The 56,985-nt window shown below is 59.8% G+C and carries 56 protein-coding genes and 2 pseudogenes (2 of these 58 running past the window's edge); 37 read left to right on the forward strand and 21 right to left on the reverse strand.

Annotated features, from left to right (window positions below; translation table 11 throughout):
- Positions 1-97: the start of a hypothetical protein gene (locus NVV94_RS24280; RefSeq protein WP_258444833.1), read on the reverse strand. Its footprint begins 104 nt before the window's first position; 97 of the gene's 201 nt are visible here — the first part of the coding sequence; it begins with the start codon at positions 95-97; its stop codon lies off the left edge, out of view.
- Positions 98-380: 283 nt separating this feature from the next.
- Between NVV94_RS24280 and NVV94_RS24285 the strand changes: the two genes are divergently transcribed.
- The 7 genes from NVV94_RS24285 to NVV94_RS24315 all read left to right on the forward strand — a co-directional run bounded on the left by NVV94_RS24285 (position 381) and on the right by NVV94_RS24315 (position 6,771).
- The gene (locus NVV94_RS24285; protein WP_258444834.1) at positions 381-566 is read left to right on the forward strand and encodes a hypothetical protein; all 186 of its coding nucleotides are present in this window, start codon (positions 381-383) and stop codon (positions 564-566) included.
- Between the two features lie 13 nt (positions 567-579).
- Positions 580-1,251 (forward strand): DUF3313 domain-containing protein, encoded by a 672-nt coding sequence (locus tag NVV94_RS24290; RefSeq protein WP_258447806.1) that lies wholly within the window; start codon positions 580-582, stop codon positions 1,249-1,251.
- Between the two features lie 200 nt (positions 1,252-1,451).
- Entirely contained in the window at positions 1,452-2,870 is a 1,419-nt protein-coding gene (locus NVV94_RS24295) for an efflux transporter outer membrane subunit (RefSeq protein WP_258444835.1), read from the forward strand.
- Positions 2,871-3,362, forward strand: a complete 492-nt coding sequence (locus NVV94_RS24300; RefSeq protein ID WP_258444836.1) for a hypothetical protein — start codon at positions 2,871-2,873, stop codon at positions 3,360-3,362. It abuts the gene before it with no gap.
- A complete protein-coding gene (locus tag NVV94_RS24305) occupies positions 3,359-4,363 on the forward strand; it encodes an efflux RND transporter periplasmic adaptor subunit (protein WP_258444837.1) in 1,005 nt (334 codons plus the stop codon). The genes NVV94_RS24300 and NVV94_RS24305 overlap by 4 nt, the downstream gene beginning before the upstream one ends.
- A 447-nt stretch (positions 4,364-4,810) precedes the next feature.
- Complete coding sequence (gene ampC / locus NVV94_RS24310) at positions 4,811-5,986, forward strand: class C beta-lactamase (RefSeq protein WP_408733525.1); 1,176 nt, start codon at positions 4,811-4,813, stop codon at positions 5,984-5,986.
- A gap of 164 nt (positions 5,987-6,150) precedes the next feature.
- Positions 6,151-6,771, forward strand: a complete 621-nt coding sequence (locus tag NVV94_RS24315; protein WP_258444839.1) for a tyrosine-type recombinase/integrase — start codon at positions 6,151-6,153, stop codon at positions 6,769-6,771.
- Between the two features lie 96 nt (positions 6,772-6,867).
- Here the strand turns inward: NVV94_RS24315 and NVV94_RS24320 are convergent, their stop codons facing one another.
- Positions 6,868-7,275 carry a helix-turn-helix domain-containing protein gene (locus tag NVV94_RS24320; protein ID WP_258444840.1) on the reverse strand — a complete coding sequence of 136 codons (408 nt, stop codon included), beginning with the start codon at positions 7,273-7,275 and terminating at the stop codon, positions 6,868-6,870.
- Positions 7,276-7,325: 50 nt separating this feature from the next.
- Here NVV94_RS24320 and NVV94_RS24325 point away from each other — a divergent pair, with 50 nt between their 5' ends.
- From NVV94_RS24325 to NVV94_RS24345, 5 genes are read left to right on the forward strand one after another with little or no spacing between them, the layout of a single operon-like run.
- Positions 7,326-8,147 carry a cation diffusion facilitator family transporter gene (locus NVV94_RS24325; protein ID WP_408733434.1) on the forward strand — a complete coding sequence of 274 codons (822 nt, stop codon included), beginning with the start codon at positions 7,326-7,328 and terminating at the stop codon, positions 8,145-8,147.
- Positions 8,148-8,175: 28 nt separating this feature from the next.
- Complete coding sequence (locus NVV94_RS24330) at positions 8,176-8,604, forward strand: copper chaperone PCu(A)C (protein ID WP_258444841.1); 429 nt, start codon at positions 8,176-8,178, stop codon at positions 8,602-8,604.
- Between the two features lie 10 nt (positions 8,605-8,614).
- Positions 8,615-9,049: a disulfide bond formation protein B gene (locus tag NVV94_RS24335; RefSeq protein WP_258444842.1), complete on the forward strand. Its 435-nt coding sequence runs from the start codon at positions 8,615-8,617 to the stop codon at positions 9,047-9,049.
- Positions 9,046-9,699 (forward strand): thioredoxin domain-containing protein, encoded by a 654-nt coding sequence (locus tag NVV94_RS24340; RefSeq protein ID WP_258444843.1) that lies wholly within the window; start codon positions 9,046-9,048, stop codon positions 9,697-9,699. Before NVV94_RS24335 ends, NVV94_RS24340 begins: the two co-directional genes overlap by 4 nt.
- 4 nt (positions 9,700-9,703) lie before the next feature.
- A complete protein-coding gene (locus NVV94_RS24345; RefSeq protein ID WP_258444844.1) occupies positions 9,704-10,168 on the forward strand; it encodes an isoprenylcysteine carboxylmethyltransferase family protein in 465 nt (154 codons plus the stop codon).
- Between the two features lie 226 nt (positions 10,169-10,394).
- Here NVV94_RS24345 and NVV94_RS24350 read toward each other — a convergent pair whose 3' ends face one another.
- The 11 genes from NVV94_RS24350 to NVV94_RS24400 all read right to left on the reverse strand — a co-directional run bounded on the left by NVV94_RS24350 (position 10,395) and on the right by NVV94_RS24400 (position 17,820).
- The gene (locus NVV94_RS24350; RefSeq protein ID WP_258444845.1) at positions 10,395-10,847 is read right to left on the reverse strand and encodes a chromate resistance protein ChrB domain-containing protein; all 453 of its coding nucleotides are present in this window, start codon (positions 10,845-10,847) and stop codon (positions 10,395-10,397) included.
- Positions 10,848-10,861: 14 nt separating this feature from the next.
- Positions 10,862-11,188, reverse strand: a complete 327-nt coding sequence (locus tag NVV94_RS24355) for a rhodanese-like domain-containing protein (RefSeq protein ID WP_258444846.1) — start codon at positions 11,186-11,188, stop codon at positions 10,862-10,864.
- Positions 11,189-11,198: 10 nt separating this feature from the next.
- On the reverse strand, positions 11,199-12,491 hold the full coding sequence (chrA, locus tag NVV94_RS24360; protein ID WP_258447808.1) for a chromate efflux transporter: 1,293 nt from the start codon (positions 12,489-12,491) through the stop codon (positions 11,199-11,201).
- Positions 12,492-12,559: 68 nt separating this feature from the next.
- Positions 12,560-13,501: a chromate resistance protein ChrB domain-containing protein gene (locus NVV94_RS24365; RefSeq protein WP_258447809.1), complete on the reverse strand. Its 942-nt coding sequence runs from the start codon at positions 13,499-13,501 to the stop codon at positions 12,560-12,562.
- Positions 13,502-14,447: 946 nt separating this feature from the next.
- The gene (locus NVV94_RS24370; RefSeq protein WP_258444847.1) at positions 14,448-14,657 is read right to left on the reverse strand and encodes a hypothetical protein; all 210 of its coding nucleotides are present in this window, start codon (positions 14,655-14,657) and stop codon (positions 14,448-14,450) included.
- Positions 14,658-14,899: 242 nt separating this feature from the next.
- Positions 14,900-15,721, reverse strand: coding sequence for a hypothetical protein (locus tag NVV94_RS24375; protein ID WP_258444848.1), 822 nt, complete (start codon positions 15,719-15,721; stop codon positions 14,900-14,902).
- Positions 15,718-15,888, reverse strand: a complete 171-nt coding sequence (locus NVV94_RS24380; RefSeq protein WP_258444849.1) for a hypothetical protein — start codon at positions 15,886-15,888, stop codon at positions 15,718-15,720. Before NVV94_RS24380 ends, NVV94_RS24375 begins: the two co-directional genes overlap by 4 nt.
- 3 nt (positions 15,889-15,891) lie before the next feature.
- Positions 15,892-16,224, reverse strand: coding sequence for a hypothetical protein (locus NVV94_RS24385; protein WP_258444850.1), 333 nt, complete (start codon positions 16,222-16,224; stop codon positions 15,892-15,894).
- 1 nt (position 16,225) lies between these two features.
- The gene (locus NVV94_RS24390) at positions 16,226-16,522 is read right to left on the reverse strand and encodes a helix-turn-helix domain-containing protein (protein ID WP_258444851.1); all 297 of its coding nucleotides are present in this window, start codon (positions 16,520-16,522) and stop codon (positions 16,226-16,228) included.
- A 189-nt stretch (positions 16,523-16,711) separates the two neighbouring features.
- Positions 16,712-17,452, reverse strand: a complete 741-nt coding sequence (locus tag NVV94_RS24395; protein WP_258444852.1) for a hypothetical protein — start codon at positions 17,450-17,452, stop codon at positions 16,712-16,714.
- Between the two features lie 98 nt (positions 17,453-17,550).
- The gene (locus NVV94_RS24400) at positions 17,551-17,820 is read right to left on the reverse strand and encodes a tyrosine-type recombinase/integrase (RefSeq protein WP_258444853.1); all 270 of its coding nucleotides are present in this window, start codon (positions 17,818-17,820) and stop codon (positions 17,551-17,553) included.
- Between NVV94_RS24400 and NVV94_RS24405 the strand changes: the two are divergent.
- Positions 17,737-18,767, forward strand: a pseudogene (locus tag NVV94_RS24405) (IS3 family transposase); the annotation flags it as partial. The gene NVV94_RS24400 and the pseudogene NVV94_RS24405 sit on opposite strands and share 84 nt — an antisense overlap.
- Before the next feature lie 149 nt (positions 18,768-18,916).
- Positions 18,917-19,183 carry a hypothetical protein gene (locus NVV94_RS24410; protein ID WP_258444854.1) on the forward strand — a complete coding sequence of 89 codons (267 nt, stop codon included), beginning with the start codon at positions 18,917-18,919 and terminating at the stop codon, positions 19,181-19,183.
- A gap of 58 nt (positions 19,184-19,241) precedes the next feature.
- On the opposite strand, the gene istB is transcribed toward NVV94_RS24410, so the two are convergent.
- Positions 19,242-20,030 (reverse strand): IS21-like element helper ATPase IstB, encoded by a 789-nt coding sequence (gene istB, locus NVV94_RS24415; RefSeq protein ID WP_258444855.1) that lies wholly within the window; start codon positions 20,028-20,030, stop codon positions 19,242-19,244.
- Positions 20,027-21,049: an IS21 family transposase gene (istA, locus tag NVV94_RS24420; RefSeq protein WP_258444856.1), complete on the reverse strand. Its 1,023-nt coding sequence runs from the start codon at positions 21,047-21,049 to the stop codon at positions 20,027-20,029. The genes istB and istA overlap by 4 nt, the downstream gene beginning before the upstream one ends.
- A gap of 86 nt (positions 21,050-21,135) precedes the next feature.
- On the opposite strand from istA, the gene NVV94_RS24425 reads away from it, so the two are divergent.
- The 12 genes from NVV94_RS24425 (at position 21,136) to NVV94_RS24480 (ending at position 35,898) form a co-directional block, all read left to right on the forward strand.
- Entirely contained in the window at positions 21,136-22,167 is a 1,032-nt protein-coding gene (locus tag NVV94_RS24425; RefSeq protein ID WP_258447810.1) for an IS110 family transposase, read from the forward strand.
- A 670-nt stretch (positions 22,168-22,837) separates the two neighbouring features.
- The gene (locus tag NVV94_RS24430; RefSeq protein ID WP_258444857.1) at positions 22,838-24,565 is read left to right on the forward strand and encodes a PAS domain-containing sensor histidine kinase; all 1,728 of its coding nucleotides are present in this window, start codon (positions 22,838-22,840) and stop codon (positions 24,563-24,565) included.
- 7 nt (positions 24,566-24,572) lie between these two features.
- Complete coding sequence (locus NVV94_RS24435; RefSeq protein WP_258444858.1) at positions 24,573-26,090, forward strand: sigma-54 dependent transcriptional regulator; 1,518 nt, start codon at positions 24,573-24,575, stop codon at positions 26,088-26,090.
- A gap of 39 nt (positions 26,091-26,129) precedes the next feature.
- Positions 26,130-27,452, forward strand: a complete 1,323-nt coding sequence (locus tag NVV94_RS24440) for an ABC transporter substrate-binding protein (RefSeq protein ID WP_258444859.1) — start codon at positions 26,130-26,132, stop codon at positions 27,450-27,452.
- A 31-nt stretch (positions 27,453-27,483) separates the two neighbouring features.
- Positions 27,484-28,818: an ABC transporter substrate-binding protein gene (locus tag NVV94_RS24445; protein ID WP_258444860.1), complete on the forward strand. Its 1,335-nt coding sequence runs from the start codon at positions 27,484-27,486 to the stop codon at positions 28,816-28,818.
- A gap of 74 nt (positions 28,819-28,892) precedes the next feature.
- On the forward strand, positions 28,893-29,792 hold the full coding sequence (locus NVV94_RS24450) for a branched-chain amino acid ABC transporter permease (protein WP_258444861.1): 900 nt from the start codon (positions 28,893-28,895) through the stop codon (positions 29,790-29,792).
- A gap of 1 nt (position 29,793) precedes the next feature.
- Positions 29,794-30,738, forward strand: a complete 945-nt coding sequence (locus tag NVV94_RS24455) for a branched-chain amino acid ABC transporter permease (protein ID WP_258444862.1) — start codon at positions 29,794-29,796, stop codon at positions 30,736-30,738.
- Positions 30,735-31,505: an ABC transporter ATP-binding protein gene (locus tag NVV94_RS24460; protein WP_258444863.1), complete on the forward strand. Its 771-nt coding sequence runs from the start codon at positions 30,735-30,737 to the stop codon at positions 31,503-31,505. The genes NVV94_RS24455 and NVV94_RS24460 overlap by 4 nt, the downstream gene beginning before the upstream one ends.
- A complete protein-coding gene (locus NVV94_RS24465) occupies positions 31,502-32,149 on the forward strand; it encodes an ABC transporter ATP-binding protein (RefSeq protein WP_258444864.1) in 648 nt (215 codons plus the stop codon). The genes NVV94_RS24460 and NVV94_RS24465 overlap by 4 nt, the downstream gene beginning before the upstream one ends.
- Before the next feature lie 8 nt (positions 32,150-32,157).
- Entirely contained in the window at positions 32,158-33,342 is a 1,185-nt protein-coding gene (locus NVV94_RS24470; RefSeq protein ID WP_258444865.1) for an iron-containing alcohol dehydrogenase, read from the forward strand.
- Complete coding sequence (locus NVV94_RS24475) at positions 33,336-34,493, forward strand: iron-containing alcohol dehydrogenase (RefSeq protein WP_408733526.1); 1,158 nt, start codon at positions 33,336-33,338, stop codon at positions 34,491-34,493. Before NVV94_RS24470 ends, NVV94_RS24475 begins: the two co-directional genes overlap by 7 nt.
- A gap of 130 nt (positions 34,494-34,623) precedes the next feature.
- Complete coding sequence (locus NVV94_RS24480; protein WP_408733435.1) at positions 34,624-35,898, forward strand: OprD family porin; 1,275 nt, start codon at positions 34,624-34,626, stop codon at positions 35,896-35,898.
- Positions 35,899-35,982: 84 nt separating this feature from the next.
- Here NVV94_RS24480 and NVV94_RS24485 read toward each other — a convergent pair whose 3' ends face one another.
- Complete coding sequence (locus NVV94_RS24485) at positions 35,983-36,867, reverse strand: transposase (RefSeq protein ID WP_258444867.1); 885 nt, start codon at positions 36,865-36,867, stop codon at positions 35,983-35,985.
- Positions 36,868-36,877: 10 nt separating this feature from the next.
- Positions 36,878-38,095 (reverse strand): annotated as a pseudogene (locus tag NVV94_RS24490) (IS3 family transposase).
- A gap of 549 nt (positions 38,096-38,644) precedes the next feature.
- Here NVV94_RS24490 and NVV94_RS24495 point away from each other — a divergent pair.
- Both NVV94_RS24495 and NVV94_RS24500 read left to right on the forward strand, forming a co-directional pair.
- Entirely contained in the window at positions 38,645-39,802 is a 1,158-nt protein-coding gene (locus tag NVV94_RS24495) for a Fic family protein (RefSeq protein WP_258444868.1), read from the forward strand.
- Positions 39,803-39,808: 6 nt separating this feature from the next.
- Entirely contained in the window at positions 39,809-40,270 is a 462-nt protein-coding gene (locus tag NVV94_RS24500; protein ID WP_258444869.1) for an Lrp/AsnC family transcriptional regulator, read from the forward strand.
- A gap of 396 nt (positions 40,271-40,666) precedes the next feature.
- On the opposite strand, the gene NVV94_RS24505 is transcribed toward NVV94_RS24500, so the two are convergent.
- Positions 40,667-40,960 carry a DUF3077 domain-containing protein gene (locus NVV94_RS24505; protein ID WP_258444870.1) on the reverse strand — a complete coding sequence of 98 codons (294 nt, stop codon included), beginning with the start codon at positions 40,958-40,960 and terminating at the stop codon, positions 40,667-40,669.
- A 494-nt stretch (positions 40,961-41,454) separates the two neighbouring features.
- Here NVV94_RS24505 and NVV94_RS24510 point away from each other — a divergent pair, with 494 nt between their 5' ends.
- The 9 genes from NVV94_RS24510 (at position 41,455) to NVV94_RS24550 (ending at position 51,662) form a co-directional block, all read left to right on the forward strand.
- Entirely contained in the window at positions 41,455-43,137 is a 1,683-nt protein-coding gene (locus tag NVV94_RS24510) for an NAD(P)/FAD-dependent oxidoreductase (protein ID WP_258444871.1), read from the forward strand.
- A gap of 13 nt (positions 43,138-43,150) precedes the next feature.
- A complete protein-coding gene (locus tag NVV94_RS24515; protein WP_258444872.1) occupies positions 43,151-43,951 on the forward strand; it encodes a carbon-nitrogen hydrolase family protein in 801 nt (266 codons plus the stop codon).
- Between the two features lie 67 nt (positions 43,952-44,018).
- A complete protein-coding gene (gene pqqF / locus NVV94_RS24520; protein ID WP_258447812.1) occupies positions 44,019-46,478 on the forward strand; it encodes a pyrroloquinoline quinone biosynthesis protein PqqF in 2,460 nt (819 codons plus the stop codon).
- Between the two features lie 136 nt (positions 46,479-46,614).
- Entirely contained in the window at positions 46,615-46,686 is a 72-nt protein-coding gene (gene pqqA, locus NVV94_RS24525; RefSeq protein WP_008365141.1) for a pyrroloquinoline quinone precursor peptide PqqA, read from the forward strand.
- Positions 46,687-46,760: 74 nt separating this feature from the next.
- Positions 46,761-47,672, forward strand: a complete 912-nt coding sequence (pqqB, locus tag NVV94_RS24530) for a pyrroloquinoline quinone biosynthesis protein PqqB (protein WP_258444873.1) — start codon at positions 46,761-46,763, stop codon at positions 47,670-47,672.
- A gap of 8 nt (positions 47,673-47,680) precedes the next feature.
- Positions 47,681-48,436 carry a pyrroloquinoline-quinone synthase PqqC gene (gene pqqC, locus NVV94_RS24535; protein ID WP_258444874.1) on the forward strand — a complete coding sequence of 252 codons (756 nt, stop codon included), beginning with the start codon at positions 47,681-47,683 and terminating at the stop codon, positions 48,434-48,436.
- A complete protein-coding gene (pqqD, locus tag NVV94_RS24540) occupies positions 48,433-48,708 on the forward strand; it encodes a pyrroloquinoline quinone biosynthesis peptide chaperone PqqD (protein WP_258444875.1) in 276 nt (91 codons plus the stop codon). Before pqqC ends, pqqD begins: the two co-directional genes overlap by 4 nt.
- 16 nt (positions 48,709-48,724) lie before the next feature.
- A complete protein-coding gene (gene pqqE / locus NVV94_RS24545; RefSeq protein WP_258447813.1) occupies positions 48,725-49,855 on the forward strand; it encodes a pyrroloquinoline quinone biosynthesis protein PqqE in 1,131 nt (376 codons plus the stop codon).
- Positions 49,821-51,662, forward strand: a complete 1,842-nt coding sequence (locus tag NVV94_RS24550) for a S9 family peptidase (RefSeq protein WP_258447814.1) — start codon at positions 49,821-49,823, stop codon at positions 51,660-51,662. Before pqqE ends, NVV94_RS24550 begins: the two co-directional genes overlap by 35 nt.
- A gap of 379 nt (positions 51,663-52,041) precedes the next feature.
- On the opposite strand, the gene NVV94_RS24555 is transcribed toward NVV94_RS24550, so the two are convergent.
- From NVV94_RS24555 to NVV94_RS24565, 3 genes are all read right to left on the reverse strand, one after another.
- Positions 52,042-53,820 (reverse strand): acyl-CoA dehydrogenase C-terminal domain-containing protein, encoded by a 1,779-nt coding sequence (locus tag NVV94_RS24555; RefSeq protein WP_258444876.1) that lies wholly within the window; start codon positions 53,818-53,820, stop codon positions 52,042-52,044.
- Positions 53,821-53,949: 129 nt separating this feature from the next.
- Positions 53,950-55,239 carry a diguanylate cyclase gene (locus NVV94_RS24560; protein WP_258444877.1) on the reverse strand — a complete coding sequence of 430 codons (1,290 nt, stop codon included), beginning with the start codon at positions 55,237-55,239 and terminating at the stop codon, positions 53,950-53,952.
- A 293-nt stretch (positions 55,240-55,532) separates the two neighbouring features.
- Positions 55,533-56,985 carry the 3' portion of a phenylacyl-CoA dehydrogenase gene (locus NVV94_RS24565; protein ID WP_258444878.1) on the reverse strand. 353 nt of this gene lie beyond the right edge of the window, so only the last 1,453 of its 1,806 coding nucleotides appear in the window; its start codon lies beyond the right edge, outside the window — the gene reads right to left on this strand; it ends in the stop codon at positions 55,533-55,535.

The raw sequence follows: 56,985 nt of genomic DNA on the forward strand, positions 1-56,985 counted from the left end.
TGGCCAGCACCTTCGTGACCCCGACCGACAGAAAGCGGCCCAAACTGACGATGGCGACGGGCAGAAATCGGCCGATTCCGTTGAAAAAGTCGGTCATGGTTTCCTCGGCAGAAAAGTACGCGCCTGAGATTGAAATCTTTACTTTTGGCAGAGGCTTCCGAGCTCAGATTTCACGTGGCAGCGTGTAAAAAAGGCATTTTCACCGATCAATATTTGGGTCGTTTTGGCGAACCGACTTTTTCAACAAAATCGGCCAGAAGCGGTCCCCCAATTGACTGAACAGTCCACCACCAATACAGGATGCTTACCTCTATCGGACCTGCTTGCTAATGTGATGGGCTGTGATAGCTTTCGAGCACAATTGGAATGCGGTGGAATCGATGAAGCTCAACCTGGAAGAAGTGTTCGTTACTGAGGGCGTCCCGACCTTCACCTTTGTGAAACCACCGAACTTTAATCGGATTTTGCTCGATGTCCGCAGCCCAGGTAAACCTGTTGTCCTAGAGGGGCAGTCGGGCACTGGGAAGACGACTTGCATCAAGCAAATCCCGTTGCTGCTCATTTGACAGGAGTTACATGATGAAGCTTGCGTTAATGATGAGCATGCTGTGCATCGCCTCCATCGGAGTTGTGGGCTGTTCCAGCAAATTAACCCAGCCAGAAGAGTATTCGGGCTTTCTCAAGGACTACAGTCAGCTCAAAGAAGCGAAGTCTCCCTCGGGTGTTGAGGTGATGCGTTGGGTCGACCCAAAACTCAACATCAACCAGTACACCAGCGTTTACATTGAGCCGACCCAGCTCTACCCCAAGCCACAACCGACCGTGAAAATCCCACAAAGCACCTTGTCAGGCATCACCAGTTATTACGATCAGGCGCTTAATCGTGAGCTCAGTAAATCGTTACCGCTCGCCACCGGTCCAGGCCCGGGTGTAATCGTGGTGCGCGCGGCGATCACCGCCGTCAGCACAAAGACTGAAGGCCTCAAACCTTATGAGGTGATCCCGATTGCCTTGGTGGCCGCAGCCGTCAGTACCGCCAGCGGTATTCGTGATCAGGAAACGGGTCTGGCTACAGAAGCGGTGTTCCTTGATGGCGGAACCAACAAGATCATGGCGCAAGTGGTGCGCAAAGGCACTGGAAAGCCACTGGAAAACGACTCCCAGGTCATGAAATCCACCGACGTAAAAAACGTGATTGATGGCTGGGCTTCGGACATGCATCAGTCGTATTTGAAGCTGAAGGCGAAGTAAGTCTGGTCGATTGTCTGCGTTTCAAAACCTTCGTGGGCAAGCCTAGCTCGTATATATGCCATGTACCAGTGAGGCTTGTCCGCAATGACGGTTTATAGATCAATACAGAACTTGATTTATATCCCCTCCTCCCTAGGGGCAAGTCCAAGCGGGAGTTGTTAATTTTGGCTGTCGGAAAGCACTCAAGGTAGGGGTAAAACATGAACGCAGTTATTGCGAACAGAGAATTGCGGACGACGCTTGCGTTGGTCGGCATGCTGGCCTTAATGACCTGCATATCCGGCTGCGCAACGCCTTGGCAAAAAAAATGGCCAACGCACGAAACACAGGTCGTAGATTTGCCGGCGCCGTCGCCAACGCTGGCACCGCTGAGCATTGATCGTGAGTGGTGGACAGTTTTCGGCGATCCAACTCTCAACGGTCTGGTTGCCGATGCGCTCGTTAATAATCTTGATCTCGCCAAGGCGGCCGCGAATGTCGCCGAGGCGCGCGCCAATGCCGGCGCCGCAAAAGCAATGTTATCGCCGCGCGCCGATGCCGTGGGCAAAGCGTCTGCCACCAGGCGCCAACTGTCGGTCGTAGGCGAGGATCTCAACCACACCACCACATTCGCTACCGGTGGCGTCGGCGTTAGTTGGGAAATAGATCTGTGGGGGCGAATCCGACAACTGAACGAGGCCTCTCTCGCTCGCCTCGCGGCTTCGGAACACACGCGCAACGCCACGGTGTTGTCGATTTCATCGGCCGTGGTTGAAACCTATTTCCAGTTACTCGCGCTCGATGCCAATCTGCGCATTACCCAAGACGCGGAGCGCAATCTGTCCGAAGTTGCGGATTTAGAGAGGCGTCGCTGGGAGGCTGACGTCGGTACTGAGCTGGCCTATAGCCAAAGCCTTGCGGAATTCGCCTCCGTCAAAACCCGCATTCCCAGCATTGAAGCCGCGATTGTACGCACACAACTGGCCCTAGCCATTCTGGTCGGTCGCACTCCCCGGCAGATGACCGCGCCACTGGCGCGCAGTGGCGCGTTGCCATCACTTCCCGATATTCCCAGCGAATTTGATTCTACACTGCTGCTGCGCCGACCCGATGTTGCCTCAGCGGAACAGATGTTGGCCGCCGCCAATGCCGACGTTAACGCCGCCCGCGCCGAGCGCCTGCCGCGCCTGAATCTTGCGCTGCTAGCCGGTTTGATCGCGTCATCGTCGTCAGCCATTTCCGGGTTTCCGCTGTACGCCGATCTCAGCTCGGGTGTGAGCGCACCTATTTACGATGCCGGGCTCCTACAATCCAAAGTCGAGGCTGCCGTAGCACGAAAAGACAAAGCCATAGCCCATTACCGCTACACGGTCGCCCTCGCCTTTCGCGATGTTTACGCGGCCATGATTGATCGCGATGCCGGCGACCGCCAAGTCGGGGCGGCAGTTAAAGTGGTGAAGATTCGCAAACAGGCGCTGAAACTCACGGAAAAAAGTTACGAAGCCGGGCGCTCTAGCAAATTCGAAGTACTATCGGAAACTATCGACATTCTCAATGCGCAGACGGCCCTGACCGACGCCCGGCTAAACCAGTTTATCGCCAGCAGCGAGTTTTTTAAGGCAATCGGAGGAGGTTTCTAAATGCTATTCCATGTCTATGACGACCCCAAGCCAGAAGGCTATTTCATCAACGAGCCAGAGGGGTTCTATCGCACCATGCTGGACGCAGACTGGGTGATGTACATTCTGCTGCCCGGGCTTCTTATCGCCATCGTAGTCGCATTGATGTATGCATGGCGTCTGCACGAAATTCCCAAGCACAAGGCCCAGCACAAAAAGATGCGGCAGGCCGAACTGGTCAGCGCACTGACGATACTAGGACTGTTCGAACACTGGGTATGGGCGGTGGCACTATTTATCGCGTACATGGATTGGGAGGCGGTCGAGGACTGGGTGCTGAATATCGTGCGGCGTTCGCGCGACGTCTCGATTATGAGTCCGACTGGCATCGTCGAAGCGGCGGCACCTACCGTTGAGCTGGAGCCACCGTTTGATGTGGGGCTGGTATCCGATGCTGCAGTTATAGAAACAACATCGGTGTCTACGCTTCGCAGCGAGGAAGCGCGCTCATGAAACTGATTATGGTTCCCTACTTTCTTATTTGCTGGTTGCTGCTGAAGTTTGGCATCGTTAAACGCACTCTCGGCAATTATGTCGCGATGGGCTGCGGCGCCGTTTTCCTGCTGTTAATGGTGCTGACTTTCACCCGCTATCTGGCTTTTATCGATCTGACTGCAACCACCACCGTTAAAGCGCCACACATCGTTTTGAACTCGCCTGCGGGCGGCGAAATCGATCGGATCTATGTCACCCACAATCAGCGCGTGAAAGCTGGTGATCCGATTTACAGCTTTAAGACTGATCGTTATGAAATTCAGATGGCCGCCAAGCGCGCTGAAAAATCGCGGCTGGGAACTCAACTCAATAAGCTCGAGATTGATCTCAAGCGGCTGGGCAAATTGCGCGGCGAGATCGTGCCGCAATCGGAATTTGACGCGAAGCGCGCCGAGCTAGATACCCAGCGTGATTTGGTGATTAAAGCCGAACAGGACATGGCCGATCTGCAATGGAAAATAGATAAAGCTATTGTGCTAGCGCCAGTCGACGGCCAAGTCAACGTGCAATATTTGTCTGAAGGACAGTATTTCGGCGAGACCCGCCCCGCGGCCATCACCATGTTCACCAATAAAAAGTTTATCGAGCTACGCATTCCCGATCAGATTTACGAATACATAAAACCCAAAACGTTTGCCGAATTCTATGTCGACGCTTACCCCGGCAAGATTTTTCGCGCCCGCGTGCACAGCATCACCGAGTCCACCGGCGAAGCCCAAGGTTCGCTGCTGCCGACACCCCAGAGCGTGACCCAGCACGTGATGAAAAACATGAACGAAGCGGGCCGAACGGCGATTCTTGAATTCGATGATCCAGAAGGTGTGCACATACCGATCGGTGCCACTGGCAAGGCCTGGATTGCGGCCGAGAAACCGGCCGAAGTGCTCGGCTTTCTCGATGTGGTAGCCGGTATGTTGCTGCGCTTCAGTGCCGCTGAATCGTATTTCAAAGCGTTCTGATAAAGGCTTGCTGATCGAGGGTGGCCCCCCTGCCTTCCAAATCGATGATGATAGGGGTCAGATTCTTTTTTCGGTTCCATCGGAACCATTCGATTAGTGGAAACGCCCCTGACCTCATAAGCGCTCCTGAATGGCCGCACCCGGCCGATTCTGTTGAAAAACTCGGTTTTGGTTTCCGCGGCAGAAAAGCACGTGTCTGAGATTGAAATCTGGAGCTTACGCAGCAGGCTCAGGGCTCAGATTTGGCGTACCAACGCGCGAAAAGCGCATTTTTACCTCTCAATGCATCGGTAGCCTGGCCGGGTCGACTTTTTCAACACAATCGGCCCAAAGCAGCCGGAAAAGATTCATTCGTTCAACTGCTGTTTATCGCCCAAAGCAGTCAATCACTAGTGGTCAAGCACATCAAAATTCATGGAGAATCTTTCAATCATGTACGAAAAAACCATGACCAGACTGGGGGGCTTTGCCGTTTCCGCGCTTTTCCTCGGTGCAGGCAGCTGCGTCGCCGGGGATGATGTAGAAAACGGGGTCAGGGCTGTCGTGGACGCAGCTATCCGGCCGGTTATGCAGGAGCATGCCATCCCTGGCATGGCGGTGGCGGTAACACTCAATGGGGAGCAGTATTACTTTAACTACGGCGTCGCCTCCAAAGAGAGTGGGCAGATGGTCACCGATGACACGATTTTCGAGATCGGCTCGGTCAGTAAAACCTTCACGGCGACCCTCGCATCCTACGCACAGGAAAGCGGAGCGCTCTCCTTGTCTGACCACGCAAGCCAATACCTGCCTTCGCTGCGTGGCAGCAGTTTCGACAGCATCAGCCTGCTCGATCTTGGAACCTACACGCCCGGCGGTCTGCCGCTGCAGTTTCCGGACGATGTGGACAGTCACGAAAAGATGATCGGTTATTACTACAAATGGAAACCAACCTATGCCGCCGGAACACACAGGCTCTACTCGAACCCGAGCATCGGCCTGTTCGGCTTTCTAACCGCTGAAAGCATGGGTGAGCCTTTCGAAGATCTACTGGAAAAGAAGCTGTTCCCGAAGCTCGGCCTGAGGCAGAGCTACATCAAGGTTCCACAAGAGCAGATGAGCCATTACGCCTACGGCTATAGCAGAGAGGACAAACCGATCAGGGTGGGCCCGGGCGTTCTGGATGCCGAGGCTTATGGCGTGAAATCCAGCTCGGCCGACATGATTCATTTCGTCGAGGCAAACATGCAGGCGGCGGATCTGGATGAGCCGCTTCAACGTGCGATCGCCGCAACGCATAGGGGCTACTACAAGGTCGGCGACATGACGCAGGGGCTGGGATGGGAGTTTTACCCCTACCCGATAGAACTCGACCGCTTGCTTGCGGGCAACTCGCACAAAATGATCCTCGAAGCGAATGAAATTACTCGACTCAACCCTCCACTGCCACCGCAGGACAACGTGCTCATTAACAAGACAGGCTCGACGAGCGGTTTTGGTGCTTACGTGGCCTTTGTTCCAACCAAGGGTATCGGCATCGTGATGCTGGCGAACAAGAACTACCCCATCCCTGCGAGGGTGAAAGCCGCCCACGAAGTATTGATGGCCCTGGATGCTCAGATTGGATCGAGTGCACGTCATTGAGCGCTTGAAACTCTACGCACGTTAACGAGGTAACCTGGATGAACATTGGTGGACAATGCTTTTTTATTCACCCACTTCAGCGACTGACCGCAATGGGTCGGTTAGCGACCACCACGCACTGTGACTGATCCACCCTTGTCCTCCCTCAACGTGGAGGACAAGCCATGAATACTATTGCTACATACAGCCACCAGCCTTGGAACAAGGGAAAGCTTGTCGGGCAGAAAGCCCCTCTCCGAGTCAGAGATATCTGGGCCATCCGGGTCAGGCTCCAGCTCGCGGAGAAGTCACGGGATCTGGCTCTCTTCAACTTGGCTATCGACAGCAAGCTGCGTGCCTGTGACTTAACCAAGTTGCGAGTACGAGACATAGCCCATGGGGAACATGTGTCGTCACGGGCCATCGTGATGCAGCAGAAAACTCAGCACCCAGTGCAATTTGAAATCACTGAGCAAACCCGATCGGATCTGGAGGCTTGGATGCATCAGGCCCACCTCCGCAGTGAGGACTTCCTGTTTCCGACCCGGTTGCACGGCTCAGATCATCTCTCCACCAGGCAATACGCTCGAATAGTCAAAGCGTGGGTGACAGCCATTGGCCTTGACCCAACCATGTACGGTACTCACACGCTACGGAGAACCAAGGCATCGCTGATCTATCGCAGGACGAAGAACCTGAGAGCTGTCCAACTCCTGCTTGGTCATACGAAGCTTGAAAGCACCGTCAGATACCTGGGAATCGAGGTCGATGACGCCCTGGAAATGGCGGAACAGACGGAAGTCTGACCACCCACTGCGACGGTCGATGCTAGACCGTCGCTGTCCGACCCACACCTGACGTTGGCGACAGGCAAAAATCGGCCAAAAGCAGGCACCCACCGCTTAGCGCCGTTGACTCAGAGATTCGATGATCCGGCATTCCTCGATCACCCCCCCATGACAGCAGGACAGCAGACGTTGAAGCTCTTGCTCAAGACCTTGCAGATCGCGGATACGCAATCTGACTTGATCCAGCTGCTCCGCGACCTTGGCATCGACCGCAGCGCAGGACGCCTGGCGGTGGTCAGCAAACCCCAGTAGCTGGCGAATGTCGTCGAGGCTGAAGCCCAAAGCACGGCTGCGACGAATGAACAGCAGACGATCACGCTCTTCTTCCGTGTACTGGCGGTATCCGGAGGCATTGCGTGAGGCCGAAGGCAACAGGCCTAGCTGTTCGTAATAGCGGATTGTCACCGCCTTGGTGTCGGTGGCGCGTGCCAGTTGACCCACGGTGAAAGTTGTCGCGTTCATGGGGCTTGACCTTATAGTCGCTATAACCCTTATTCTAACCGCAAGATCGAATGAGCGAGGAACTGATCATGGACAGCTGCTGCGAGAACAAGGCCGAAGAACTGGCCCAACTGCGAGCCAAACAGAGCCGAGTGCTCTATATAGTCCTGGCCATCAATGCGGCCATGTTCCTAGTGGAGTTCGTCGCCGGCTGGATCGCTAACTCCACAGCTCTGCTCGGCGACTCGCTGGACATGTTCGGCGATGCCTCCGTCTACGCCCTTACGCTGTTCGTCCTGCACCGTAGCGCCCGAGCTCGGGCTGGCGCCGCGCTGTTCAAGGGTGGGTTCATGCTGCTGTTCGGTATGCTGGTAGTGGCCGATGCCCTGCGCAAGCTGATGCTGCAGGAAGTGCCCGCCGCCGATTGGATGGGTACCGTCGGTGCTCTCGCTCTGCTCGCCAATGGCTACTGCTTCGCGCTGCTCTATCGCCATCGCACCGACGATCTGAACATGCGTTCGACCTGGCTCTGTTCGCGCAACGATCTGCTGGCCAACAGCAGCGTGATCGCCGCCGCCAGTCTGGTTGCGCTGACCGGCAGCCTGTGGCCGGACATTCTGGTCGGCCTGGCCATTGCCGCCCTGTTCCTGCACTCCGCCAGGCAAGTCATCCGCGAAGCCTGGCGGGAATGGCGGGCTAGCGCACCCCAGCCGCAGCCCCAACCAAGCTCCAGCTGCTGTGCCAGCGAGCCACAAGCCAAATCGGACTCCTGCTGCGCCGCGACACCCGCTGCCAGCACGGCACAGCCGTTGCTGGGCATCGTCGAGCCGAGCCAATCGCAGAATCAGACTACTTCAGCAAAGGGCTGCTGCGGCCCGAAACAAGATCACTAGGATCTAGATAACAACAAGGAGAATACCGATGCGGCGACTCGTCCGACTGGGCACAGCCTTGCTGCTGGCCGTCTCGACCACAGCCATGGCCGATCTGGAAGTGAGTGCGGCGAAACTGCGTCTGCTGCCAGGAGACCTGCCGGCCGCCGGCTATTTCACCCTAACCAACAACGGCAGCACGCCGGTGGTGTTGAGTGGGGCGCAGAGCCCGGCCTTCGGTCAGGTGATGATGCACCGCAGCTCGCTGGAGAATGGCATGGCCAGCATGCAGCATCTCGAGCAGCTTGAGGTACCTGCCGGAGCCACTCTGACCTTTGCCTCCGGCGGCTATCACCTAATGCTGATGCACCGCCAACGGGAGCTAGCCCTGGGTGATCAGATCGAAGTGAACCTGCAGTTCGCCGATGGCCAGAACCTGCCGGTAACTTTTACCGCCGTACCGCCAACCGCACAGTGAGGAGAGTCTTATGACCACCAAGGCTCCTTCCGGCCCCTGGAGACTACTGCTCCTGGCCTGGCTGCTCGCACTGTTCTCTACTCTGGCCGCGCTGTTCATTGGCGAGGTTATGGGGCAGGCGCCTTGCGTGCTGTGCTGGTTCCAGCGCGCCTTTATGTTCCCCCTGGCAGTGATCCTGGCCGTGGCCTGCTATCGCTCAGACTTCGATGTCTGGCGCTATGCGCTACCCCTTGCCGGTATCGGTGCATTGCTCGCCCTCAGTCACAGCTTGCTGTATGCCGGCCTGATTCCGCAGCGCATCCAGCCTTGCAGTGCCACCGGCCCATCCTGCTCGGACGCCAACATGACCATCCTCGGAGGCATCCCGCTACCGCTAGTAGCGCTGGGTGCATTCGTCCTAATCGCCATCCTGCTTCTCATCATCCGTCGGAGAACCGCCCAATGAACCGCCGTACTCTGGTACTGGTTATCAGCGCCTTGCTTTTGGCCGCCTTCGCCGCTGCTGCATTCTTCTACCAGGGCGCCACCCCGCCACTCCAGAAGCAGGCGGCGCCCACCCCGCAAGGCAGCAGCGCCCTAGTGCGCTTCCACTCGCCAGTATTCGGCCCGGCCAAGGCGCCAGTGACCATAGTCGAGTTCTTCGACCCGTCCTGCGAAGCCTGCCGCGCCTTCTACCCGATCGTGAAAAAGATCCTCGCCGAGAATCCAAGTGATGTGCGCTTGGTGATGCGCTATGTGCTGTTCCACCAGGGTTCCGAGGAGGTTGCCCGAATGCTGGAGGCGTCCCGCAAGCAGGAACTCTTCCCGCAAGTGCTGGAAGCGGTGCTCGCCGCTCAGCCAGGCTGGCACGATGACCCCGAAGTTGCCAAAGCCTGGGAAGCAGCCGCCTCGGTTGGCCTGGACGTCGATAAGGCACGTGCCGACATGAACTCGCCGGAAGTCGACGCCGTACTCAAGACCGATATGCAGGACGTTCAGACCGTGGGTGTTCGTGGTACCCCTACCTTCTTCGTCAACGGCCGACCGCTGGACGAATTCGGCCCCGAGCCGCTGCGCGAGCTGGTAAGCAACGAAATCGCCAAAGCCGGGAACTGACACTATGCGCTGGTTAGAGAACCGCATTCCGCCGCCTCTGGTAGCCACCCTTTTCGGTCTGCTGATCTGGCTTGCTGCCCGCCAGTTGCCAGGCGGCCTGGAGCTGGCCATCGAGTGGCGCCTTGGCGCTGCCTTGGCCGTGCTGCTGGCGGGCGCGGGTGTCTGTCTGGCCGGCGTACTGTCTTTCCGGCGCGCCCGCACCACGGTCAACCCATTGAAGCCGGAGACGGCCTCGGCGTTGGTCAGTTCGGGCATATACCGCTACACGCGAAACCCGATGTATCTAGGCTTTGCCATCGCTCTGCTGGCCTGGTCGATATTCCTCGCCTGGCCGCTGGCATTGCTGGGTGTGCTTGGCTTCGCCCTGTACATGAACCGCTTCCAGATCGGCCCGGAAGAGCGGGCACTCAGTGCTCTCTTCGGCGCAGACTTCCATCAATACTGTGGTCGAGTACGACGTTGGCTCTAACGTCAGCCCCTTCCAACCAACAGCTCACCGTTCCCAGTGCCCGACGTCCGTATATGGAACGAAATTGCCCGCCTCAAATGGCAGCTGTTGCAGGAAAAGCATTACGTATCTCCTCTGAGTAAAGTGCCATCAGGGATGCACGGCTCACCCTACAGCCTGCAACATCACCGTGGAGCTTAGCGGCGGTTGGCAGTTAAACATTCGCCAGTAGCGGCTGGCAGTCGCCTCACATCTGTGGCGGCCAGTTATGTAACTCGCCCTGGCAGTCCTTGCACCAGGCATACAGGCCGTCGTACATGACCAGGCCATGGCGCAGCATTTCATGGTCATCGGTGAAGGTCTTCGACAATCCCAGCGAGATGGCATACAGCCCTGCCGACTGAGGAGTGAAATCGAGTCTTGAGGTATCGGCACCGCGCACTATCTGCGCCAGTTGCTGCAAGGCCGGCTCATCCAGTTGGTACTTCTTCAAGAACGCATCGAAGCTGCACAACTCGCCTTCATGAGTGAGCTCGACACCAGGGATGTCGTAAGGTGTAGCGCCTTCCTCTCGCGCCAGGCGCAGCACATCGCCACTCGGCACATAGAGAAACTCTGGAGTTGTATCGATAAAACGGGCGATCAGCCAAGGGCAAGCGATCCGGTCGATCTTCGGGCGTTCGCGGGTGATCCACTTCATGCAGCACCTCCAGCCTAACGGGATAGGCTCCGGGTTGGCTGGCCAGCGCCGTGCCAGCCAGCAAAACCATCGATCAAGTAGCGCGCATCCAGGCCCATAGCCTCCAGTGTGGCGGCGATGCCCTGGCTGATTTCATGCCCCTTGGCGCAATAGAGAATCACTGGCCTGTCCCGTGGAACCTGATCCCTCCAGGTGAATACTTCCTCGGGATCGCACCAGTGTGCACCGGGTATTTCTGTGGCATCGGCAAGTCGCACGCTCGTACGGCGCACATCCAGCAGAGTGAACGTCCGATCTGCTGTCTGCCATTCCGCCAGTTCGCATATCGAGATTCTGCTCATCCTCCACCTCTCAGTTTTGCAGCAGGTGTACCGCCAGTCCGGCCAACGCACAGGCCGCCAGCACCTGGATGACGCCGCGCTTAAAGCGAAACAAAGCAACGGCCGCTGCCAGTGCAATCAGCGCCGACGGCCAGTCGAAAGTCCCCTCGAAGCCTTGCGGCCAGAGCACGTGATAGCCGAAGAACAACGCCAGATTGAGGATCACCCCGACCACGGCGGCAGTGATAGCCGTCAGCGGCGCAGTGAACTTCAGTTCGTTGTGGGTCGACTCCACCAATGGGCCGCCCGCGAGAATGAACAGGAAGGACGGCAGGAAGGTAAACCAAGTGACCAGGCTGGCGGCCACGGCCCCTGCCAGGAAGGCCTGATCGGCACCGAACACCTGCTGCACATAGCCACCGACGAAACCGACAAAAGCCACCACCATGATCAGCGGCCCTGGCGTGGTTTCACCCAGGGCCAGGCCGTCGATCATCTGTGTCGGGGTCAGCCAGCCGTAGTGGCCGACTGCGCCCTGATAGACATAGGGCAGTACCGCATAGGCACCGCCGAAGGTCAGCAGTGCGGCCTTGGTAAAGAACCAACCCATTTGTGTCAGGGTGCCTTCCCAACCGAACAGGGCGGTCAACAAGCCCATGGGCAATGCCCACAGCGCCGCTCCTATAACTGCCAGCAAGAGCAGGCGCGGCCAGCGAAAGCGCGCATGTTTAGGTGACGGGGTGTCGTCATCGATCAGCGCGGGGCCGAAGGACTCCTTGGTCGCGCCGTGGCCGCCACCAATGCTAAATTTCTGGGGAGCGAATCGCCCACCGAAATAACCGATCACCGCGGCCCCCAGCACGATCAGCGGGAACGGCAGGTTGAGGGCGAAGATAGCCACAAACGAGGCGGCAGCTATCGTCCACAGCCAGTTGTTCTTCAGCGCACGGGAGCCGATGCGGTGGGCGGCCTGCACCACGATGGCGGTCACTGCGGGTTTGATCCCATAGAACAGCCCGGCCACCACTGGAACTTCGCCGAAGGCGATATAGACCCACGACAGCGCGATCAGGATAAACAGCGAGGGTAGGACGAACAGTACCCCGGCAATCACCCCGCCCCAGGTACGGTGCATCAGCCAGCCGATATAGGTGGCCAGTTGCTGGGCTTCCGGCCCCGGCAGCAGCATGCAGTAGTTCAGGGCATGCAGAAAACGGCGTTCAGAAATCCAGCGCCGACGCTCCACCAGCTCCTGGTGCATGATCGAGATCTGCCCAGCCGGACCGCCGAAACTGATGAAGCCCAACTTGAGCCAGAAAGCCAAGGCTTGCCAGAAGCTGACGGGCTGTGCCGGTAGTGCCGGTTTTTCAGCGGTGTGCGCGGCAGTTTGCGTCACGTCGAGGGTACTCCTTTGTCGAAGCTGGCCAGCAAACCGTCAAAAATGGCGGAAGCAGCAGTCAGCAATTGATCGTCTTGGGTAAGGGTTTCGCGCAGCCCGGCTAGCACGCTCTCGATGCCTGCGGCCTCTGGCGGTTGTACGCCGCCCACATCGAGGTAATGCACAAGTAAGCCCAGCCGTGCGATAGCGGGTTGCTCCAGCCCGAAGCTTGCCGCCAGCACCTCGAAGGTGACGCGACTTCCGACATGACTGAATGTCGCGCCGTCGAAGTCGAAGCCCAGCGCATCGGCCGGGCAATCCTCGGGACTGACCAGCCACAAAATCCTGGCCTGCGGATCGATAAAGCGGCGGATCAGCCAGGCACTGGCTAAGCGATCTACCCACGGCCGCTGTCGTGTCGCCCAAGTGCGCCCCTGGTGGTCGGATGAGCGCAACTGTGCGATTACACCGGCCATGGCATGAGGCTCATCCGGGGACAGGGCGCGGGCGTAGGCTAGCTCCAACTCTTGCAAGGCTTTATCCGTTTGCTGTTGTGCCTCGCCAGGGAAAAAGTCGATTTCGACCAGGCTGGCGAAAGCTTTGCGGAGTTTGCGTACCTGCTTGAGCGTGTCCTGCACGGTATCGGCGGTCAGGGTGTTCCGCGACTGCATGACCTCGGCCAGTACGGGCGCGTAGTCCTCGCTGCGATCAAACAGGTTGGTAAAGTTCGCACCTTCAGGCTCTTCGAAACGCAGCACATGGGCTGCCCCACCAGCTTCACGCACATCTGAGGCCAAACCATCTAGAGTGGCGCGGCAGTCCTCGCGCTCAGGCATCAGATAGACACCATCACGCAGCACAGCTGCACCGGAGGCTTTCAGCGAGCGCCAAGCCCGTTGCCGAGCAGTGGCATTCTCGGTGGGCAAGGAAAGGATGAGTGCTAGCAGCTTCATTATGTAGAGATATATTCAATTGTGAATCGGTCTCTACATATTGACCTCCGATAAAGGAGATCGCAAGCGCTTACGTTGTACCTGCCTGCTTTCGGGGTTGGTCAGAGTCATCAGCGAGTGGGTCACAACCACTGGAATGGGGGGGCAGAACCTCCAGCACGGGCGGGTCACAATCGCTGGAACTGGGTGTCAGTATCACGGGAATACACACAGAGTGTCCGCCACAGTCATGCTGATGTCTCCTGTCCTTTGGGACGTTCCTTTAGGGGCTGAGGCAGAGTGTGTTCAACCAGCAAAACCCCTGGTTAATTAGCCATCCTACCTTTGCCATAACGGCGGTGATGACCGCTTTTGGCCGATTGTTGCCTGTCGCGAATTGCGGCAACTCGTCGCTCTGCCTCCCCCTAGTTTGGAGGTCCATTGGTCATTCTGGGTGCAAACGATGGCCAGCACCAAACCAGTTTTTTGGTAATGGACCGGCCGTTCCATTGGCTATGCCGTAGACAGGCCGTTCGTGATGGCTTACGCGCGCGCGTACTGCTCCGAAAACTATCAAATCCCCTCGCCCGTTAGGGCTTTCCTAAATCATCAATTTCTTTTTGGCGACTGCTGAAAACACCTCAGTGGTTCTGGAATCAAACCACTTCAAGCTCCAGTTTCTCCGCGGTTGGAGCAAGGAGTCATACGGGATGCTCCATGGGAGTGTGGTTGTACGTTTTGCACAAACTCGCAGCCACTGCGCAGTAGCGCCCCGTCGGTGCATGGCACGCGCGACAGCGCCGTAATATGGTTGATGTATTGGGCAAGGTCCTGGCGCCACTTGGGCGATTATTGGCGGGCGTTGGTGTAGAGGCTTGTCCCGGAGCTGGGCGGTACGCTCGACCAGCTTCATGTACTGATGATCCGTGGTGCGATTCGCCATGCTCAGTCTGCCAGTGGCCGATTACCGTCATTCCGGCGCCATCATCACCGCGAGCGTCATCTTGATGAATTCCTCATTCTTGTCGAGGGCTTCAAGGGCTCCGCGCACGTTGTCGGCGACCTCAGCCGAGCCGCGCTGTTCGACCCAGTTCGAAGGCTCCATGATGGCAGCATCGAGGGCAAGTTGATTTTCGTTGAGTTTAAACAGCAGCGAGGGGAGTAGATCTGAGTTTGGCATGGTGTTTCCTCCATGAAGAGGAAAGGTAGCAGGATGTTTGGTTGAGAGCGGCCTGCTGAGCAAAGTTGTATTGGCAGACGACCTTTTCTCAAGGCACCTGAAGTGATCGATTGATCGGATTTCCCTTGTGAATGCCGAATGAGCCTCACGGCAGTGAGGCTTTTTTCAGGAATCAGACATGCTCGGTACGTCGTTTACTCAAGTGTTTAGCGATGCGTGAATGTCCTCATGTATGGGGACATTCAGTTGTGGTCGCTATCGGGTGGAAAGCACTCAGCCAGCCACTCCTCCTCTGTTTGTTCTTCTGGTCGCTTGTGCGATTGGGTAGGTACGCTGACTGCCGTGTACCCGTCTGTACTGATTACCGTTTTACCGTGGTTTTCAGTCCCCGTGGTTTGATTCCCCTGGAAGCCTTGATTTTGCTGGGCTGGAGCCGAATCCTTGTCCGGCACTTTTGTCCGGCAGTTGTCCGTCGCTTGTCCGGCAATTGTCCGGCAGTTGTCCGGCTGAAAGGCGTTACGCACCTCAGCAGAAGTGATGGAAAGGGGGCGGAGCGATGCGGTGTCCAGCCGGTTTTTTAGCCCGGCTACCATATCTGCAGCGAACAGGATGTCCCGCAGGTTACCCAGATAGTCATGGAGCGACGAAAGGCGCTTTGGCGTGGGAAGGCCGGTTGATTGCCAGAAACGGTAGAGATGGCTGCGTTTGCCAATGCGAAAGTGCCCTTTCGGCAGATCAGAGCCTTTTGCCCCTGCCTTGGTGGTACGGTCACGATTCAGCTTCGCGTTGAAGATGGCGTGGGAATCCAGACCATCTACAAACGACGGAAGCTGGATCGCCACACCAGCCGCCTGCTGATGACCAAACTTGCCCGTCGAATAACCGCCATACTCATATGCATCGATCCCGAGCGTGACCAGGATTTCGCGCAGAAGAGCTGGTTTATGTTTCTGCAACCACTCTTCAGGAACGTCCTTGTCACTGGACGGGCGGATGACGAGCTGACCAAGCTCGATACTGATTTCATCTCCTCGGCGGAGCAATTTCCCGACGGTAACGGTCATTCGAGCACCAAGGCTTTGGTCAGTTTGTCCTCCAGTGCAAGCAGGCCAGCTACAACGGCCAGCGTCACCAGCTCGACAGCCAGCGGTTGAAGGTGCATCGAAACAGTTACTTTCAACAGACAAGCCGGGGCCGTCACCGCCTCTTGGCAGCGTTGAAAATCCTCCATGGTTTAAACCCCTAACTGAATGGCATTGCGCTCGTTGCAAGCGGCGATATTGGAGTTGGCCTGTGCGCCGAAGTAATAAACCAGGCCATGATGAGGGCGCCCGTGATCCTCGGTCAGAGTGATACGTTGGGTCTTGAGGGGAGGCTCTTGCACACGCAACGCCTTAACACGGGCCGCAGGCATCAGGATGTTCTGCTCAATCTGGGCGGTAATCGTGCCCGCCGGGCCGGCTTGCTGGCTAGCCAGAAGATGGGCGCGCTGTGCATCGGTATTGGTATCACTCCAGGTCAATTTCTGGGGGGCGACCTGTTGGACGGCCTTATTGCTCTCCGTCATGTTAGGCGACCTCGTCGGTATGGCCTGCGGTGCGATCGGCCAGAAACTGCGCCAAATCATTCACGCGATAGCGCACCAGACGGCCAACCTTGATGAAGGGCAGGTTATAGCGGCCAGTGGAGCGCCAGACGCTCAAGGTGCTGGCTTTGATACAAAGCGCCTGGGCCGCTTGCTTATCGTTGACCTGCACGGGTGGCTTGTCTGCGGGGTAGCCAAGCGCGACGGAAATCTGAGCCACAATTTCATTGATATGTTGGGACTTGATATCGGCAATAGTACGCGCGTGGGAAATGGTCATCGTAAATCCTCGTAATCGTCAGGGTGCGAGGAGAACGATGGGGCAACCTACTGGACCAGGCGCAAGTGGTCCAGGTAGACCGGGTCTACTTTTTTTTGCGAAATAGCATCGCAGCTGAGCGTCTATTTTTCATCGCTACCAGCTCATCGTTTGCGCCGATTCGTCCAAAGTGTGGCCATATTCCTGCAATTACTTTGCAACCTCTACAAGCAAACGCCCCCAAGCCTCTACAAATGGTTTTGTTTTGGTGCTTTTTCCCTGATTGGCTCCATCGAATAAGCCGCCAGGGCTGGTCAATCCTTGTTGAACGACCCATTCCCAGCACGCGTGACGCGCCCCCACGGTTCCACTCTGCGCGGAACGGAGATTCGTCGCCGTAAACTCACCTTGACCCTTGAACCAGCGGCGAAGATGTTCGATGCGTTGATCAAGCACAGGTAGATTTTGGTCCACTCCCTCTTGAGAGTTGCGCTCCCGCTGCTCCGAGTCAATTTTTTGAAGCTCTTGCTGCTCATGCATTTTTTCAGCAATGACTTCCGCTAAGCCATCTTGATCAATAGGAATCTCGACCCCCTGACCTATAGACCAGCGAATTACTTTCTTGAACTCAGCCATTGTGAAAGGGAACGGTAAAACAGGTTTGCTCAAATTATTGGACGGATGCTTCCCCAGGAAATTTCTTTCTGCACGGGTGAGACTGGATCGAATGTCATCAGACAGCTCCTGCCGCTTGAGCCCCTCCTTGGGGTCTATTTCAAAAAAGCCAAGAAAATCATCTTCGCTTTCGTCTTCTCCTACACAAATCTTGATGAAGTCGGCATATCCAAATTCAATATCGCCATCAATGGCGTCCAAAGTTTTCATGAGGGCTGCCAAGCCTTTTGCGCTTTCTTCTTGGGCCAACAGCTCCTCGGGACCGATCTCCTCCAATGCAACATCTCCTCTTTAAACGACCTACTGAAAGGTGACCAGCCCGGTGGGTAGGTGACCCGCTTTTCGTTCCGTTGGGCTAGGCTGACCACAACTGATCATGCGTTGGCCGTGCGCCCCATCGCTGCTGTGATCTTCTCCAATGCCTCGCGCACCGGATCAGTGGCTAAGTGGGCATAGCGGGCGGTGGTCACCGTCGTCGTGTGCCCTAGCAGTTTGCCAACCATTGGAAGGCTCACGCCTTGGCCGACCAGCCAGCTTGCTGTTGTGTGGCGAAGATCATGAATGTGTCGGCGGTCAGTGCCGGCGAGGCGGTGGTGCCTGCGTCCGAGTTGAGCGATGCACTCAAGCAGATCCGTGAACTGCAACGGATGCTGGTCAAGAAAACGATGGAAGCGGAAATCCTCAAAGAGGCCGTGGAGATCGCCCGCTCGCGAAAATGGATTGCGCACTCACCCTTGTTGCCGGGGGACGACCAGTGAAACTGGTCAGTAAATGTCTCGGTGTAGCGCGCTCTCAATTAACGGTTCGAATCAAGCAATCAGCATCGCCCAGCGTGCGGCGAAGTAGACCGCTGGACGATGCTGATCTGGTCGCCGAAATCCAGCAGCAGGTCAGCGAGCTGCCTAGCTATGGCTATCGACGGGTATGGGGTTTACTGCGCCGCGAACGCGAAGCCAAGTTGCAGCCCGTGGTCAATGTGAAGCGGGTTTATCGGGTCATGCGTGACCACAATCTGCTGCTGGCGCGCCGCCTCAAGCAGCCTGGCGTGCCGCGTCGGCACGAAGGCCGTATTGCCGTGAAAACCAGCGATACCCGTTGGTGCTCGGACGGGTTTGAGTTCCGCTGCGAGGATGGTGCAAAACTGAGCGTGACCTTTGCCCTGGATTGTTGTGATCGTGAGGCCATCGGCTGGGTCGCCAGCCCGACCGGCTATAGCGGGGACGATATCCGCGACTTGATGCTGGAGAGCGTTGAAAAGCGCTTTGGCGATCAACTGCCGACAACGCCGGTGCAGTGGCTGAGCGATAACGGCTCGGCTTACACCGCCGAGCAGACGCGTTTATTTGCCCGCCAGATTGGTCTGCAACCGGTAACCACACCGGTACGCAGCCCACAAAGCAACGGCATGGCGGAGAGCTTCGTGAAGACGATCAAGCGCGACTACGTGGCCCATATGCCCAAGCCGGATCGGGAAACGGCGCTGCGCAACCTGGCGATTGCCTTCGAGCATTACAACGAGCAGCATCCGCACAGCGCATTGAAATACCGCTCGCCGAGGGAGTTCAGGCGCTTGGCAGAGGCATCAATTTAACAGGGACTTGGTGTCCGGTTTTATAGGGGCAAGTCCATTGAGAATATATCTACCCCCTTCACTAAGGCGTGTTTATCCTGATTGGGTGGCTTTTTGAGGAGCATTCCGACACGATAGTCGCAACTGTCAGCAAACGGAGTATTTTGCGAGTGTCCCGTCGCCCCGCCTTTAAAACCATCCACTACGTCCGTGCCACCTACAACAAAGGGGCTCAGCCGACGAAAAATTTTGAGCAACTGGTTCGCCAGGCAATGAATAAGCTTGGTCGTATGGATGAAACAGATATCACCATGTCCACGCTTGGCGTGGTAAGTGTTCGCCATCGCGAAACCAAAACGGGAGAGTCGCTGAGGCTGGCCATCGGGGCGGGCGTCCCCGGAGAGCAGATGACCACCATTGGTGCCAATACCGGTTGAAAACTGACCCACCCTACCGAAGTAAAACTGACCCACCCCGGCGGTTGATATCGTCGATCTACGAGCGAGGGGCGCCGGTTTCCCGAGGCACCACCTGACCCGACTTCAGCTTGTCTTTCAGCCGGTAGCTCTGCCCGCTGACCTGCACGATGTGCGCATGGTGCAGCAGCCGATCCAGCAGTGCGGCGGTCAGGGTCGAGTCCTCAGCAAAGGTCGTGGCCCATTGGCTGAACGGCAGGTTGCTGGTCAGTACCACGCTGCCCTGTTCATAGCGTTTGGCGATGACATTGAAAAACAGATTGGCTTCGTCGCGGCCAAACGGCAGGTAACCGATCTCGTCGATCACCAGCAATTTCGAGCGCTGGACGACCCGGCTGAAGTACTGAGGCAGACGCCCTTGCTGGTGCGCGGCAACCAGTTGCAGGGTCAGGTCGGCCGCTGAGATGAACCGGGTGGAGATGCCGGCCATGATTGCCCGGTGGGCCAGCGCGCTGGCCAGGTGCGTCTTGCCTACGCCCGAAGGCCCCAGCAGCACGACGTTCTCGCGACGTTCGATGAAGGCCAGTCCGGCCAGTTCCAGGAGCTGGCTTTGCGGTGCGCCGCTGGCAAACTTGAAATCATATTGTTCAAGGGTTTTGACCGCAGGGAGTCCAGACAGATGCAGCAGGGTTTGCCGCCGTCGCTCCTGCCGGGCCCGATCTTCGGTGAGCAACAGCTGCTCCAGGAAGTCGGCATAACTGGTCTCTTGCTCCGCCGCCTGTTGCGCCAACGCCGGCCATTCGGCGGCGAAGGTGTCCAGCTTGAACTGTTGGCACAGCGCCTCGATACGCAGGTGTTGCAGGCTCATGGGCGCATCTCCAGCAACGATTGATACACCGACAAGGGGTGTTGCAGGCTTTCCACCGGGATCGGCTGAGTCTGCGTGGTTATCGTCGCCATAAGCTGATGGCGCTCGGGTAACGGCAGCAGATGGTGCACCTCGCTATCGAGTCGATGCTGCGGTACCTCACCCGTCGTCGCATGCACCCGGGCGTTGGCAATCTCCATCAGCCACGGCCCGATTTTGCTGTTGGCGACCTCGACGTTGAGCAGTAAGTCGACCTGCTTGAGCGTGGCTGCCAAGGGCACGACAAAGCTGTTTTTCAGGTAATGGTTGAAGCGCTCGACCTTGCCCTTGGTCTGCGCCCGATAGGGTCGACAGACCTTCGGCGTGAAGCCATAACGCTCGGCCAGCGCCAGCAGGGCCGGGTTCCAGCGATGCTCGCCGGGGCCATAGACGTCGCGGTCTAGAATGACCGTCTTGGCGTTATCGAACAGCAGTTTTCGCGGCGTCCCACCGAAGTAGCGCAAGGCTTTTTCGATCCCGGCGCACCAGGCCGCCGAGTCCTCACGGCGCGAGAAAACCACATAGGTAGCCCGGCTCCAGCCCAGCGTGGCGACGAAGGCCAGCAGCGGGTCTTTGCCACGCCGAATGACCGTGAAGTCCACCTGCATCTGCTCACCAGGTTCGGTTTCGAAACGGACGACAGGCTCAACCGGCTTGGACTTCAGGGCGAGCAGGAAGCTGGTGAGAATGGAATAGCCGCCCAAATAACCTTGTTCGCGAATCTCGCGCAATAACACGGTGGCGGGAATCCAGTGCGGTCGAGCCGCCTCGACTCGCTGGCGAAGATACTCCTCGAACGGTGCCAGTTTGCTTGCCCGTTCGACGCGCGGGCCATAAACGAGCGGTTGGCGAACGGCTTGCAGCTTGAGATGGCGTCGAACCGTGTTGCGCGAGCAGTGCATCTGCCGGGCAATGGCCCGGATCGATAGACCCTGGCGGATAAGAACACTGATTTCCACGTGTTGCTCCTTGGACAGCATGGGCAGCTCGCAAAAGCCGCAGTGTGCCCAAGTGGGTCAGTTTTGAACCGGTAGGGTGGGTCAGTTTTGCATCGGTACTGACACACATGAAGCTTATGCGCATTGGGGTCGACTTGGCCAAGAACGTGTTTCAGATCCACGGTGTGGATTGTCATGAGCAGCCAGTCTGGCGGCAGCGTTTACCTCGCGATCGCTGGCTTCAAACGGTGCTGGAGAAGATCGAGCCCGGTTGTGAGATCGGCATGGAAAGTTGTGGCGGTGCGCACCATTGGGCACGGCAGCTACAGGCACGCGGATTTCGGGTGAGGCTGATCGCGCCTCAGTTCGTCAAACCGTACGTCAAGAGCAACAAGAACGACGCCAACGATGCCGAGGCAATCTGTGAGGCGATGAGTCGCCCCAGCATGCGCTTCGTCGCCGTCAAGACCATCGAACAACAGGATATCCAGGCGACGCATCGCATCCGGGCCGGCTTAATCGAACAGCGGACGGCCAAAGCTAATCAGATTCGTGGGCTGATCGCCGAGTACGGCCTCGTTGCACCGAAGGAATTACTCATGCTGCGTCGCGCAATACCGTGCTGGTTGGAAGAGGCAGATAACGGTTTGACGGCACGTTTTCGTCGTCTGCTGAATGGCTTGTGGGACGACCTCCGCGCACTGGATGAGCGCGTGAGCGAACTCGATGGCGAGATATCTGCAATCGCGGCAAGCGAGCCGACTGCCGTCCGTTTGCAGCAACTGCGCGGCGTCGGCCCGATGATCGCCACCGCACTCATTGCTGCCATCGGTGATGCCCGACAGTTTGCCAATGGCCGACAGTTGGCCGCCTCGCTAGGGCTGACGCCCAAGCAACACAGCTCCGGAGGTAAAGATCGGCTACTTGGCATCAGCAAACGTGGCGATGCTTATCTGCGAACACTGATGATCCACGGTGCGCGCTCGGCCCTGCGTACGGCCGCTTCCAAAGACGATCGGCTCAGCCAGTGGGCTGTTCGCTTGGCCGAGCGATCACATCCCAATGTGGCCGCTATCGCCCTGGCCAACAAAACCGCACGCATGGCTTGGGCGATGCTGCGCAACGGGACTGATTACCAACCGAATCGGGCTGCGGCCTGATCTACCAAACCGTCACGTCCAACGAGTAAACAAACCGTCTACCCAGATTGCTGAGCAACCCGAACGATGGCAAACCGGTCGAACCGGCGTCGGCAAAACCCTCAAATGTCCAGGTGCGTAAAGCACGTAGAAGCGATTGGGAGCCGACGCGCGAATAGCCCATCATGGCCCTGCATCGAATCGATGCCGAAGTCAGAGGCCGAATATACGTGCGCAGTCGGCACGGGCGCCAAAGCGAAGGAAGCTTGCAACGAGGAGGAGTCCATATACGGACAGTTGAGATCCTCAGGCGGATCCCCGTATCTGCGCGTTGTGCCTGCGCGTTAATAGGTGCGCCCCCCCCCCCAAAGTTAACGCCCACCACGGCTTCCCCTGTGAAACGCTCCTACATTAGGCCGCGCGACTATTCGCCGTCCCAATAGTCCACACAGTCGACATTCCGGGCAACGGCGACAAACCCTGAGGCTTGCCTTCGGAGCCGACTTTGAAGTCGACAAGCGTCAACTGGCCGACCGGGGAATCCATTATCTTGTAGGTGCAGGTCATGTGTGCGGGCTCCGGCGTTCATGGCAGGGGTACCTTGAAGGCCAATGCGACTTCTTGGCAATGGACAAGTCTGAGCCCAGATCCTTATTCTGCCAAGAACATACAAAAAATAACTATAAATCCCATGAATGTCGATTCTCCTGTCAATACGCTCTGGAGATGGCTCGCCCGACCTCAGCGCAGTCTGGTGGCGCGCTATACCCTGTTGTCAATCGTCGTCATGAGCGTGGCGCTGATTGCTTTGGCGGTGCTCTACGAGCAACTGGCCAAGGATCTGCTCAACCGGCTGACTGGAGAGCGCCTCGATGCCCAGGCGTTGTCGACGGCCAACCGCGTTTCATCATTTCTGGATGATCGCTTCTACCAGCTTTCGGCGTTGTCGAACCACCCCGATATGCCGGATTTCATCGCCGACCAGGCGCACCCGGCCGGCGCTGTCGACGCGCTGCTCAAGCTTGAAGGCGAATTGCCCTTTTTATACGGCGTGCTGTTTTTCGACGAGAACGAGCGCCTGCTCAAGGTCTTGCCCGGGCAAGCGGCCTCGGGCGACCCTTACTGGCGCAACAAGGATTGGACCGTCAAAGGCTTGCCGAGCCAGAAGGTTGGCGACGTTGAGGTAATCGGGCCGGTACTGCCACAGGCGGGCCGCTCCGGTTGGTTGCTGATCCGCAAGACCATACGCAATGGCAGGACCGATCACCGGGTGCGGATCGGGCTGCACTTGCGCCTGGCCTCGTTGACCGAGCTGCTGGTCAGCTCCGGCATGAGTGGCGTCGTCTCCCCCTTGTTGCGCGTACCGGGCGGGGCCTTTGTCGATGCCACCGGTCGCCAGGTCGAGACACCGGCTGAGTGGCGCGAAGGACCGGTGATCCTGCCCGGTTGGCAAATCGTTTTCAGCGTACAGCCAGGGGCCATCCTCAAGCCCCTGGACGATGCCCGCTGGTGGTTGTACCTGGCGGCGGCAGGCTTCGTCGTTTTTATCCTGATCGTGTTTTTTACCCTCTCAAGACAGCTGCGGGCGAGGGTCGGCACGCTTGTGCAAGGCGCGCATCAGCTGTCGATGGGAGACCTGAGCTACCGACTTCCAGAACAACCGAACAACGATGAAATCGGCCATGTTGCACGGGCCTTCAACGTCATGGCCGAGCGCCTGGCCGGTGTCCTGGAAAAAACCGTGCGCACGGAAAACCTGGCCGTGCTCGGCACCTTTGCCACAGGCGTCGCCCATGAAGTGCGCAACCCGTTGACAACGATGAAAACCACGGTACAGGCCTTGCTTCGTCGCGAACAAGAGGCGGAGCGACGCATGCTTCTGAGCGATCTGGGCCAGGAAATCGACCGCCTGTCCCATGTCACCAGTGACCTGCTCGAATACGGCCGGCCACACCCGGCCAACCCGCAAGTCGTCGATGTTGCCGAGCTGTTCGAGCGAACCGCTAGGCTGATCGAGCCCGAGGCGCAGGCGAAAAACATTGAGTTTTCATTCACCAGCACACCGGGTTTACAGGCGTATGTCGACCCGGATCAGACCCAACAGGTCCTGCTCAACCTGTGCCTCAATGCCCTGGAAGCCTGCGCGCGCGACAAGCGGGTGTGCCTTGATGGCCAGGCGCGAGGTGACAGGGTGCGCGTGACGGTGATCGATCAGGGTTGTGGTATTCCTGAAGCCGCCTTGCAGCAGGTCCGCCAGCCATTTTTCACCTTGAAAGCCCGCGGTACCGGGCTGGGCTTGAGTATTTGCCAGCAGTTGCTGGAGGCCAACGCTTCCACGATGGAGATTTCCAGTACCCCCGGCGAGGGAACCCGGGTGGTGCTCGATTTCCCCGCACCCTCAGTGATTCATTTGAAGTGAGCGACAGATGTCCGAAATTCACGTATTGATCATCGATGACGAAGAGGCGTTGGTACGCTCGCTGAGCTACGCCTTGCATGCAGAGGGGATGCGCATCAGCGCGGTCTACAGTGGCGAGGCCGCGCTGGAGCGGGTGGCGGGCAAAAGCACCGATATCGATATCGTCCTGCTGGACCTGGGCCTGCCCGGAATGGACGGCATTGCCACCCTGGAGGGGTTGCGCAAGTGCCAGCCACAGTTGCCGGTGATCATGATCTCGGCGCACGGTGATACCCGTGCCGCCGTCCAGGCGGTGAAGGGCGGGGCCACGGACTATCTGACCAAGCCATTCGAGCTCGATGACTTGTTGGCAACGATCAACACTACCCTGAGCGTTCAGACCTCGTCACAACAGGACGAGCCGGCCAGCTGCGACGAACAGCCCGGTGGGCTGTTGGGGCAAAGCCCGGCGATGCGTGGGCTGCAGGCAGCGGTGCAGCGCATTGCCCGCAGTTCGGCAACCCGCATCCTGCTGCTGGGTGAGTCGGGCACGGGCAAGACGCTGGTAGCCCAGGCGTTGCATGCCAATAGCACGCGCAGCTCGCATGCCTTCATCGAAGTCAACTGTGCGGCGCTGCCGGAGCAGTTGATCGAGGCCGAGCTGTTCGGATCCGAGAAGGGCTCCTACACCGGCGCCCACCAAAAGCGCGTTGGCCTGGTCAGCCAGGCCAACGGCGGCACCCTGTTCCTCGATGAAATCGGCGAGCTGCCGTTGGCGCTGCAGGCCAAGCTGCTGCACTTCCTGGAAAACGGCAGCTATCGCGCAGTGGGTGCCAGCCAGGCAAGCAGTGCCGATGTACGTGTGGTCGCCGCGACCAACCGCGACCTTGCCGAGGATGTGCGTCAGGGCCGTTTTCGTGAAGACCTGTTCTATCGCCTGAACGTCATTACCATCGATATTCCGGCCTTGCGCGAACGAGGCGAAGACGTGCTGCTGCTGGCCCGGTACTTTGCCAGGCGCCAGGCATTGGAAGAAAAGGTCGATCCGATTCAGTTCCAGCCCGACAGCGTCGCCGCCTTGGGTCGATACCGCTGGCCAGGCAATGTTCGCGAGCTGAAAAACCTCATCGAGCGCCTGACCATTCTTTTGCCTGGGCAGGCGATCAGCGCCGCACAGTTGCCCACCCACATGCAGACGCTCGAGCAGCCAGCCGAGGCATGCTCGGTGCTGGGCGATCAGCTTGAGCGCGCAGAGCGCGAACTGGTCAACGATGCCTTGAACCGTACCGCCGGCCACAAGGGGCTGGCAGCCGGACTGCTGGGCATTTCCCGGCATGCCCTCAAGCGCCGATTGCAGCGCCTGGGCATTGAGCGCTCGGATGAGCGCTTAGCGCTCAACACCTCTCGCCCAACGCCGCGGTTCAATAAACTGCGGCACGCATCAAATCAAGGTTCTCACCTTGCAAAGCCTCATTGCCGGGCGCTTGAGCGCCCCAGCGGGCAACGGCTTGCAGAGGCTGGCACAGCCTTTGCTCTAACCACTTAGCTAACCGACAAGAGGCGTCCCGAACGCCCAAGGGATTTTATGCAACTGCCGTTTCAACATTTGCGCACCATTGTTGCCTTGAGCAGCCTGCTGCTGAGCCTTGCATCCAATGCACAGGCCGGCCGAGTGGAGCTGGGCGCGGCTGCGTCGCAGGCGGACCTGACACTGGGTTGCCTGTACCCGATGACCGAACGGGCAGCCATCTACGGCCAGGACAGCATCGCCGGCATTCAGGTGGCGCTGGGTGAAGTGCAGGCGCAAAGAGAAGCAGGGCAGCAGGTGCCACGGATACGCGTGATCATTGATGATGATCAATCCAAGGCCTCCTACGGTGCGAGCCTGGCCAAGGACTTCATTCACAAGGACGGTGTGCAGGTCTTGTGCGGCATGGTGTCTTCCGGGGTGGCGCTGGCGGTCAGCCAATTGGCCCGGCAGGAAAAAGTGCTGATGATCGGCACCGACCATGCCTCTTCGCGGATGAACCTGGAAAACGGCCATCGCTATTACTTCCGGGTCACCAACGACACCTGGACCTCCATGGCCGCCGGTGCCCGCTACCTGCAAACGCTACAGGCCAGGACCGGCTGGAAGCGCCTGGCATTCATCGGCCCGGACTATGAATACGGCCATGTCTCGCGTGACGACTTGCACGAAGCGCTGCGCCAACTGGGTGTGGAGTTCGAAGACGTGACCGAACTCTGGCCACGTTTGTATGAGCCCGATTACTCGGCCTACATCGCCGCGCTTGAGCAGGCCAAGCCGGACATTATCGTCTCCGCCCTGTGGGGTGGCGACTTCCACGCCTTCGTCAAGCAAGCCGCTGGTACCCGATTGTTCGAAACCTCGCGCCTGGCGAACTTCGACACCGGTGGCAACTATGACTTTCTCGTCTCGCTTGGAGACAAGGCGCCACCCGGCCTGATCCTCTCCGCCCGGCACAACAACAATTGGCCGGATACCGCGCGCAACAAATCGTTTGTAGAGCGCTTCCACGCCTTGAGCGGTCGCTTCCCGACCTATGCAGCCGAGGGGGCTTATACCGGCGTGATGGTTCTAGCCAAGGCTTACCAAAAAACCGCTGGGGCAACCGACAGCCAGGCGCTGATCCAGGCCCTGGAAGGGCTGGAAATTGCCTTGCCGGAAGACCCACCCGGCTTCGTTTCGCGAATCGACCCGATTACCCACCAGATCCAGCAGACACAGGCGGTCGGCACGCCGATCGCCAACAGCGATTACCCGCCCGCGCAACTGATGCTGGGCAACTGGTCAGTGTATTCGGCGCAGGAACTGCTGCCCGACCCCGCCGTGTGGGCGCGTCGGCGAGCGGTGCAATCAAGTATCCCCGAGGGGCATGCCCCTTAGCTTCACTCATCAACTGGCAATGGAAACAGCGATGAATAACTATAAGAAAAGCCTCAAGCAACACAGCAAAAAACTGCCTCTGGCACTGGCCATCGCCACGGCAGGCTTGGCGATGACCTTCAATGCCGCGGTAATGGCCGCGGAAAACGGCAAGTTCCGTATCGGCGTGGTGACCTTCCTCTCCGGCCCGGCGGCCGGGCCGTTCGGCGAACCTTCGGCCAATGCCGCCAAGGTGCTGGTGGAAGGCCTCAACCAGGGCAAGCTGCCGGCGCCTTACAACACCCTGGGCATCAATGGTGCCGAGATCGAAGTGGTGATCATCGATGAAGCCGGTGGTGCGGCCAAGCAGGTGGAAGAGTTCCGCAACCTGGTGCAACGCCAGAAGGTCGATGCAGTGGTCGGCTACATCTCTTCCGGTGATTGCCTGGCCATCGCGCCGGTCGCCGAAGAGCTGGGGGCGATGACCGTGTTCTACGATTGCGGCACCTCGCAACTATTCAACGAAGACAAGGCCCCGCAGTTTGTCTTCCGCACCAGCCTGGACGCTGCGGTAGACAATATCGGCGCGGCCCGTTACCTGGCCAGGACCCGCCCGGATGCAATGCGCGTTGCCGGCATCCAGCAGAACTACGCCTGGGGCCAGGACAGCTGGAACGACTTCACCCACTCCATGGAACAGATCATGCCGGCCGCCAAGGTGGTCGAGTCGCAAATGCCGAAAGTCTTCCAGGGCCAGTATGGTGCCGAGATCTCCGCGTTGTCGGTCAAGCGCCCGGACATCATCCATTCCAGCTTCTGGGGGGGCGACATGGAAGCCCTGGTGCTGCAAGCCAACTCGCGCGGCCTGCTCGAGGACGCCACTGCCGTATTGACCTGTGGCGAGTCCGCCCTTGACCGTTACAAGGACCAGGCGCCCAACGGCATGATCATCGGTGGTCGCGGGCCGTTCGGCACCTTTGCGCCCGATAACGCCCTCAACCGCTGGTTCAAGGACGCCTACCAGTCGGCCTACCAGATCGCCCCGACTTATCCGGCCAGCAAGATGGCCCAGGCGATTCTCGGCCTCAAGTTCGCTGCTGAAAACGCCAAGGTCGCGCCAGGCAAGATTCCTGCGCCGATCGAAATGGCCAAGGCCTTCAAGGGTGCCACCTTCGAGTCGGTGTCGGGCACGGTGCAGATGGCCCGCGCAGGCGGCCACCAAGCATTGCAGGGTATCTCCTACGGTGAATACCACTACGACGCGGCCAGCAAGAAAGGCAGCGTGCAAAACGTCATCGCCTTCTCCGGCGATTGCGTGACCCCGCCAGACGGCACCACCGCGCTGGACTGGATCAAGGCCGGTTTCCCTGGCGCGCAGTGCAACTGATCGCGTTGCACCTCTGATCTACCGTGGCGGCCAGCCTGTGGGCGCCGCCACCTTTTTGCCAAGGTAGGACCGATATGATGAGTCTTTACGCGGTGCTGATTGACGGCGCCATCTATGCCTCGTGGCTGTTTCTGGTCGCCGCCGGGCTCACCGTTATCTACGGTGTCATGCGCATCCTGAACATGGCCCATGGCAGCTTTTATGCCATTGGCGCCTATGCGGCCGCCTCGCTGGTGGGCTGGTATTTCAACAATGGGGTAGGGCCGGTGTGGATCGGTTACCTGCTGATGCTCGGCTGTGCCCTGGCGGCCGGGCTGATCGTGGGCCTGATCATCGAACGTGGCCTGCTGCGGTTCATGTACGGCCGCGATGAGGTGCTGATGGTGATCATCACCTACGCCCTGCTACTGGTGTTGGAAGACACCATGAAGATGATCTGGGGCGTCAACCCGTACTTCGCCTACCAGCCCTACGCCGAGATGGGCCGCAGTGTGCTGGCCGGGCTGAAGGTCTCCAATTACGACTTGATGCTGGTCGGTGTCTCGGTGGTGCTGGGGCTGGGCTTGTGGCTGTGGCTCGAGCGCACTAACCAGGGCAAGGTCCTGCGCGCGGTGATCCATGACCGCGAAGTGGCCATGGCCATGGGCGTCAATGTGCGGCGCATGTTCACCCTGGTGTTCGTACTCGGCACCGTGCTCGGCACCCTGGCCGGTGCGCTGACGGCGCCGGCCATTTCCGTGGTGCCCGGCATGGGCGTGGAGATCATCGTGCTGGCCTTCGCCGTGGTCGTGGTCGGCGGCATGGGCAGCATCGAAGGCGCTGCAGTGGGCGCATTGCTGGTCGGCTTGAGCCGTGCCGCGGCCGTGCATTACGCGCCGCAATTCGAACTCTTTGTGATTTACGGCGTCATGGCGCTGGTTCTCGCGGTCCGTCCGCAAGGGCTGTTCGGCCGCGTGCTTGCGAGGAAAATTTAAGATGCGCCTGGATAAAACCGAACTGATTCTGCTCGGCATTGCTGCCGTGCTGGTGGCCTGCGGCCTGATTGCGCCGCAATGGCTTGTGTTCTTGCTGACCATGGCGTTGGCCAAGGCCATGGTGGTGCAGGGCGTGGTCATGCAAATGCGCGCGGGCCTGGTGACCTTTGGCCAGGGTTTGTTCTTCTGCATCGGTGGCTACGCCGTGGGCATGAGCGGGCACTTTCTGGACATCACCGACCTGCCGTTGCTGCTGTTGATCGGCGTTGCCGCTGCCGTGGCGCTGGCAATGCTGCTGGGCCTGTTGATGACCCGCTATCGCGAGATCTTCTTCGCCATGTTGTCCCTCGCGTTCTCGATGATTCTGTATGGCATGTTGGTGAAAAGCCCGGCCCTGGGCAGCACCGACGGCTTCAACGTCAAGGCCTGGACCCTGTTCGGCTGGAGCCCGGCGGCAGGCGAGGCGCCTTTGGCGCTGTTCGTGATCATCGTCGCTATTTCAGCCGTGCTCGCCGTGTTGCTGCATCGCTATAGCCGCAGCAGCGCGGGGGTGATGTGCGAAGCCATTCGCGAAAACGAAGTGCGCGTGGAGTACCTGGGCCAGTCGCCGCGCTGGGTGCTGTACATGAACTATGTCGCAGCCGCCGGGGTATCGGCGCTGGGTGGTGGTTTCATGGCCCTGGCCGCCGGGCACATCGACCCGGAAATGGCTTATTGGATCACCTCGGGCGAGTTCGTCTTCATCGCCTTGCTCGGTGGCACCGCCCATGTCGCGGCACCGTTTCTGGCCGCCATTCTCTTTGCGGTGGTACGGACCTACGCCATCGAACTGGTACCCCACAGCTGGCAGATGATCCTGGGCTTCACCCTGTTGGCCATTATCGTATTTCTTCCCAAGGGGCTGTGGAGCCTGTTCAGCAGGCAAGCACGGGGGGCTAAAGCATGAGCTGCATTCTTGAAACGCGTGGGCTGTACAAGGAATTTGGCGCAGTAACCGCCGCAAAAGACGTCAATGTGCGGATCGACAAGGGCGAAGTGGTGGGGGTGATCGGCTCCAACGGCGCCGGTAAAACCACATTCATCAACATGGTGACCGGCTACCTGAAGCCCAGCCGTGGCGAGATCCTGTTCAACGGCCAGTCGATCATCGGCCGCACGCCACGGGCGATTACCCGGGCCGGTATGGCGCGTTCCTTCCAGGTTGCCCAGTTGTTCCCCGAGCTGACGGTGATGGACAACCTGCTGATCGCATTGGCCGCCGCCGAATCGCCGTTCCCGTCGCTGTTGCGGCCCATGCGCAGCGCTTCGCGGATTGCCCGCGCCGATTCGATCCTGGCCGAGTTCAGCATCCTCCACTGGCGCGAAAGCAAAGTCACGGCGGTGCCGCAGGGCGTGCGCAAGTTGATCGATATCGCCATGGCGTTGATCGGCGACCCACAAATGCTCCTGCTCGACGAACCCACCAGCGGCGTCAGCGCCGAAGAGAAAACACAACTGATGGACACTGTGATGCAAGTGGTTTCCCGGCATCAGGTGACGGTGCTGTTCGTCGAGCACGACATGGATGTGGTGCGCCGCTATGTGTCGCGCATCCTAGCGTTCTACGGCGGCGAAGTGCTGGCCGATGGCGCGCCGCAAACGGTGTTGGCCAATTCGCGGGTCCAGGAGTTGGTCACCGGCGGTCAACGTGCACATAAGGGGGCCGTGGTATGAGCCTGGAAATTCGTAATTTGAACGTGTCGATCGAATCGGTACCGATTCTGCACGATGTTTCGTTGACGGTCGGTGCAGGACAAATGGTCGGTCTGATCGGCCACAACGGTGCCGGCAAGACCACCTTGATCCGCACCCTCATGGGCCTGCTCGACGCCGACTCCGGCTCGATCCGTTTCGCAGGGCAAGACCTTTGTGCGCAGCCAGGTTTCCAGCGTGCAGCGGCGGGTATCAGTTACTTGCCCGAAGACCGCCGGTTGATTCCGGCCCTGACGGTGGAAGAGAACATCCTGCTGCCGGTCTGGGCCAACAAGCTGGCGGGCAGTGCAGAGCGCCTTGAATGGGTGTACAGCCTGATCCCGGAAATTGCCCAGTTCCGCACTCGCCGCGCCATGCAACTGTCCGGGGGGCAGCAAAAACTGGTGGCCCTGGCCCGGGCGCTGATGCCTGGGCAACGCCTGCTGATTCTCGATGAGCCTTTCGAAGGCGTAGCCCCGGTGTTGTCACGGCGCTTGAGCGAGGTGATCGCGCAACTGGGTCAGGAAGGCTTGTGCGTGCTGATCTCCGAATCCGATGACACCCATTCCGCTGACCTGGTCGATGCGCTTTACCGCATCGAGCGCGGCAGCGTGACAGCAGGTTAAGGAACGATATGTCGACATTTACCTTTGAAACCACCTCACGGGTGATCTGCGAAGTCGATGGCGCCTTGCGCCTGGGCGCCCTGTGTCGCGAGTTGAACGCCGAGCGGGTATTGCTGGTCAGCGACCCTGGCCTGTTGCGCGCAGGCCTGCTCGAGGCGCCGCTGCAAGCGCTGCGCGACAGCGGCGTGGAAGTCACGCTGTACAGCGACGTGCAGGCCGACCCGCCTGAAGCGTCGGTACAGGATGCGGTAGCGGCGGGGCACAACTGCCAGGCCCAGGCAGTCATCGGCCTGGGCGGCGGCAGTTCGCTGGACACCGCCAAGCTGGTTGCCCTGCTGTGCGGGCAAGAACAGGCACTGGCCGATATCTACGGCATCAATCTGGCCAAGGGCCCGCGACTGCCGTTGATCCAGGTCCCGACCACCGCCGGCACGGGTTCGGAAGTGACGGCAGTGGCCATCGTCACCACGCCCAGCCATGAGAAAAAGGGCGTGGTCAGCCCCTTGCTGTATCCCGACATCGCCTTGCTCGATGCACGCTTGACGGTAGGCCTGCCGGCCTCTGTGACCGCCATGACCGGCGTGGACGCCATGGTCCATGCCATCGAGGCTTACACCAGCGTGCACAAGAAGAATGTGCTGTCCGATGGCCTTGCCCTGCGGGCGCTGCGCCTGCTGGGCGGCAATCTCGATCGGGTGCTGGCCGTGCCGGGCGATCTGCAGGCGCGTTCGGACATGCTGCTCGGTTCGATGCTGGCGGGCATGGCGTTCGCCAATGCGCCGGTCGCAGCGGTGCACGCGCTGGCCTATCCGTTGGGTGGGCACTTCCACGTGCCCCATGGTTTGAGCAATGCCCTGGTGTTGGTACCGGTGCTCAACTTCAATCGCAGCGCGGCCGAGTCTCTGTACGCGCAATTGGCGCCGGCAGTGCTGCCCGGTCAACGTTTCACCCGCCAGGCAGAAGCCTGCGATGCCTTCATTGAGTTCATGACCCGCCTGGTCGAGCGCATGCCGTTTGCCCAGAGCCTCAATGAGGTCGGCGTGACCGAACAGAACCTCGACCGCCTCAGCGACGACGCGATGAAGGTCGAGCGACTGTTGATCAACAACCCGCGCCCGCTGCGTTGGCAGGATGCCCGGGACATTTACGCCTCGGTGCTGTTGGCCCGGCCCCGGTACAGGAGTCCATCATGAGTCATGAGTTCAGAAGCGTTCCCCGAATTCTTTGCCAGGCCGGCGCCTTGCAGGGTATCGGTCAGGTGTTTGCAGGTCTGGGGGCCCGGCGCGTGCTGTTGGTCTGCGACCCGGGCATCGTCAAACTCGGTTTCGCCGCCAAGGCGCAAGATGCGCTGGAGGCTGCAGGGTGCGTCGTCGCCGTGTTCGACCAGGTAGTTGCCGATCCGCCAGCCAGTGTGGTCAAGCAGGCGGTCAGGCAGGCTCGCGCCTTCGAGGCCGATGGGGTATTGGGATTGGGCGGCGGCAGTTCACTGGATGCGGCGAAGCTGGTGGCATTGCTGATCAACAGCGAGCAGCCGCTCGAGGAACTCTACGGCACCGACAAGGCTCACGGGCAGCGCACTGCGCTGGTGTTGATGCCAACCACGGCGGGCACCGGATCGGAGGTGACCTGGGTGTCGGTCATCACCGACGAGCAGCAACGCAAGCAGGCGGTCTATTCGCCGCAGTTGATGCCGGACGTGGCGGTTCTGGATCCGGAACTGACCCTGGGCCTGCCGGCCCAGGTCACGGCGGCGACCGGTCTGGACGCGATGGTCCATGCGATCGAGGCCTACACCAGCCGCACGCGCAAGAACCCGATCTCGGACGGCCTGGCCACTGCGGCATTGGGCTTGCTCGGCACCAACCTGCGCACGGTGCTGGCTGATGGCAGTGACGTGGCCGCACGTTCGGCGATGCTGCAGGGTTCATTGATGGCCGGCATGGCCTTCGTCAATGCTTCGGTGGCGGCGATCCACGCCTTGGCCTATCCGCTGGGGGCGCGCTTTCACATCCCCCATGGCCACGCCAATGCACTGGTGATGGCGCCAGTGATCCGCTTCAACCTGGCGGCGGCCCAGCGCCAATACGCCGAACTTGCGGCACACCTGTTGCCGGACATGCCGTTTGCAGACGAAGCGAGCGCAGCCGAAGCCTTCGTCCAGGCCATCGAGTCGCTGGTCAAGGACAGTGGCCTGGAAATGCGTCTGTCGAAACTGCATGTGGACGAAGCGGCGATCCCGGCAATGGCCACGGATGTGGTGGTGGGTATTGGCCGCCTGATCGACAGCAATCCCCGGGACATGACTGAGCAGGATGTAGAAGCCATCTACCGGGGCATCTTTTGACCGCTAGTCGCTGACGTCCCTGGACGGCGGTCGGGAGCGAATCGGCCGCCGTCATCCCCTTGTTTAAATGCGTCCGCAGCCGCGGAGGGGGGCGCTCATGCTTTTTTCATACAATCAGAGAATAAAAATAATGAAATTCGCAAAACCGCTGCACCGCTTTTTCCTGACCTCTTCACCCGCCGCTGCAACCAGCACCGTTGGGCTGATCCTGGGCTCTCTCGCCATGCCGGCCGTTGCAGACCCGGGCTTTATCGATGATGCAAAGGTCAGCCTCAACGCGCGCAACTTCTACATCAACCGTAACTTCGTCGACCCGGCCTACCCGCAAGGCAAGGCCGAGGAGTGGACGCAAAGCTTCATTCTCGATGCCAGGTCCGGCTTTACCCAGGGCGTCGTTGGCTTTGGCGTGGATGTGCTGGGCCTGTACTCGGTCAAGCTCGACGGCGGCCGGGGAACCGCCAATACGCAATTGCTGCCTGTGCATGACGATGGCCGCCCGGCCGACGATTTCGGACGGCTGGGTGTTGCGGTGAAGAGCAAAATATCCAGGACCGAACTGAAAGTCGGTGAATGGATGCCGGTGTTGCCGATCCTGCGCTCGGACGATGCCCGCTCGTTGCCGCAAACCTTCCGCGGCGGCCAGGTCACTTCCCAGGAGTTCACCGGGCTGACGCTCTACGGCGGTCAATTTCGTGAAAACAGCCCGCGTAACGACGCCAGCATGGAAGACATGAGTTTTGCCGGCGGCAAATCCGACCGCTTCAACTTCGTCGGTGGCGAATACCGCTTCAACCAGGACCGCACCCTGGTCGGCCTGTGGGGCGCCGAACTGCAGGACGTCTACCAGCAGCAATACGTGCAGTTGATGCACCGCCAGGCAGTCGGCGCGTGGAACTTGAGCGCCAACCTTGGCTACTTCCAGGGCAACGAAGACGGCCAGGCACGTGCCGGTGATTTGGACAACGACACCTGGTCCGGGTTTTTCTCGGCTGGCCTTGGGGCCCACACCTTGTCTGTCGGCTTGCAGAAAGTCAGCGGCGATAGTGGGTGGATGCGCGTCAACGGCACCGCCGGCGCCTCCCTGGCCAACGACAGCTTCAATGCCAGTTATGACAATGCCAGGGAGCGCTCATGGCAACTGCGCCATGACTACAACTTCGTCGGCCTGGGGATTCCCGGCCTGACCCTGATGAACCGCTACATCAGTGGTGACGAGGTCCATGTAGGGGGGATTACCGACGGCAAGGAATGGGGGCGCGAAAGCGAACTGGCGTATGTCATCCAGAGTGGCCCGTTCAAGAACCTGTCGATGAAGTGGCGCAACAGCACCTTGCGTCGTGACTTCAGCAGCCTTGAGTTCGACGAGAACCGCCTGATCTTCAACTACGCCTTTTCGGTGCTCTAAACCGCTGCCCCCCCTCGCGTGTGGTCTGCCAAGGCCTCATCGCTGGCAAGCCCCACAAGGACCGCGCAATACCTGTGGGAGATTCTATGTTTGGGGGGAAGCCCCAAAAACTGGATTTGGCTGATGTTCGCTCTGATTTTTCATCAGGGCGAATGCCACTCGTGCCAGCTTGCGAGCCAAGATGACCAGCACCTGGGTCGTCTTCAAGCCTCGTGCCAGATAGCGCTCGTAGAATGGCTTCCAGGTCTTTGATCGGCTAGCAGCCATCGCTGCGTTGTGCAGCAGACGCCGTATCTCTGAGTCACCTTTCTTGGTCAGCTTTCGGCGTCCGGTTACCTGCCCTGAATCAGAAACCCTCAAATCCATATCAAGAAAAGCAATGTAGGCATCACCGCTTTCGAAGTCACCGCGTTGAAATGCCATCGTTAGCGCGGTAGCCGTGAGAAAGCCTACCCCCTCTACAGCCTGGCAACGGTTGACCTGCTCCAGAAGACCGGCCTTCTTGACGACCTCCAGCAACTTCTTCTGAATGAGTAAGTCCAGCCGGCCCATTGCGGCTGCCTGGCGCTTGAATGCCGCCTTCAACAGCGGTTCGTCACCCCAGCTTTGAGTCAGGCTGACACGCGCCTGCACCAGTGTCGCTCGCCTGCGAAGCAGGCTCTGAAGCTTGATATAGACCTTCGACGGCGGATTCCATGGACGCAGCTCAGCCTCCTCGCTCTTCAAACAACGAGCCAATAAACGTGCGTCACTTGCGTCCGTTTTGGCCCGCCCGCCCACACCTTTACGATAGTTGCTCAGGCGGTAACCATCGATGACATAGACCTGATGCCCCATCGCATGAGCCAGCTCAACCGTATCCAGATGATAGATATTGGTGGCCTCAATGGCGATGGCACTGTTTGCAGGTAACGTTTGCAGCCACTTTTTGAGGGCCGGCTTTGGACTTGCCCCTGCAAAACCGGACACCAACTCCCCGTTAAATTGATGCCTCTACCAAGCGCCTGAACTCCCTCGGTGAGCGGTATTTCAGCGCGCTGTGCGGATGCTGTTCGTTGTAATGCTCGAAGGCAATCGCCAGGTTGCGTAGCGCCGTTTCCCGATCCGGCTTGGGCATATGCGCCACGTAATCACGCTTGATCGTCTTCACGAAGCTCTCAGCCATGCCATTGCTCTGCGGGCTGCGTACTGGCGTGGTCACTGGCTGCAAACCGATCTGGCGAGCAAACAGGCGTGTCTGTTCCGCGGTGTACGCCGAGCCGTTATCGCTCAACCACTGCACCGGCTTTGTCGGCAACTGATCGCCAAAGCGCTTCTCCACGCTTTCCAGCATCAGGTCGCGAATATCGTCCCCGCTGTAGCCTGTCGGGCTGGCAACCCAGCCGATGGCTTCGCGGTCGCAGCAGTCCAGCGCAAAGGTCACGCTCAGCTTTGCGCCGTCCTCACAGCGGAACTCAAACCCGTCCGAACACCAGCGGGTATCGCTTGTCTCTACCGCCACGCGACCTTCGTGCCGACGCGGCACACCAGGCTGCTTGATCCGGCGCTCCAGCAGCAGATTGTGGTCTCGCATGACCCGATAAATCCGCTTCACATTGACCGCGGGCTGCAACTTGGCTTCGCGTTCGCGGCGCAGTAAACCCCATACCCGTCGATAGCCATAGCTAGGCAGCTCGCTGACCTGCTGCTGGATTTCGGCGATCAGATCAGCATCGTCCAGCGGTCTACTTCGCCGCACTCTGGGCGATGTGGATTGCTTGATTCGAACCGTTAATTGCGAGCGCGCCACACCGAGACATTTACTGACCAGTTTCACTGGTCGTCCCCCGGCAACAAGGGTGAGTGCGCAATCCATTTTCGCGAGCGGGCGATCTCCACGGCCTCTTTGAGGATTTCCGCTTCCATCGTTTTCTTGCCCAGCATCCGTTGCAGTTCGCGGATCTGCTTGAGCGCATCGCTCAACTCGGACGCAGGCACCACCGCCTCGCCGGCACTGACCGCCGACAGGCTGCCATCCTGGTAAAGCTTGCGCCAGGAACAGTTGGTTGGCGTTGATGCCGTTGCGCCTGGCGACCACGGACACGCTCTGGCCGGGCTCCAGGCTCTCGCGAACCATGGCCAGCTTTTGCTCGACGCTCCAGCGGCGACGCCGCTCCTGGCCGAGGATTTCCACATTCTTATATTTGCTATAAGTCATAAACACAGTCGTTTGCCTAGTAGGCGACGGATGCTTCAAGGTCTTTGATGCGCTGGACAAGAAATTCTTGGTCGTCCATGTGCCTCCCGCGGCATCTAATGCCTGAATTAAGACGAGCCGCGAAGCGGCTTCGGCTTGAATTGTTAGGCGGCGCCTTTGGAACCGCCATTGCCTGTTTGACGAGCATAGCTGACCGTGAGGATTTCCCACACGTAACCATCAGGCTCGTTCCAGTAGACTGTAGCCTCCTGGGCGGTTGGGTGGTGGTTCAAGACCCTTAATAGGCACAATAGACACTAAAATCGCTGTTCCACCCGCAAACCCGCTGTAAGCCGCGTATATATGCACCAAAGTAAGGGATTGTAAATCCCTTGGTCGCAGGTTCGAGTCCTGCTGGGCCCACCACCTTCAAAAAGCCGCGCATATGCGCGGCTTTTTGCGTTCTGGAAAGCCCTCATCATCTGGACACTGAGCCGAATAGGTGAGTTAATCGGCTCATCTGGTGAGCCGATTAACTCACCTATTCGGCTCATTCCGATCTGGAGCCCCATGAACGAACACCTGCACTGGATCTGGCAGCAGCCGGATTGGCCGCATTTCACCTGGCAGACACAAGCGCTCGCACCGCTGCTGCGTGCCTGCGCTCAAGCGCAAGGGCGCCTGCAGGGGATGGCCGGCGCCGTGGACAATGACTCCAGCGCCCAGAGTGAGCTGGATGCCCTGCTACAGAACATCGTCACCTCTTCGGCCATTGAAGGCGAGCGACTCAATGTCGGTTCGGTACGCTCCTCACTGGCGCTCCGCCTTGGCATAGCCACCGATCAAAAGGTCAGCCCACGCAGTGAAGGCCTGGCCGAACTGATGCTCGATGCAACGCAGCAGCATGAGCAGCCGCTCAGCCTGGAGCGCTTGCTGCACTGGCACGGCTTGCTGTTTCCGGAGGACAATAACCCGCTGGCTCCGCGTATCCGTGTTGCCGCCTTGCGTGGCGATGAACCGATGCAGGTAGTCTCCGGGAGACTGGACCGGCCCAGGGTGCATTTCGAGGCACCACCTCGCGAGGGGCTCGAGCAGCAAATGCAGGCTTTTATTCAGTGGTTCAATCACAGCCGCAATGATGCTGGCCTTGATCCATTGCTGCGGGCAGGAGTCGCGCACTTCTGGTTCGTCACGCTGCACCCTTTCGAAGACGGTAACGGCCGCCTGACTCGTGCGCTGACAGACCTGGCCCTGGCCCAGGGCGAGCACCAGACCATTCGTTTCTACGCCATGAGCGCCAGCATTCTTGAAGACCGGGCGGGTTATTACCGGATCCTTGAAAACAGCCAAAAAGCTGAACTGGATATCACTGCGTGGTTGCAGTGGTTCCTGCAGACCTTGTTGTCCAGCCTGGAGATGGCGTTGGCCCGTATCGACCGCGTACTGAACAAGGCGCGATTCTGGCAATTGCATCGAGAACAAGAGTTGTCGGTGGAACAATTGAAAGTGCTCAATCGTTTGCTCGATGGTGGCGACAACGGCTTCGCCGACGGCATCAGTGCCGCCCAGTACCAAGCCGTCGCGAAAGTCAGCAAGGCCACCGCCACTCGCCACTTGGCGGACCTGTTGGAAAAACACTGCCTCTACCGCTTACCCGGTGCGGGACGGAGCACCCGCTATCAGATCAACTGGCCAGCGCCTGCGCAGCCGCTCCCTTCTCACGAGTGACCTTCAATGCCCGAGACACGCCTTACCGCCCTTGACGAAATCGATCGCCAGCTCATTGCCGCTCTGCAAATCAACGCCCGCGAGAGCGTGGCCATGCTCGCGCGGCAGCTGGGCATTGCCCGCACCACAGTCACCTCGCGCCTGGCGCGGTTGGAGAAAGCCAAAGTCATCACCGGCTATGGCGTGCGGCTGGGCCAGCGCGTGGTGGATGGCGGGTTGCAGGCTTATGTCGGCATCACCGTGCAGCCGCGTTCGGGCAAGGAAGTGCTGCGCCGGTTGAGCGCCATGGCGCAGGTGCAGCAACTGTGTGCGGTGAGTGGCGAGTTCGATTACGTAGCGTGGTTGCGCACCGATTCGCCGGAGCAGCTGGATCAGTTGCTGGATCAGATTGGCAGTGTCGATGGGGTGGAGAAGACCACCACCTCGATCATTCTCAGCAGCAAGATCGACCGCGGCCAGCCGGTTTAACTCCCCCTCACCCTCGCTCCCACTCTGCGTGGGAACGAGAGTGTGTTGTTTTTATCGATACTTTCAGAAACCAAAGCACAATGGAGAGATTGAGGTCCTGTGGATAAGCTCGCCGATTGAGACCTAAATCGCCGCGAGGACGCATTATGGAACGGGACATTTATTCTGAATTGGTCGAAGGCCTGGCAGCACTGGCTGACGAGCGCGAAAGCAGGAGTACTTTGCGTACACACAAAGATCCACTCAACGATCTGCCTGGTGTGACATCCAGAGCAACGCCGAATCCAGTCCAACGTTCAAGCAATGGCACCGATTCGACTGACGCAAATATCCCTTGAAATGACTCTCCCCCCTCATTCCCACGCTCCCGCGGGGGGAATGAGGGGGGAGGTGGTGCTAGGCCTTTACGCTATCTAGCAAAGCTTCGATCAGCGCCCGCGCCGACTCCACGCTTTGAATGATCGTCAATGCCAGGGCCTTGTCGTTGAGCTCGAGGTGCTCGGCGGTATCCCAACCGGTAGCTTCTGCGCAGTTGAGCAGCATTACCACGTGCTCTAAAGCGTCTTCGACGGGGATGCCTTCGCGGACGGTGAAGAAGGGGCGGTTGGTGCTATCCAGCGGGCCGAAGGCTTTTTCGGCGGTGTGGGTGATGGTGCGGTCTTGGGGTGGATCGGGGGTGATCTTTAACATGGTGAAGCTCCTTGATTGGCGGAGCTGCCACCTCCCGCTGTCAAACAGGAATGGGTGGCAACTGTACGCGGGTTGACAGACCGGGAATCAAGGGACCCGGCGCACACGAGTGTGCCCCACGCACAGCTGCCATAAAACGAAACGGCAGACACAAAAAAAGCGTCTGCTGATCGGATACGGACGCTTGTGCGCCTTGATTTGATACGGTCTGTCAAAACCGGTCGCTGAATTGGCAGCGACATTGGAAGGGTACCGGCATGATTCGGTTGGTGCAACCGCAGCAGGCGAGCGCTACGCACTCGATCGCGGGCAAGCCCGCGATGAGGCCGGAACAATACTACACTCTGACAACAAACCTCGTCACATCGAACAAAAAAACATCGATATGACGACACTCTGCGTCTTATTTACGTGCGACCTCCTCCCTAAAATGGCAACCACACTTTTCCTATACTCAGGCGTAGCCCCCGCGCTTCAGCCCAGCAAGGTCAGCCATGAACAAGAAGAATCGCCACCCCGTAGACGGCAAGAAACCTATCACCATTTTCGGCCCGGACTTTCCCTTCGCCTTTGACGACTGGATCGAGCATCCGGCTGGCTTGGGTGTAATCCCGGCTGAAAATCATGGTGCCGAAGTGGCGATTGTCGGTGCAGGTATCGCCGGCCTGGTGGCGGCCTACGAGCTGATGAAGCTGGGTCTCAAGCCAGTGGTCTACGAGGCCTCGAAGATGGGCGGCCGGCTGCGTTCGCAAGCGTTCAACGGCGCCGAAGGCATCATCGCCGAGCTGGGCGGGATGCGCTTCCCAGTATCCTCCACGGCCTTCTACCACTACGTAGACAAACTGGGCCTGGAAACCAAGCCGTTCCCCAACCCGCTGACCGTTGCCTCTGGCAGTACCGTCATCGACCTGGAAGGCCAGACTTACTACGCGCAAAAACTGGCCGACTTGCCCAAGCTGTTCCAGGAAGTCGCCGATGCCTGGGCCGACGCCCTTGAAGACGGCGCCCAGTTCAAAGATATCCAGCAGGCGATCCGCGACCGTGACGTGCCGCGCCTCAAAGAGCTGTGGAACACCCTGGTACCGCTGTGGGACGACCGCACCTTCTACGATTTCGTCGCCACCTCCAAGGCCTTCGCCAAGCTCTCCTTCCACCATCGCGAAGTGTTCGGCCAGGTCGGTTTCGGCACTGGCGGCTGGGATTCGGACTTCCCCAACTCGATGCTGGAAATCTTCCGAGTGGTGATGACCAACTGCGACGACCATCAACATCTGGTCGTCGGCGGCGTCGAACAGGTGCCGCTGGGCATCTGGCGCCACGTACCCGAGCGTTGCGCGCACTGGCCCGAAGGTACCAGCCTGTCCTCCTTGCACAACGGTGCACCGCGTGCCGGCGTCAAACGCATCGCCCGCGCTGCAGACGGCCGGTTCGCAGTGACCGACAATTGGGGCGACACCCGTCACTACGCCGCGGTGCTGACCACCTGCCAGAGCTGGCTGCTGACCACCCAGATCGAGTGCGAGGAATCCTTGTTCTCGCAGAAGATGTGGATGGCCCTGGACCGCACCCGCTACATGCAGTCGTCGAAAACTTTCGTCATGGTCGACCGTCCGTTCTGGAAGGACAAGGACCCGCAAACCGGTCGCGACCTGATGAGCATGACCCTGACCGATCGCCTGACCCGTGGCACCTACCTGTTCGACAACGGCGACGACAAGCCGGGCGTGATCTGCCTGTCGTACTCGTGGATGAGCGATGCGCTGAAAATGCTGCCGCAACCGGTCGAGAAGCGCGTCAAGCTGGCCCTCGATGCCCTGAAGAAGATTTACCCGAACGTGGACATCGCCAGCCGCATCATCGGCGACCCGATCACCGTGTCCTGGGAAGCCGACCCGCACTTCCTCGGTGCCTTCAAGGGCGCATTGCCTGGCCACTACCGCTACAACCAGCGCATGTATGCGCACTTCGTGCAAAAGGACATGCCCGCCGAACAGCGCGGCATCTTCATCGCCGGCGACGATGTGTCATGGACGCCGGCATGGGTCGAAGGCGCAGTACAAACGTCGCTCAACGCTGTGTGGGGTATCATGAATCACTTCGGCGGCCACTCTCACGCTGAGAACCCTGGCCCTGGCGATGTGTTCGATGAGCTCGGCCCCATTGCCCTGGCGGACTGACAGGAGAATCGCAATGCGCATTGCCCTGTTCCAATGTGCCTCTCAACCGCTGGATGTGCGCGGCAACCTCGACCGACTGCGCACACAAGCGCATGAGGCGGAGCTCGATGGTGTCCAATTGCTGGTATGCCCGGAGATGTTCCTGACCGGCTACAACATTGGTACCGATGCTGTGACACAGCTGGCCGAGGCCGTCGACGGCCCCTCGGCCATGGAAGTGGTCGAGATCGCGCAAAAATGCAAGCTGGCTATTGTCTATGGCTATCCCGAGCGCAGCGAAGACGGGCAGATCTACAACGCCGTGCAGTTGATCGACGCCCAAGGCAAGAGCCGGTGCAACTATCGCAAGACGCACCTGTTCGGTCGTCTGGACCATTCCATGTTCGTGCCAGGCCCCGGACATTTTCCGGTGGTGGAATTGAACGGCTGGCAAGTCGGCATGCTGATCTGCTACGACCTGGAGTTCCCGGAAAACGCCCGGCGCCTGGCCCTGGCCGGTGCCGAGCTGATTGTGGTGCCGACCGCCAACATGGTCCCCTACGACTTCATTGCCCAGGTAACCGTGCGCGCTCGCGCCTATGAGAACCAGTGCTATGTGGCGTATGCCAACTACTGCTCGAATGAAGACTTCATTCACTATTGCGGGCAGAGCAGTATCGTGGCGCCCGATGGTAGCGTGCATGCCCTCGCCGAACTCGACGAGGAGCGAATAGCCACGACCCTCGACCGCCAGCTGATGGTCGACACCCGGGCCGATAACTATTACCTGCAAAACCGCCGCCCTGAGTTGTACGGTGACCTGAGCAAAGTCTGAAGCCTGGACCGGCTTTATCCGCTAGCATGACGGCTTGATTCCCATTGAGATGGGCTTGAAAGCCGTCATGCCTGCGCCAACGCCTCATCCTGTCGAACACTGCACCCTGAACAATGGGCTGCGCGTCAGCCTGCGCAGCACCCCGCATCTCAAGCGTTGCGCGGCCTCCCTGCGCGTCGCTGCGGGCAGTCATGATGTACCGCTGGCCTGGCCTGGGTTGGCGCACTTTCTCGAACATCTGTTTTTTCTCGGCACTGAGCGCTTTCCTGCCGAAGACGGTTTGATGCGCTATGTGCAGCGCCATGGCGGACAGCTCAACGCCACGACCCGCGAGCGCACCACCGATTTCTTTTTCGAAGCCCCGACAGGGGCGTTTGCCGGTGGCCTTGAGCGCTTGTGCGACATGCTGACGGCGCCGCGCATGGCGGTCGACGAGCAACTGCGCGAGCGCGAAGTGCTGCATGCCGAGTTCATCGCCTGGTCGCGCGATGCCACGGCGCAGCGGCAGTTCAGGTTGTATCAGGGATTGTCGGCAGCACACCCCTTGCGCGCGTTTCACGCCGGCAACCGCTATACCCTGCCGATACCCAGCGCACACTTTCAGCGGGCCCTGCGAGGGTTCTACGAGCGCTTCTACCAGGCCGGGCAGATGACCTTGAGCATCACCGGGCCGCAGCCCATCGCCGAGCTGAAAACCCTGGCAAAAGCCTTCGGCCTGCAACTGGCCAAAGGCCGGCAAGTGGCCCGGGCAGCGCCGCCCAAATTGCTTGGAGAGCCGTCCGCGAACTGCCCGATGCAGCAGGATCGTCAACTCGACTTGCTGTTCGCCTGCGAGGCGCTGCCTGCCCCTGCGCTGGCTGCGATCGAGTTTCTCGGCACTTGGCTGAGCGATCCCCAGCCCGGCGGTTTGCTCGCAGCGCTGCGCGCCGGCGGCTGGCTGGAGCAATTGCGTTTCAAGCCGCTCTACCACTTTGCCGGGCAAGCGTTGCTGCACGTCGAATTCCAGCTCAGCGCAGCGGGTGCCGACGCCCCTGAGGCGGTCAGCGGTTTGTTCTTCGACTGGCTGGATTTTTTCCGACAGGCCAACTGGCAAGGCTTGTTGACTGAATATGCCCTGCTGCAACAACGGCGCATGGCCGTCGGCAGCGCCCTGGAACTGGCGCGCCACGACAGCGAACACTTTGGCAGCGAAACCGGGCACGCCTTCCCCGCGCCTGCTGTTGCGGCGCTACACCGGCTACTGGAGTGCCTGGTGCCCAAGCTGTGTCTATCGCCGCAATCGCCATCGAAAGTGGCCCCTGACAGCGCCTGGCAATTACCCGCACCCAACCCTTTTCTACGACCCGCGCCGGCCACACCGGCAACCAGGTCATGCCCTGCTGCCATGGTGTTCAGTACGGCGCTGCCTGCCATGCGCGATACCGGCGCGGTGTACCTGCGCTGGCAGCTGCGCTCATCCGTTCGCAACAGCCTGTGGCAAGTACTCGAGCAGAGCTTGCGCAACCTGACAGATCGCGCTCGCCAGGCCGGCGTTGAACTGAGCTTCAGCAGGTGCGCAGGGTTCTGGCAACTCAAGTGCATCGGCATTCAAGAGCCAATCGCGGCAATTATCGAACAGGCCATCGGGTGTTTGATTGCGCCGCCAGCCGAACACTGGCAGGCCTATGCCCAGCCAGCCCGGGAAGCGCCGTTACTGCCCATCCGGCAGTTGCTCAAGGAGTTGCCGGAACACTGGCTCGGCCAATATGAAGCGGTGGCCGAATGCCCTGACCCCGCTCAGGCGCTCGAGGACTTGAGCCAGTTGTGGGCCGGCGCGCAGTGGCAGGGGCTGGCGACCGGTTTTTCGGCGCTCAATCGCGCTCGCTTGCAAGCGGCCCTCACCCACCTGCCCGGTCGCCCTGGCACTGCTGATCCTTGCCCGGCACTTGCACAACGACGCTGGAGCCAGTTGCCCCTCAATGCCACCGAGCAAGCTCTGCTGCTGTTCTGCCCGGCACCCGGGCGCAATCTTGCCGAACAGGCCATCTGGCGTCTGTTGGCACACCTCTGCCAGGGCCCGTTTTACCAGCGTCTGCGGGTCGAGCTGCAGCTGGGTTATGCGGTCTTCAGCGGTTTTCGTCAGGTGCACGGCCAGGCAGGCTTACTGTTCGGCGTGCAGTCGCCACACGCCACGCACAAGGAGATCGTCGAGCACATCCGCACCTTCATGGGCGAACTCCCGCGACACCTGGCCGAACTGGCCCCGGCTACCCTGGATGCGCAACGTCAGACCCTGGCAGCGCAGTTCGACGAGCCCGCCATGGCCAATGCCGAGATTGCCGAATGGGCCTGGCAGTCGCAGTTGGCCCATTCGTCGGGCAGCCTGGCGCAACTGCAACAGGCAATCCTTGCTGTAGGGTCCGACGCACTGCAGCAAGCGGCGCAGCAACTGGAGCAGGCGCATCATGGCTGGCTGGCCCTGGCCAACGGCACCCAGCCGGACGACCGCTGGCACGTTGCAAAACGATCATTACCGGGACTGCAATGAGCTTTCTTGCAGATCCCGGTCTATCAAATGTCGTAAACTTAGTAACATAACGACATGCTCACTTGAACATCTTCGCTCACAGATGTACTAAATGTGTAGTTTTCACCCCCTTGAGCAACCCCAAAGGAGTACTCCCATGTGGACCAAACCTGCATACACTGATCTGCGTATAGGCTTTGAAGTGACGATGTACTTCGCAAGTCGCTGAGTTTTCTTGCCGTCGTACAACGCCCCGCTCAGCCGGGGCGTTTTTATTTTCAGGCGCCGCACGATGGAGTTGCCATGTACATCCAGATTCTAGGTTCCGCCGCCGGTGGTGGATTTCCGCAGTGGAACTGCAACTGCGTCAACTGCAAGGGCTTTCGTGACGGTAGCCTGCGCGCCCAGGCGCGAACCCAGTCCTCGATCGCCTTGTCCGATGACGGCGTGCACTGGGTGCTGTGCAATGCCTCGCCAGACATTCGCGCCCAGCTGCAAGGTTTCGCCCCGATGCAACCGGCACGGGCCCTGCGCGATACCGGCATCGATGCCATCATCCTGCTGGACAGCCAGATCGACCATACCACCGGGTTGCTCAGCCTGCGCGAAGGCTGCCCGCACCAGGTCTGGTGTACGGACATGGTCCATCAGGACCTGAGCACCGGCTTCCCCCTGTTCACCATGCTCAGCCACTGGAACGGCGGGCTGAACTGGAACCGCATCGAGCTCGAAGGCAGCTTTGTGATTCCGGCCTGCCCGAACCTGCGCTTCACCCCTTTCCCGCTGCGCAGCGCCGCACCGCCCTACTCGCCGCACCGTTTCGACCCGCACCCGGGCGACAACCTCGGACTGGTCGTCGAAGACCTGCAAACCAGCGGCAAGCTGTTCTATGCCCCTGGCCTGGGCAAAGTGGACGATGCCCTGCTCGAAAAAATGGCCGAGGCCGATTGCCTGCTGGTCGATGGCACCCTGTGGGACGATGACGAAATGCAGCGCCGTGGCGTCGGCACCCGCACCGGCCGCGAAATGGGACACCTGGCCCAGAACGGCGCGGGCGGCATGCTCGAAGTGCTGGATGGGTTGGCCAAACCACGCAAGGTGCTCATCCATATCAACAACACCAATCCGATCCTCGACGAAGACTCCCCGGAGCGCGCCGAGTTGGACCGCCGCGGCGTCGAAGTGGCCTTCGACGGCATGAGCATCGAGTTGTAGGAGCCGACATGAGCGACGCCAAACCGCTGTCCCCCGCAGAATTCGAACAGGCCTTGCGCGCCAAGGGTGCGTATTACCATATCTACCATCCCTACCATGTGGCGATGTACGAAGGCCGGGCTACCCGCGAGCAGATCCAGGGCTGGGTCGCCAATCGCTTCTACTATCAGGTGAACATTCCCCTCAAGGACGCTGCGATCCTGGCCAATTGCCCGGACCGGGAAATCCGCCGCGAGTGGATTCAGCGCCTGCTCGATCACGATGGCGCCCCAGGCGAAGACGGCGGTATCGAAGCCTGGCTGCGCCTGGGCCAGGCCGTCGGACTGGACCCCGACCAGCTACGCTCCCAGGAGCTGGTGCTGCCCGGTGTACGTTTTGCGGTGGATGCCTACGTCAACTTCGCCCGTCGCGCCAGTTGGCAAGAGGCCGCCAGCAGCTCGCTGACCGAGCTGTTTGCGCCGCAGATCCACCAGTCGCGACTGGACAGCTGGCCGCAGCATTACCCTTGGATCGACCCCGCCGGCTACGAGTACTTCCGCACGCGCCTGGGTCAGGCACGGCGTGATGTCGAGCACGGCCTGGCGATTACCCTGCAGCACTACACAACGCTGGAAGGCCAGCAGCGCATGCTGGAAATTCTCCAGTTCAAACTGGACATTCTTTGGAGCATGCTCGATGCCATGAGCATGGCCTATGAACTGAACCGCCCGCCCTATCACAGCGTAACCAGCGAGCGGGTCTGGCATAAGGGGATCGCCCTATGAGTTTCGATCGTCAACTGACACCGCACTGGCGGCAAGGCTACCGCTTCCAGTACGAACCGGCGCAAAAAGGCCATGTGCTGCTCTACCCCGAAGGCATGATCAAGCTCAATGAAAGTGCCAGTGCCATCGGTGGCCTGATCGATGGCTCACGCAACGTCGCGGCGATCATTGCAGAGCTGGGCAAGCAATTCCCCGGCGTGCCCGAGCTCGGTGACGACATCGAGCAATTCATGGAGGTCGCCCGTGCGCAGCACTGGATCGAACTTGCCTGATTCAACCACCGCACAGCTGCCGCCCAGGCCCGAGGTCGGCCTGCCGCTGTGGCTGCTCGCCGAGCTGACGTATCGCTGCCCGCTGCAGTGCCCGTACTGCTCCAATCCGCTGGATTTTGCCCAGCAGGGTCAGGAGCTGAGCACTGAGCAGTGGATAAAGGTCTTTCGCGAAGCGCGCGAGATGGGGGCGGCGCAACTGGGCTTCTCCGGCGGCGAGCCGCTGGTGCGCCAGGACCTCGTCGAATTGATCGCCGAGGCTCGCCGGCTGGGCTACTACACCAACCTGATCACGTCCGGCATCGGCCTGACCGAGCAAAAAATCAGCGACTTCAAGCAAGCCGGGCTGGACCACATCCAGATCAGCTTCCAGGCCAGCGACGAACAGGTCAACAACCTGCTGGCCGGCTCGAAAAAGGCTTTCGCGCAAAAACTGGAAATGGCCCGGGCGGTCAAGGCGCACGGTTACCCCATGGTGCTGAATTTCGTCACCCACCGGCACAACATCGACAAGATCGACCGCATCATCGAGCTGTGTATTGCCCTGGAAGCCGACTTTGTCGAACTTGCCACCTGCCAGTTCTACGGCTGGGCACAACTGAACCGGGTCGGCCTGCTGCCCACCCGCGACCAACTGGTGCGCGCCGAACGCATCACCAATGAATACCGCGCCAAACTGGAAGCCGAAGGCAATCCCTGCAAGCTGATTTTCGTTACCCCGGACTACTACGAAGAACGCCCCAAAGCCTGCATGAACGGCTGGGGCAGCATCTTTCTGACCGTGACGCCGGACGGCACTGCCCTGCCCTGCCATGGTGCCCGACAGATGCCGGTGCAATTTCCCAATGTGCGCGATCACAGCATGCAACACATCTGGTACGACTCCTTCGGTTTCAACCGCTATCGTGGTTATGACTGGATGCCCGAGCCCTGCCGTTCCTGCGACGAAAAAGAGAAGGACTTCGGCGGTTGCCGCTGTCAGGCCTTCATGTTGACCGGCGATGCCAGCAATGCCGACCCGGTGTGCAGCAAATCAGCGGACCACGGGATCATTTTGCAGGCCCGCGAAGACGCCGAGCATGCAACCCAAACCATCGAACAACTGGCCTTTCGAAATGAACGGAACTCACGCCTCATCGCCAAAAGCTGAACGATTCAGCGCTGCCCAGGCAGTTGCCGCCGGCACCGACTTCGCCGAATTGCAGGTCGGCCATGGCGGGCTGTTCTGGAATGAATTCCGCCCCCAGGATGCCGCGTGCCGCCTCTGGCGATGGCAAAACGGCGAGGCCCGCTGCCTGACCCCTGATGGCTTCAGCGCGCGGAGCCGGGTCTATGAATACGGCGGGGGCTCATTTTGCCTGAGCGACTCGGGGCTGGTTTTCGTCAACGAGGCCGATCAGCAGTTGTACACTCAGGCGCTCGATGGAAGCCCGCCGCAGGCGCTGACCCGAGGCAGCCGACGCTATGGCGACTTGCGCCATGCCGCCGACCAGATCCTGGCGGTCGAGGAAACCCATGGCCAGGACCGGGTCGAACACCGGCTGGTTGGCGTGAAACTGGCCGATGGCCGGCGGGAAGTGTTGGCCGAGGGCGCCGACTTCTACGCCGCACCCACTCTCAGCCGGGATGGCTCACGACTGGCCTGGATCGAATGGAGCCGGCCCGATCAACCCTGGACGGCCACCCGCCTGCTCTGCGCGAAACGCCGGGACGATGGCCAATGGGGCGAACCGCGCTGCGTTGCGGGCAAAGGCATCACCGAAGAATCGCTGCAACAACCGCGCTTCGATGAGCAGGGCAACCTGTACTGCCTGTCGGACCGTAACGGCTTCTGGCAGCCCTGGGGCGAAACGCCGACCGGCTGGGCAGCACTGCCAGCCGCCGCGGCCGACCATGCCGCAGCCCCTTGGCAACTGGGTGCCAGCACCTGGCTGCCTTTGGACGAACACACCTATCTTGCGACCTGGTTCGAGAATGGCTTCAGCCGACTGGGCATCAGGCACAGCGGCGGCTCGCTGGAAGATTTCAGCGCAAACTACAGCCGCTTCCGTAGCCTGGGCCTGGACGACGACCACCTCTATGCCATTGCCGCTTCCGCGGTCAGCCCGGCGGCGATCATCGCGATCAAGCGCAAGGACCATCAAGTCCAGGTGCTGGCAGGGGGTGAGTTGCCCCTGCCCGCCGAACACATCAGCCGTCCGCAATCCCTGCATTATCCCAGTGGCGACGGTCACGCCCATGGGTTCTTCTACCCGGCCATGAATGGCCAGGGCAAATCGCCGCTGGTGGTTTTCATCCACGGTGGGCCGACATCAGCCTGCTACCCGGTCTTCGACCCGCGCATCCAGTACTGGACCCAGCGCGGCTTCGCCGTCGCCGACCTCAATTACCGTGGCAGCAGCGGCTATGGCCGAGCCTACCGGCAGGCGCTGCACCTGCGTTGGGGCGTAGTGGATGTGCAAGACGCCTGCGCGGTGGTGGCGCACCTGGCCGGACAAGGCTGGATCGACCCGAATCAAGCCTTTATTCGCGGCGGCAGCGCCGGCGGCTACACGACCCTTTGCGCATTGGCCTTCGAGAACGTCTTCCGCGCCGGCGCCAGCTTGTATGGTGTCAGCGATCCGCTTGCCCTGACCCGGTCGACCCACAAATTCGAAGGCGACTACCTGGACTGGCTGATCGGCGACCCCGAGCGCGATGCCGAACGCTATCGTGCCCGCACGCCCTTGCTGCATGCAGCGAACATCCGGGTGCCGGTGATTTTCTTCCAGGGCGAGCTGGACGCCGTGGTCGTGCCGGAACAAACCCGCTCCATGCTGACGGCTCTGCAAGCCAATGGTCTTCCCGCGCAAGGGTATTTCTACCCCGAAGAGCGCCATGGCTTTCGCAAGGCAGCCAACCTTGCCCATGCGCTCGAACACGAATGGCAGTTCTATCGAAAGGTGCTTGAGGGATAACGCCTCACAGCGCCAACCCGAGATATGGCGCCGTTCGCCAAGCCGCTGCCGCCAGGCTCGGTGGAGCTGCTGCGCAATTTGTTGGAGGATGTGATCGAGCCCCGTCACGCAAGCGTTTCGCCATTGGACGTGTTGAGCTGAGGCTTGCCACAAAAAACGCGCGCAAAAGAAAAACCCCGCCGAAGCGGGGCTTTGCAGACTGTTTCCCTGACATCCTTATCTGCTCGCCATCCTGGCGGCAATCCTGCGTGTCCGTGTTCTTGCTCTGCGCTTCCTGCGCTACGTCCATGTGAAGTAGATTAGCTGTGGATCCAATCTTGCGATAGGGGCGGAAAAGCATCACGCCATGTAAGTAAATGCTTACATGACGCACTCAGCCTCAGAACTGCTCGGCGTCGAGCAGGTACAGCGACTCGCTACCGGCCTTGACCGACGCCGTGAGCGAGTGGATACGCGGCAGCAGACGGGCGAAATAGAAGCGAGCGGTGCCGATCTTGCTGGCGTAGAAATCGTCCTGGCCTTCCTTGCCCATGGCCGCCTTGGCCATCAACACCCACATGTAGGCATAGGCTGTGTAACCGAATACCTGCAGGTATTCCACCGAAGCGGCGCCAATTTCATGTGGGTTGGTTTTGGCGCGATCCAGTACCCAGGCGGTCAACTCATCAAGGTTGTCCAGGGCCGCGTTCAACGGTTTGACGAACTCGGCGAGGCTGGCGTCGGCGGTGGCCGTGAAGTGGCGGATTTCGTCGGCGAACAACTGGTAGAACGCACCACCGGTGCCCACCACCTTGCGCCCGATCAGGTCCAGCGCCTGAATGCCGTTGGTGCCCTCGTAGATCTGGGTGATGCGCACGTCACGCACCAGTTGCTCCTGACCCCACTCGCGAATATAGCCATGGCCACCGAACACCTGCTGACCGTGCACGGTGGCTTCCAGGCCCAGGTCGGTGAGGAAGGCCTTGGCCACCGGCGTCAGCAGCGCCACCAGCTCCTCGGCGCGTTTGCGCGCGGCCGGGTCTTCGCTGAACTTGGCCGTATCGAGCTGCATGGCCACGTAGGTCGAAAACGCACGACTGCCTTCGTTGCAGGCTTTCATGGTCAGCAACATGCGGCGCACATCCGGGTGCACGATGATCGGGTCGGCGACCTTGTCCTTGGCTTGCGGGCCGGTCGGCGAACGGCTTTGCAGGCGATCGCGGGCGTACTCGATGGCGTTCTGGTAGGAACGCTCGCCGCACGCCAGGCCCTGGATGCCGACACCCAGGCGCTCGTAGTTCATCATGGTGAACATGGCCGCCAGGCCCTTGTTCGGTTCGCCGACCAGATAGCCGACCGCCTCATCGAAGTTCATCACGCAGGTGGACGACGCCAGGATGCCCATCTTGTGTTCGATCGAACCGCAGTTGGCCGGGTTGCGCTCACCCAGGCTGCCGTCGGCATTGACCAGGAACTTCGGCACCAGGAACAGCGAAATGCCTTTCGGCCCGGCCGGTGCGTCGGGCAGCTTGGCCAGCACCAGGTGGATGATGTTTTCGGTCAGGTCGTGCTCGCCACCGGTGATGAAGATCTTGGTGCCGCTGACTTTACAGGAGCCATCGGCCTGCGGTTCGGCGCGAGTGCGGATGATGCCCAGGTCCGTACCGGCGTGCGGTTCGGTCAGGCACATGGACCCGGCCCAGACGCCGGCATACATGTTCGGCAGGTAAGCCGCCTTCAACTCGTCGCTGGCGTGGGCGTTGATCGACAGGCAGGCACCGGCCGTCAGCATCGGATACAGGCCGAAGGCCAGGCTTGAGGAGTTGACCATTTCTTCGACTTGCGCCGAAACGACCTTTGGCATACCCATGCCGCCGTACACCTGATCACCGCCAACACCGACCCAGCCACCTTCGGCGTAGGTCTGGTAGGCCTCGGGAAAACCTGCTGGGGTGGTGACGACACCTGCGTCCCAACGGCAACCCTCTTCATCGCCGCTGCGGCTCAGCGGAGCAATGCTTTTGCTGGTGACCTTGCCCGCCTCTTCGAGAATGGCATCAACGGTATCGACATCGACCGTGTCTGCCAGCCCGGGCAGTTGCGCCCAGAGGTTGGCAACCTCGAAAACTTCATTGAGGACGAAGCGCATATCGCGCAGGGGCGCTTTGTAGTCAGCCATGGCAACCTCTCACAGGACAAGGTCCAAGCAGGACCAATTAACAAAGGCCCAGCTTAACTCAAGAACACGCGAGAGACATAGGGTCGCTTAGTGACCACTCATCAAAAATTAGTCACATCATTCTGACGCTCAATGGGCAGCCGGCGCACGTACGGCACCACGACGATTCTGCCCGAAAGGCATTACACAATTACGCCCTGCACCCTTGGCACTATAGAGCGCCTGATCCGCCGATTTGAGCACTTGTTCAGGCGAACGGTGCTCAGCCAGGCGCTCGGCAACGCCGATACTTATAGTTACCGACACGCTGCCAGCACCCGCCGCACCCCGGCGCTGGCGCCCTTGCTGATCATCGTGAGGGCGACTTTCCTGATTGCGCAGCTGGATGTTGTAAGTGGCGATGGCCTCGCGGATGGCCTCCAGGTGTGGCAGGCATTCCTCCAGCGTCCTGGCGGCGAACACCAACGCAAACTCCTCGCCACCGTAACGGTAGGCCCGCCCGCCCCCGGTGACCTTCGACAGCTTGCTGGCCACCAGCCGCAGCACCTGATCGCCGACATCGTGACCATGGGTATCATTGAATTTCTTGAAATGATCGACGTCGGTCATCGCCAACACATAGTTGCGCCCCAACCGCTGCATGCGCTCGTTCAGCGCACGGCGTCCCGGCAAGCCCGTCAGCTCGTCACGAAACGCCATCTGGTATGCCTCGTGGGATACCGCAGCGGCGATCATCAACATCACCTGGCTGCACATGATGTTCAGCGTGAACGGCAAGGTGAACGTCCTGGGCAACATCCAGAAAAGCCCGATCAACCCGATCACTTGCGCAGCGTGCAAAGGGCGAGGATTCCGCAGGTATTGCACCACCAGCAGGACAAAAGCGGCCAGAAATACGGGATAGGCCAGTTGTATCAAACTCATCCATTGCCCATGCAAGGCAGGCCAGCGGATCACTGCCAGCCAGCCGAGCAAGGACTGCGAGAAACTCTGCTCCAGCCCCAGCACGACGCCGCCGACCGCCACCAGCACGGCAAAGCGCGCGACCATATCCTGGAACAGGTGAGTGCGTTCCTGCCACACCGCGAACAGGCCGAACATCAGCGGCAGCAACAGACAGCACAGGTGAAACACTACCGCCGCGTCGTCACGTACCTTGCCATAGTCCCGGTAATAGTCGGTCTGGGTATCGAGCAGGTAATAGGCAATGTAGACGGTGACCATCAGAAACAATTCGCGCTGACGTCGGTACACGACGCAGTAGGCACCGCCGAGCAGCAGGACCAGGGTTGGCAGGACATTGAACAGGGAAGTGAAGAAGACATTGAGGTCTTTCACGTAGGCAGCCGCAAGCCCCGCGAACAACAAGAGTAACGACGGCAGGAAATGACTGAAACGCACAGCTGATAAGCGCGGCAAGGGCAAAGTCCCGGAAACCAATAGATGGCATTGTGCCTTCATCTTATCGGCAGCAGATTACGGTTTGTTAGCCCCTGTTCATGAAGATTTACGCAGAAAGCCGATCGCACACTCATGTAGCCGCTGCCGCAGGCTGCGCTGAGGTCCGGCAGGACCTCCCAGCGACCTTGAGATCTTGCGCCCGCTTTGCGGTCGAGCGCAGCCTGCGGCAGCGGCTACATGGTTTGCTGGTGTCCACAAAACAAAAAGCCGCCTGCCCGTGAGGGCAGACGGCTTGAGGTTCAGCCCGTGACTCAGTAAGCCAGGCCGAAGTGCTCTTCGTTCATGTCCATCAGGTTATTGGCGCCCGACAGCATGGTTGCAACGTGAGTGCGCGTACGCGGCAGGATGCGCTGGAAGTAGAAGCGCGCGGTCTGCAGTTTAGCGGTGTAGAACGCTTCCTCGGTCGTTCCGGCAGCCAGTTTCTCGGCAGCCAGGCGCGCCATGTCGGCCCAGAAGTAAGCCAGGCAGGCATAACCAGAGTACATCAGGTAATCCACGGAAGCTGCACCGACTTCTTCGCGATCTTTCATGGCGGCCATACCAACCTTCATGGTCAGCTCGCCCCACTCTTTGTTCAGCGCAGCCAGCGGTTCGACGAACTCTTTGACCGCTTCGTTGCCTTCGTTGTTCTGGCAGAACTTGTGGACGATCCTGGTGAAGCCTTTCAGAGCCTCGCCTTGGGTCATCAGCACTTTACGGCCGAGCAGGTCCAGCGCCTGGATACCGGTGGTGCCTTCGTACAGCATGGAAATGCGGCTGTCACGAACGTTCTGCTCCATGCCCCACTCGGCGATGAAGCCGTGGCCGCCGTAGATTTGCACACCGTGGTTAGCCGACTCGAAGCCAACCTCAGTCATGAACGCCTTGGCGATCGGAGTCAGGAATGCCAACAGGGCATCGGCCTGTTTCCTGGCCGCTTCATCCTGGCTGTACTTGACGATGTCGACTTGCTTGGCAGTGAAGTAGACCATGGCGCGGTTGCCTTCGGCGAACGCTTTCATGGTCAGCAACATGCGGCGCACGTCAGGGTGCACGATGATCGGGTCAGCAGCCTTTTCCGGCGCTTTCGGGCCAGTCAGGGAACGCATTTGCAGACGATCTCGAGCGTATTTCAAGCCGCCCTGGAAGGCGACTTCGGCGTGGGCCAGGCCTTGCAGCGCAGTGCCCAGGCGTGCAGTGTTCATGAAGGTGAACATGCAGTTCAGGCCTTTGTTCGCCGGGCCGATCAGGAAACCAGTGGCCGCGTCGAAGTTCATCACGCAAGTCGCGTTACCGTGGATACCCATCTTGTGTTCCAGGGACCCGCAGCTTACGCCGTTGCGCTCACCGACAGTGCCATCGGCATTGGGCAGGAACTTCGGAACGATAAACAACGAAATGCCTTTGGTGCCGGCAGGCGCGTCGGGCAGGCGTGCCAGAACGATATGGACGATGTTGCCGGCCATGTCGTGTTCGCCGGCCGAGATGAAGATCTTGGTGCCGGTTACTTTGTAGGAGCCGTCGGCTTGCGGTTCGGCCTTGGTGCGCAGCATGCCCAGGTCAGTACCGCAGTGCGGCTCGGTCAGGCACATGGTGCCGGTCCACTCACCCGAAACCAGCTTGGTCAGATAAGTCGCTTGCTGCTCATGGGTGCCGTGCTCGGAGATGGTGTTCATCGCGCCGTGGGACAGGCCAGGGTACATGCCCCAGGACCAGTTCGACTCG

Origin of the sequence: Pseudomonas sp. LS1212 (genome assembly GCF_024741815.1) — a bacterium.
GTDB lineage: Bacteria > Pseudomonadota > Gammaproteobacteria > Pseudomonadales > Pseudomonadaceae > Aquipseudomonas.

Bases quoted from the DNA above. Each gene is read 5' to 3' on its own strand.
- NVV94_RS24505 (WP_258444870.1), bottom strand. From the start codon at position 40,960: ATGTTAAAGATCACCCCCGATCCACCCCAAGACCGCACCATCACCCAC.
- NVV94_RS24320 (WP_258444840.1), bottom strand. From the start codon at position 7,275: ATGAACGCGACAACTTTCACCGTGGGTCAACTGGCACGCGCCACCGAC.
- NVV94_RS24325 (WP_408733434.1), top strand. From the start codon at position 7,326: ATGAGCGAGGAACTGATCATGGACAGCTGCTGCGAGAACAAGGCCGAA.
- NVV94_RS24335 (WP_258444842.1), top strand. From the start codon at position 8,615: ATGACCACCAAGGCTCCTTCCGGCCCCTGGAGACTACTGCTCCTGGCC.
- NVV94_RS24450 (WP_258444861.1), top strand. From the start codon at position 28,893: ATGATGAGTCTTTACGCGGTGCTGATTGACGGCGCCATCTATGCCTCG.
- NVV94_RS24345 (WP_258444844.1), top strand. From the start codon at position 9,704: ATGCGCTGGTTAGAGAACCGCATTCCGCCGCCTCTGGTAGCCACCCTT.
- NVV94_RS24460 (WP_258444863.1), top strand. From the start codon at position 30,735: ATGAGCTGCATTCTTGAAACGCGTGGGCTGTACAAGGAATTTGGCGCA.
- NVV94_RS24315 (WP_258444839.1), top strand. From the start codon at position 6,151: ATGAATACTATTGCTACATACAGCCACCAGCCTTGGAACAAGGGAAAG.
- NVV94_RS24430 (WP_258444857.1), top strand. From the start codon at position 22,838: ATGAATGTCGATTCTCCTGTCAATACGCTCTGGAGATGGCTCGCCCGA.
- NVV94_RS24495 (WP_258444868.1), top strand. From the start codon at position 38,645: ATGAACGAACACCTGCACTGGATCTGGCAGCAGCCGGATTGGCCGCAT.
- NVV94_RS24295 (WP_258444835.1), top strand. From the start codon at position 1,452: ATGAACGCAGTTATTGCGAACAGAGAATTGCGGACGACGCTTGCGTTG.
- NVV94_RS24550 (WP_258447814.1), top strand. From the start codon at position 49,821: ATGAACGGAACTCACGCCTCATCGCCAAAAGCTGAACGATTCAGCGCT.
- NVV94_RS24455 (WP_258444862.1), top strand. From the start codon at position 29,794: ATGCGCCTGGATAAAACCGAACTGATTCTGCTCGGCATTGCTGCCGTG.
- NVV94_RS24350 (WP_258444845.1), bottom strand. From the start codon at position 10,847: ATGAAGTGGATCACCCGCGAACGCCCGAAGATCGACCGGATCGCTTGC.
- pqqD (WP_258444875.1), top strand. From the start codon at position 48,433: ATGAGTTTCGATCGTCAACTGACACCGCACTGGCGGCAAGGCTACCGC.
- pqqC (WP_258444874.1), top strand. From the start codon at position 47,681: ATGAGCGACGCCAAACCGCTGTCCCCCGCAGAATTCGAACAGGCCTTG.
- NVV94_RS24300 (WP_258444836.1), top strand. From the start codon at position 2,871: ATGCTATTCCATGTCTATGACGACCCCAAGCCAGAAGGCTATTTCATC.
- NVV94_RS24370 (WP_258444847.1), bottom strand. From the start codon at position 14,657: ATGCCAAACTCAGATCTACTCCCCTCGCTGCTGTTTAAACTCAACGAA.
- NVV94_RS24435 (WP_258444858.1), top strand. From the start codon at position 24,573: ATGTCCGAAATTCACGTATTGATCATCGATGACGAAGAGGCGTTGGTA.
- NVV94_RS24510 (WP_258444871.1), top strand. From the start codon at position 41,455: ATGAACAAGAAGAATCGCCACCCCGTAGACGGCAAGAAACCTATCACC.
- NVV94_RS24470 (WP_258444865.1), top strand. From the start codon at position 32,158: ATGTCGACATTTACCTTTGAAACCACCTCACGGGTGATCTGCGAAGTC.
- NVV94_RS24355 (WP_258444846.1), bottom strand. From the start codon at position 11,188: ATGAGCAGAATCTCGATATGCGAACTGGCGGAATGGCAGACAGCAGAT.
- NVV94_RS24380 (WP_258444849.1), bottom strand. From the start codon at position 15,888: ATGGAGGATTTTCAACGCTGCCAAGAGGCGGTGACGGCCCCGGCTTGT.
- NVV94_RS24305 (WP_258444837.1), top strand. From the start codon at position 3,359: ATGAAACTGATTATGGTTCCCTACTTTCTTATTTGCTGGTTGCTGCTG.
- pqqF (WP_258447812.1), top strand. From the start codon at position 44,019: ATGCCTGCGCCAACGCCTCATCCTGTCGAACACTGCACCCTGAACAAT.
- NVV94_RS24290 (WP_258447806.1), top strand. From the start codon at position 580: ATGAAGCTTGCGTTAATGATGAGCATGCTGTGCATCGCCTCCATCGGA.
- NVV94_RS24330 (WP_258444841.1), top strand. From the start codon at position 8,176: ATGCGGCGACTCGTCCGACTGGGCACAGCCTTGCTGCTGGCCGTCTCG.
- NVV94_RS24515 (WP_258444872.1), top strand. From the start codon at position 43,151: ATGCGCATTGCCCTGTTCCAATGTGCCTCTCAACCGCTGGATGTGCGC.
- ampC (WP_408733525.1), top strand. From the start codon at position 4,811: ATGACCAGACTGGGGGGCTTTGCCGTTTCCGCGCTTTTCCTCGGTGCA.
- NVV94_RS24445 (WP_258444860.1), top strand. From the start codon at position 27,484: ATGAATAACTATAAGAAAAGCCTCAAGCAACACAGCAAAAAACTGCCT.
- NVV94_RS24500 (WP_258444869.1), top strand. From the start codon at position 39,809: ATGCCCGAGACACGCCTTACCGCCCTTGACGAAATCGATCGCCAGCTC.
- NVV94_RS24285 (WP_258444834.1), top strand. From the start codon at position 381: ATGAAGCTCAACCTGGAAGAAGTGTTCGTTACTGAGGGCGTCCCGACC.
- istB (WP_258444855.1), bottom strand. From the start codon at position 20,030: ATGAGCCTGCAACACCTGCGTATCGAGGCGCTGTGCCAACAGTTCAAG.
- istA (WP_258444856.1), bottom strand. From the start codon at position 21,049: ATGCTGTCCAAGGAGCAACACGTGGAAATCAGTGTTCTTATCCGCCAG.
- NVV94_RS24375 (WP_258444848.1), bottom strand. From the start codon at position 15,721: ATGACCGTTACCGTCGGGAAATTGCTCCGCCGAGGAGATGAAATCAGT.
- NVV94_RS24555 (WP_258444876.1), bottom strand. From the start codon at position 53,820: ATGGCTGACTACAAAGCGCCCCTGCGCGATATGCGCTTCGTCCTCAAT.
- NVV94_RS24340 (WP_258444843.1), top strand. From the start codon at position 9,046: ATGAACCGCCGTACTCTGGTACTGGTTATCAGCGCCTTGCTTTTGGCC.
- pqqB (WP_258444873.1), top strand. From the start codon at position 46,761: ATGTACATCCAGATTCTAGGTTCCGCCGCCGGTGGTGGATTTCCGCAG.
- NVV94_RS24390 (WP_258444851.1), bottom strand. From the start codon at position 16,522: ATGACCATTTCCCACGCGCGTACTATTGCCGATATCAAGTCCCAACAT.
- NVV94_RS24385 (WP_258444850.1), bottom strand. From the start codon at position 16,224: ATGACGGAGAGCAATAAGGCCGTCCAACAGGTCGCCCCCCAGAAATTG.
- NVV94_RS24465 (WP_258444864.1), top strand. From the start codon at position 31,502: ATGAGCCTGGAAATTCGTAATTTGAACGTGTCGATCGAATCGGTACCG.
- NVV94_RS24480 (WP_408733435.1), top strand. From the start codon at position 34,624: ATGAAATTCGCAAAACCGCTGCACCGCTTTTTCCTGACCTCTTCACCC.
- NVV94_RS24440 (WP_258444859.1), top strand. From the start codon at position 26,130: ATGCAACTGCCGTTTCAACATTTGCGCACCATTGTTGCCTTGAGCAGC.
- NVV94_RS24425 (WP_258447810.1), top strand. From the start codon at position 21,136: ATGAAGCTTATGCGCATTGGGGTCGACTTGGCCAAGAACGTGTTTCAG.